This window comes from Paenibacillus psychroresistens (assembly GCF_009728935.1).
In the GTDB taxonomy this organism is placed as follows: Bacteria; Bacillota; Bacilli; order Paenibacillales; family NBRC-103111; genus Paenibacillus_AC; species Paenibacillus_AC psychroresistens.
Genome location: NZ_CP034235.1, coordinates 2,342,058 through 2,399,728, shown reverse-complemented (window position 1 = coordinate 2,399,728; position 57,671 = coordinate 2,342,058). Strand labels below are relative to the sequence as shown.

Genomic DNA, 57,671 nt, shown 5'->3' with positions numbered 1-57,671 from the left:
TTCATCTATTCCTGAAGATGGGTCATCAAAGGTAAGAATGGATAGATCATTAGGCACATTAAGCTCTAAACGTTGAGCAATAGCAGCAATATGCAGTCCAAGTTTTGCATTTAATGTTATATAAGCTGTAGCCAGTTTATTACGAATATATCTGTATAGAGGATGATTTTCGTCAACACCGATTTTATAATCGACTTTAAATTCAGTTAGAATGAGCGCTGGATTAATCAAAGCGTTTTTCTGCTTTAAAGCTTCCATATATCCGGCGATGCGGCTTTCAACCGTTACCGTAGAGAGTGGGGAATCCGTAACAATCGCAATATTGCGGTGACCTTGATCCCACAGGTATGAAACGGCTAATTGGCTTCCAAGGTAATTATTTGAGCTTACCACATTCGTTTCTACGCCAGGCAAATGACGATCAATCAAGACAAACGGATATTTTTTCATCTTAAGTGTTAGAATTTCCTCATTATAGGACTCCGCATCGATTGGAAAGATAATCAAGCCTGCTGCACCTTTTTGGATGAGCTCAATAATCGCTTCTTTTTCTCTATCCTTATTATCATTCGTCAGTACAATCGCAAAGTAATAGCGACTTTCATCCAAAGTAGATTTAATACCTTGAATCAATCGCAGAGCGAAGTAGTCCTCTAATGACGGAATCAGCAATGCTATCATTTGGCGGCGGTTTGTTGCGGGCGGCTTAATGCTCTCCTCGACTATTGGAGTAGGCTGAAGCTCATTCACTTCTAGCCGATCGTATGATTGGGTAATAGGCTGAGGTATTGACTTACCTTGGACGAAGCTCCCCCTTCCAGGGATGCGATAAATCCATCTATCCTTAGCCAACTGAGTGAGAGCATTAGCAACCGTAATTCGGCTGACATTAAAACGCTCCATCAATTCTTTCTCGGTTGGTATTTTGTCTTCCTCCACTAGAATCCCTGTTGTAATCAGGTGCTTAAAATGCTCCTGAATTTGCATATATAATGGTTGTCGTTCATTATTCATTAGTGTTTACCCCTATTTGTTAGTTATATTATATCAATTATAGCAAACTGATCCAAGTAGTCAAGAGCCAGGTTTAATGAATGGTAAACCCGCTATGATTATTAGAAGCTGAGGGTTATAATTTGTTTAGAGGTTATTATTAATCATTATGGATGGTGCTGAATGTCTCCGAGAATATTACTGATTGAAGACGATCAATCGATAGCCGAAATGGTCAAAGAGCATCTCAAAAAGGATGGCTTTAGTTTGTTGCATGCTGCGAATGGAGAAAAAGCTCTGCAGCTTTTTACTGCGGAAGCCTTTGATTTAATCCTGTTAGATCTAATGCTGTCAGGTCTTGATGGCCTAGAATTCCTAAAAAAAGTACGGGAAAAGAGCTTCATCCCTGTCTTAATCGTCTCTGCTAAAGATAGTGAAATCGACAAGGCCTTGGGCCTTGGTTTTGGAGCAGATGACTATCTGACAAAGCCATACTCCTTAATTGAGCTTTCAGCAAGAATTAAAGCTGCTTTGCGGCGAGCCAATCAATACTCCCAAACGGCGTCTTCAGCTGAGCTTGCTATATTTAAAATCCACCAGCTTATCTTAGATAGTGAGAACATTCGAGTTAGTAAGAATGGCATTGAAATTAAGTTAACTTCAAAAGAACTCCATATTCTAAAGCTGATGATGATGAACCCAAAAAAGGCATTTTCTAAAGAACAAATCTACAGAGCTGTGTGGAACGACAATTACTTTGGGGATGAAAATGCAATAAATGTACATATTAGTCGACTGCGAGAAAAGATTGAGGACGATCCAAGCTCTCCACAGTATATAAAAACGGTTTGGGGAATCGGGTACAAGCTGGGGGAATTCCAAGGATGATGATCGGGCTATTATTGGGAATAATCCTTATTCTTATTATCCTAAACCTCTTTCAATATCGTAAACGCCGATCAAAAAGCCGCGAGCTTAGCTATATTCATCATAAGTTAGCATTAATTTTAAAGGATAACACCACCGAAAACCTGTTGCTTTTTACAAATGATCCAGAGCTGCAGCTCCTGTTAAACGACTTGAATGTTATATTGGAGCATAACAGAGAAATGACAGGAAGCTTTACACGAAAAGAGTCTTCGATAAAAAAAATGCTGGCTAACATGTCTCATGATTTAAAAACACCTTTAACGGTTGTGCTTGGGCTTACAGAAACCATTTCTCATGACCACACCATAACCGATGAAGAAAGAAAACGATTACTGCATAAGGTTCATGATAAAGCTCAAGAAATTCTTAGCTTAATGAACAAATTCTTCGATCTCGCTCGTCTTGAATCTGGAGATAAAGAACTGCCGTTGTCCTTAATAAACCTTAACGAAATTTGCATCAACAATATTCTCTTTTTTCATGAAAGCATTGTCTCTCAGGGCATTGAAGCTGTAGTTGAAATTCCTCAAACCTTACATTTTGCACTTGCAAACGCAGAAGCTCTGGATCGGATCTTAAACAATTTAATTTCAAATTCACTGCGTTATGGCGCTGACGGAAAGGTTATTGGGATAACTCTGCGTTCTGATGCAGACCAGTTGTTTATTGATGTTTGGGATCGTGGAAAGGGAATCAGCGAGCCGCATCATAAATTGATTTTTGAACGCTTATTTACACTCGAAGATTCTCGTAACCACGCTTACCAAGGTAGCGGTCTAGGGCTTACCATCACCAAAAGGCTCGTTGAACTAATAGGAGGCAAAATCCAACTCCAAAGCATTCCTTATGAAAAAACGGTTTTTACAATTGTATTAAGGAAGTTTTAAGTTTTTGTTATTCTGCGAATTCCAAGTTGATCATTCCAGGTCTAAAAAAATTTTTATTGCCTTTCTAACTTTTGCTTTTATTTCTTCTGAATCAATTTGTCCACATCTTCCAATTAACCTATCCTTACTAATAGACCTAATTTGATGAGCCATTGCAATTGAGTCCTTAGACAGCCCTGTTGCAGTGGCATCCAATAAAACTTCAATCGAGTAAACCTTTCTTCCAGGTTTAACAGATGTGAGCGCAACAACTGTCACAACCGGCAAGGAGATGTTGACTTCTTCTGCTGATATAACTATTACCGGGCGTGTTCCTGACTGTTCTGATTCCTTTGTTGGAGTTAAATCCACCCAGTAAATTCCCCATTGGAGTTCTACCATTCGTTTTGCTCCTTATTTAAATCTTCTTCTATAGCATCAAAATCATTTGTACATTCCTTCAAATCACTCATAAATAAAGGATCATTTGCTGCCTTTTTCATCTCATCCTTCAATATTTCTTTTTCAAGTTTTATTGAATATTCTTCTAATGCTTCTTTTACCCCTGCATTTACGGAAGGAATAAGGTTTTGTTGAGCAAAAAACTTGTATCTATCCACTAACTCTGGCGGCAATGTAAAAGTTACATTTTTAGATTTTATTTTCACTTTCCTCACCCTCAATCATATTGTTAATTTATATTGTATAATATTATTGTATATTTTTATATAGGTTTTAATACAGCCTCCGAAAGACTTTCTTAAGATTTGCGAAAGAGTAATGAAAATGTCTTCGTCTATACTAATAAGAGTAAAGTAAATTAATTATTGTTAGTATGGAGGACGCCCTTATGACAACCCCAATCGTACAAATTCGCCATTTAACCAAAAGATTAGGTAATAAAACGATTATCGATAATTTAAGCTTTGAAGTGCCTAGAGGCGAGATCTTCGGATTTCTTGGACCCAATGGAGCGGGAAAAACAACAACTATTCGGATGATGGTTGGGCTGATGAGTATTAGCGAAGGTGAAGTTCTGATAAATGGACACAGCATCAAGCATGAATTTGAAGCAGCAATTGCCCAGATTGGTGCCATTGTTGAAAACCCCGAGATGTACAAGTATCTAACGGGGTATCAGAATCTGCTGCATTTTGCCAGAATGTCTCCAAATGTCTCGAAAGAACGGATTAACGAGGTTATCAAGCTAGTTGCTTTAGGCAATCGAATTCATGATAAAGTAAAAACATATTCCTTAGGGATGCGACAGCGATTAGGTGTTGCCCAAGCTCTCTTGCATAAACCCGCACTTTTAATTCTCGATGAACCAACTAATGGTTTGGACCCTGCAGGTATTCGCGAGCTGCGTGATTATCTCAAAAAACTAACTCAAGAAGACAACATCTCTGTCATTGTATCCAGCCACCTGCTTTCTGAAATGGAGCTGTTGTGTGATCGAGTAGCAATTATTCAACATGGCAAGCTCACAGATGTGCGTTTAGTGAAAGATTATTTAAATGAGAGTGAATTAGTTAAGGTAATCTTCAAGGTTGACCAGCAAGAAGCCGCTCTGCAAATTATTAAAACTAGAACAAACTTCTCAGCAAACGCCATACACAGCCAAATAGAGTTATCGCTAAATTATGATCAAATTGCTGAAGTTAATGCCATATGGGTCCAAAATGGTATAAAAGTTTACAGCATTCAATCCATTGTTCCCACACTCGAAGATACCTTTCTTCAAATGACTGGAAGTGATCCCATTGCTTAACTTACTCCTCAATGAGAATATGAAGATTTATCGCCGGATGCGCACTTGGATTATGATGGCTGTTATTGTAATTCTAACTCTTACGGTACTGCTCATTGGTCATTTCGAAGCCCCTTCACTCTCGGAAGCCGTTATTAGTCGAACTCTGTGGCATGGTATATCTGTCGCAGGAGCCAACTTGATTTTCTTGTGCACCATTTTTACGGTTGTAATTGGAGCAGATAGTGTGGCAGGTGAGTTCAGTAGTGGTACAATTAAATTATTACTGATTCGTCCAGCTTCACGCGCCAAAATCCTCTTGTCCAAATATGTCTCCATGCTGGTATTTGCGATCGTTTTGATTTTAATATTATTGATTAGCGCTTTTCTGATATCTGGCATTCTCGAAGGCTTTAGTTCTATAGCGGATGGCACAGCAGGTCATGTATTAGCCATTTACGGAACCTCTAGCATTGAAATGCTGCTCATTGTGACTCTTGCTTTCATGCTGTCCACTGTTTTCCGCAGCAGCTCGCTTGCTATAGGGATGTCCTTAGGGCTATTATTCATTGGTCCCTTGCTAGTTCTGCTTATCGCCAAATACAGCTGGGCAAAGTACTATCTATTCTCCAATACCTTGACTCAATATGTTAATCATGACCCTTTGATTGATGGCTTGACGCTGAACTTTTCCATTGGAGTTTTGCTAGCTTATTTTATAATATTCAATCTATTGTCTTGGGTTATATTCATAAAAAGAGATGTTGCCGCTTAAATATATCCTTAGTCCAAGGAGACTCCCAGATGAATTATGTTCTTAAAACCAACCAACTAAGCAAGTCCTATAAAGGGCAAGAAGTCATTTCAAATGTGAATATGGAGCTCAAAAAAGGCGAAATTTATGGATTTCTTGGCCCTAACGGAGCAGGTAAGACGACGATAATGCGGATGATAACCAATCTGGTAAAACCAACTAGCGGCAGCATAGAAATTTTTGGTGAGGTCCTAACGCCAGCTTCGTATGAGGTTTTCAAAAGAATGGGCAGCATTATCGAATATCCGATTTTCTATGAGCATTTAACCGCGCAAGCCAATATGGAGCTTCACTTTGCATACATGGGAGCTTATAATATAAAAGCTATTGATGAAGCTTTGGAACTTGTGCAATTAACGAATGTAGATAAAAAAACGGTTGCGAATTTTTCACTTGGAATGAAGCAGCGTCTTGGAATTGCCCGAGCGATTTCTACTCGTCCAGAGCTGCTAATTTTAGATGAGCCTACGAATGGAATGGATCCACTCGGGATTCAACAGCTCCGTGATTTGTTCCAAACTTTATGTAAGGAATATGGTATGACCTTGTTAATTTCCAGTCATATTCTGCAGGAGATTGAACAGCTGGCGGATACGATTGGTATTATTAATCATGGAAAATTAATTGAAGAAGTATCCATGGAATCTGTGCGTGGGCAACAAAGCGAATATATTGAGGTAGTTACAACTAATGGCAAACAAGCTGCATTCATCATCGAGGACAAGCTAGGCTTAATCAATTATAAAGTGATGGATGAGCATACAATTAGAATATACCAATCTGATGTATCCCCTGTAGATCTCTCGAAAATCCTAATCTTAAATGATGTTGGAATTGAAGCTTTGAACAAGAAGAAAACAACCTTAGAGGAGCATTTTCTTAAATTGATTCAGGCGGGTGATGGTGATGTATAAGCTAATAAGATTAGAATTCAAAAAAATCAAAATAGGTGGATGGCTTAGAAACATAGTAATTGCAAATGTGCTTATTGCCTTATGGGTCATCACTAGCATTCCCAATGAAGATATCCAAACAAATGTATTGGCATTCGCAAGTGTCGGCAGTTATGTACGCATCACATTTATTATCTTCTCTGCTGTTTTTATGGCGCGAATAGTAATTGATGAATATCGCAATAAAACGATCTCCGTTTTATTTACTTATCCTATTCGGCGACAAACACTTATAATTGCTAAGTTAATTACGGTCAGCCTGATAACTTTCTGGTTAATTCTCTTATCCAACTTTTTTGCAACTGCGATTTTCTTGCTTTTCGATCATTATCAGCATTACATACCTGAACCATTGACTACAAGAATGCTAATTGATGAAGTTATCCGAATTTTCATTTGGGCAATAGCGTTCACTGGACTGAGTTTAATTCCATTCTTTGTTGGAATGCTGCGCAAATCGATTCCTGCAACGATTGTTACCTCTTTTGTTACCTCAATTGGTTTTAGCGGAGTCAATCTGGACGATAACTGGTTAATGGGCGTGATCTTAGCCGCTGCAATCGTAGGATTTGGAATTCTGACAGCTTACTTTGCCATCCGGAATATTGAACGAATAGACTTATAATTATTCAGAAAAAAGACAAGAGCTGGAGACCAGCCCTTGCCTTTTGTTTTAATATCCAACTTATTGTTGTTTAGCCAAGAATGCATCCCATTGCGTCTGAACTTCTTTATCAATTTTTTCTTGTCCAGCTGCTTTCAATTTAGCGAGAAACTTAGGCAGAATGTCCTTAGGATCCACTGAACCTGTTTCAAGTGCAGTAGCAAACTCATCTTTAGCTGCTTGTGTATTAGCCGTTTCCGCCTTATAAGTATCGCCATTAGCTGAGAATCCATAAGACTTAGTAACCAAAGCACTATCGTTTAATTTAACTGTTCTATCCCATACATCTGGTGATTGAGTACCTTTCAAGAAAGCATTGAATTGATTACCGAATACCCAGTCAACATTTGGCGCATAACCAGAATCCTTGATTTGTTCGATATACTTCTCATCTTTTTGCGTGTAGTGCTTATCTTTAATTCCGTAGCAGATCAAATTGTAAAGATATTTGTCTGTGTTAAGCAAATTGATAAACATCAAAGCACGTTCAGGATTTTTTGATTTCTTGTTAACAATTTGCATCGCGCTTGCAATCCCTGTGAAGTAAGATTCGGAAATGGGCACGTAGATAACTTCGTTATTTCCGTTAATGTTCATTTCATCGGCTTCTCCGCCTGGCTTCGAAGTAAATTCAATCCCTACAGCAACATTGCCTTTCTTTTTCAAATCATTAATATTCTTCACGATTGCAGCATCTTCATTAATGTATCCAGCTTTATACCAATTGTGAAGAGTAGCATAATAGTCCGCTTTATTGGCATAATCTTCTGTATAGGTAATCGACTTAAATGTTGGATCATCTTTTTTGTAATAGATCGCAGAACCATCTGTTCCTAAGATATTAGGATCTGTGAAGAATCCATTGGAGTTTTGTGCAAGACCTAATGGGATAATTCCTTTTTCATTTTCTTTCAATGTTTTTAAGAAAGGTTCAAGATCTTTATAAGTTTTGATCGTAGTTACGTCTAGCTTATATTTATCGACGAAGCGCTTTTGAATAACAAGGCTTTTTGTTTTTGCAGCTACCTGATAAACTGGGAACCCATAAACCTTGCCATCATTAGCCTTCATATCCGGCCAGAATTTATCCGGAATGTTTTTGCGAGCTTCTGGTGCATATTTAGCAATCATATCATCTGTCAATTCCAAGAATGCACCTTTATCAACATTACCTTGATAACCAAGCAACCAATATTTAGACGCCCATGCCACATCGAATTCTTCGCCAGCAGCCATGTTCGTATTCATTCTTGGATCGTATTCATCAAAAGTAAGCGGCTTCAAATCAACGGTAGCATTGATTTTTTCTTTCAGGTATTTATTTATTTCATCATTAACCAGCTGTTGATCTGGTCCTGGTGGATTACTCGGATAGTAGAAAGTCAATTTAACTTCTTTTAGTGCATCAGCCGTTGGGGCCGGCTCTGCTGATGCTTCTTCAGGTGCTGATGTTGGAGCAACAGTTGGCGCTGCTGTTCCTGCAGCCGCTGATTCAGTCGGTTTCTCTGCTGCTTTCGAACACGCTGCCATTACCGCAAAACATAGAACAAAGATCATTAACTTAAGTACCATTGACTTTTTAGTATTAATCATTTAAAGACACCTCCGCTTTTATTATATAACTTTATATACTGCATTGTCGTACAAATCTGCCAAACCCAGTTCAACTCCTTTCCAGACAGTTTGTACAAGCAAAGTACATACCTTGTTTATTACCCTTTTAATGATCCAACTGTAATGCCCTTGACAAAATATTTCTGAAAGAAAGGAAAGATAAGCAGCATAGGTCCACCAGCCATAATGGCCATTGCCATCCGCACAGATAACGATGGAAATTCACTATATTCCAGTTTGCTCGCTGCTTCGGCCAAAGGTGAGTTAGCTAAAAATTCACTTTGGTTGATGATACGAACAAGCAGCAATTGCAGCGGTATAAATTTATCCTTACTGATAAACAACAAAGCGTTATACCAATCATTCCAATAACCAAATGAAATGAAGAGCCCTAATGTTGCAAGAGCAGGAACTGCAAGCGGCATAATGATTCGGAAGAAAATTCGTATTTCCTTGGCTCCATCCACTTTAGCCGATTCGATAATTTCCATGGATATTTTATCCATAAAGCCCTTCATAATTAGAATGTTAAACGGACTCATCAGCAATGGAATAATTAAAGCCAACAACGAGTCTTTTAAATGTAGGTACTTGGTCATCAAAATGTAGAACGGGATTAATCCTCCGTTGAACAATAGGGTGAAAAAGATAATAAAAGTAATAATACGGTTATACCTGAAATCTTTGCGTGAAATCGGGTAAGCCATCATCGAAACCAGCAGTAGAGATATCACAGTTCCAACGACAGTAATTAATATCGTTACTCCATAACCCCTGAGTAGAACCTCTGGTTTAGCAAGCACAATCCGATAAGCTTCCAAGCTAAATTCTTTCGGGATAAAACGATAACCAAAATCTGTTAAGCTAGCTTCCGTACTGATAGAAACAGCGATTAGCAGGACAAATGGCATAGCCATCAATATACAAATTACTATAAAAAAACCATTAATGAACCAATTGTTGTTTTTTACATTCCCCATATAGGTTCCTCCATTAAAACAAAGCGTTCTCTTTATTTACTTTACGCACTAGAAAATTAGCAGAAACAATCGTAACTAAACCAACAACGGATTGTAGAAAGCCAACTGCTGTTGCGGAATCAATATTCCCGTTTTTGGACAACGCTCTGTATACATAAGTATCAATGATATCCGTCGTCGGAAAATTCAAACCCACTTTATTAGGTACAAAATAATGCAAGCCAAAGTCTCCACGGAAGATATTACCGAGACCAAGAATGAAGAGAATAATGACTAATGGCTTTATTAATGGCAAGGTAATATGAACCATCATTTGAATCCGTGAAGCTCCATCCAACCTAGCAGCTTCATAATAATCACTGCTGATTCCAATAATCCCTGCATAATAAATTAATGTTGAGAACCCTACACTTTTCCAAATCGCAACAACCGGGAGAATGAATAACCAAGGAGTTGTTTCAAAGTACCATTTGTGTGGTTCCAATCCAATTGTCTTGAGTATGGCATTCAGAAATCCATTCGTATGATCCAGATAAGCGCTGGTAATATAGCCAACCAATACCATAGAAATAAAGAAGGGCAAGAACATCGTTGTCTGATATATCTTGACCATTCGTCCTGTAAGCTCATTAAGCAGAAGGGCGAAGAGCAAAGCCACGGCTGTTCCGATAATAATATAAACACAGTTATAGAGCAGTGTATTACGTATGATTCTGGTGGCGTCATGGGATTTAAATAGAAATTCGAAATTATCAAATCCTACCCATTTACTGCCGAGTATACCTAGATCATACCTATACCTCTTAAACGCTAGAATCAAGCCGATCATCGGTAGATACCCAATAACTAGAATGAATAGCAAGCCAGGAGATGCAATCGACAACAGTTCCCTGTTTTTAATCAGATGCATAACCTCTTGGCCGAACCACCGTTTTTTGGCGGGTGGGGTTTTACCCATTGTGACCTCCTCCTTTCTGATTCCGATCATGCCATGTTTCACCGATTGCTGAATAGAATACGATTTTCGAAATAGTGCACTCCTTGGATGTAACATGTTCGAATTTGTGCATTTTCTTCGTAATAATACAAAAAAACACCTCATTTATGCAGAATTGAGGTGTTTTTAGCGGAATCTTTATATTCAAAGTTACTTAGAACATTGATTTTTTCATGCGATACTCTTTAGGTGTACTGCCGTATTTTGCTTTGAACAACCGGAAAAAGTAGCTGGGATTCGCGTAACCGCATTTATCCATGATCTCAAGCACTGTATAATTATCTTTTTCTAAATACATTTTCACATGGTTTAAGCGAACATCGTTAATATACTCTGTGATTGAAATTCTATAACTGTCTTTGAATAAGGTGCCAATATAAGCGGATGAAAGCTTGACGTTTAAAGCGATTGATTGCTGGCTTAAATTGATATCTGCGTATTTTTGCTCAATTAGTTCTTTAATCGTTTCAAGGATCATCTCGTTGCGTTCCATTTTCGCTGGCTTCTGCCCTTCGCATATTTGGGAGCAAACAGACAGCAGTGAGAAGAACATTTCCTCAAGCGTCTCTTTCTCCTGCGGAATTAAATGGATATAGTCGATGTCATCTGCGAATTGGACAATGCGATTATTCTTAATATCCAGGGCTGTGTTCTTAATCAGCCAAGCTAGATTGGATATTTCGCGAACGATATCCTCATAACGGAAATTCGCGAGCAACGAGAATGCCTTCTCCAGCTCGGTTCCTGCTTCCGTCATTTGTCCTTTTTTAAGCGCTTCAGCCAATTTCTTTTCGATTGTCTCAGGTATGCTTGTTTGGGTATTGGCTACGTTTTCTTTAATTTCATCGGATGTAATAACTGACTTATTGCCTTTAATTATTTTGTATAGACTAAGTTGGAGTGCTTGTGTATAGCCAGATGAGATATAAGAGAATTGTGAGATCGTATCACTGATGCCACAGGAAAGATTCAGGCTGTAATAGCGCTCAATGGTATCTTGAATTTCACAAATTAATGGAACTATCGATTCAAATGTAATATCTTCATCACTTTCGCTCTTAGAAACGATTAACACCACATGATCACCACGTACTTCAACAGCCTCGCAAGGATACCTCTTCGCCATTATTTCCTGTGCAATATTTACTATAGCAAAGCTGTAAAGCTTCTTGGATGAGCTTGTTGTATTACGGTCATAAGCCGCATAATAATCAATCTTCAGTACACAGACTTTAATTTGCTCTCTAATAGATATATTCAAATCATGTTTTTCTATTAAACTTAGCATGTCATTATGGGAGAACATTTGACTGTCGGTTAAGAATTTACGAATGTAATATTTATTAACTATCTGTTCAGAACTGATTTCTTGGAGCTTACTCGATAGCTTCATGTAATTCTCGCTCATCATTTGCAGCTCATCCCCGGTTTTAAACCCGCTTTGTCTATCATCCGAGGTATGCAGTCGAATGCGTTTCAGCATATTCTCAATAGGATGATAGAGCTGATAGGAAAGCCATATGGATAAACCAATGGAGAAGATCAGGAACACACCGGCTATTATAATAGATGTGATTCGAGTTCGAGTGACTTGCTCCATTAGCTTGTCATAGGATTGAATATAGAAAATTGATAAATTGCGATTATCATTTTCCATATAGGACACCATGCTTTTTTTGCCCGCGATCTTCACTATCACAAAACCAGATTGTTGATTAGTTGCCAATTTATCGTCATTGACTACTTGTTTAATATAGCTTTGATCCTGTTTGCTGGTCTCCGCTTTATTATGATTAGCAGAATAGAGCTGACCGTCCTCAGCTACAATGAATATTTCGCCTTGCTCGCGGCTGCTTACTACATTCATTTTCTTTAAGCTATCGAAAACCCAATCCGATTTAATATAGAGGACAATTGCCGATTCTTTATGCGAAAAAGGCTTTAGTGTCTTCGTAACAATAAAAGCAAACGCATCTATTTGTCCCTCATCATGCTCTAAGCTAACTGGGATAAGTCGTGAAGTAGGACGATCATCCGTTGAATTAATCAACCAATTGCGTATCTTTTGTTTAGTTACGCCACCATCAAGCATAAACGCACTTGTTGTACCATATAGTTCATCCTGTTTAAAATTGTAAATGACCATGGAGTGCAAGAAGGATGAGCTATCCAATACTTTGGACATTTCCTGATAGCTGCGAATAAAATCCATCTTAGGCAAATCTGTATCGAACATTAATGGGACCAGTTGATTGTCATTATAAACGAAGTTCGACAAGTGAGTAATGATCTCATTCATATAAGAAAGGTTATACTGAATTTGGGTGAGCACCTTGAGATTGGACTCCTCTTGATTGCTCTTCACAGATTTCTCTAAAATATAAGTATTAGCCACAGATAATGCCAACAAAACAATAACCATAGAGAGCATGATTGAAAACATGACTCGCTGCAAATATTTTTTTGATTTATAAAACCCAAATACCTTCACTGTTACATGCCTCCTTAACAATCCATCCTTTATAAGTATACTTTTCTGCATTATAACATCTGAATTCTATCTCTGATATATGTGGCACATTAAAAGTTAGGCGCTTTCTTTTATAATATATAGATTCGAATTAAATAATAGCTGTTATTGCTGTAAATTACATGGAATCCAATATTGTACAGTTTTTTTGCAGTCCAGAGTTTGGCATAGTGGAGTTGCAAACATAATCTGATCCACAAAGGAGTTGATGCGGATTTATAATAAAACAGCCCGATTATTCGGGTAAATAAAGAATGGGAGTGTTGTTCACCACGATTGAATAATCATGCGGAGCAAGAAACCAATCTGCAAGCAATTTAAAAAACGAAATGGAGATGAATGATGAATGTTGAAGAAAAAAACTAAAAAGACTTTGCGCACGCGTTTATTTGTGATGATTTTTACGCTTTCTTTGTTGTTGCCTATTCTCCCGCTCCCAGGTGTTCAAGCCGCATCTACCCTTAATGTGACTTCCTATGGAGCAAACGGAGGGGATACCAATGACGATTTAACAGCAATTAATAGCGCAGTTACAGCTGCTGTATCAGGTGATACGGTTTTATTCCCATCAGGCACCTATTATATCTCTGGCAGTATTATCGGTAAATCAGGGATAAAGTTTAAAGGTGATGCCACGGCTACTGCAATTATTAAAGCTGGCCCTGCCTTTTCCGGCCATATGTTTAATGTCAGCAATACGACCGGCGAAGAAATATTCCAGCTCACTATTGATGGAAACAACAATCCTAACGTTGTAACCGCGATCTTGTCTGATGGTGGAGGCAGCCATAATTTCCACCATAATATCATCAAAAATTTAAATGCAACAACTGGATTCGCTCCATTCGGCATTATGATCTCCAACTCAAACGATAACATCGTTACAGATAACAACTTTTACGAGATGGGAGTAGGTTCAATTTGGGGAGCTGGGATTCGTGCAGGCTGGAACTCCAATAGAACCAAGATATTACGCAACAATGTAGACGGGTCTGGGCGCGGAGCCATCTTCGCTAATGATGGCTGCGAAGACATTACCGTCTCGAATAATACCGCTGTTCGCTCAGGATTAGCCGAGCATGGACTATCCATCGAGCTCCATACAAACTGTAACAGAGCTATTGTGGAAGACAATCATGTCGATCATTGGCTGAGTGTCGTGCGTTCTTCCTATGATGCTGTCCGTCGTAATTTTATTGGTACAAACGATGGTACAGTTCAAGGCATGGGACTTGAAGTAATGGCCGCACATACCATTACAACGGATAACACTGTTGATAATGGCCAACAGGTTGGTATGCAGCAATCCTCAGGCAGCAGCTACCAATATTGGGGCTATAATACGGTTCAAAATATGGTGATGTGGGGGATGCAGCTCCAAGGTGAAGGTGCTGAAGCGCCTCAGCAGTATCAGTATTTCTATAAAAACACCTTTAAGAATACTCAACGCAACAATCCTAAAGCCGCATATCCGGGTTACGACGGTAATGCGATTCGGATTCATGGCAATTCCGTCAACATGACTTTTGACAGCAATACCATTATTAACAATGGAAACAAAGCCATTGAGATTACGCCATCCGGTGGAACAGATCGTCTCAGCTTTATTAATAATACGATAACTGGCAACGCAGCTCAGTCTATTGATCAATATCCAGCCAGTGCAGCCAGTTTGGAATGGAGCGGCAATACAGTTAGCGGGAATGGAACCAATACACAGCTGACTTCCCGCGGATTCAGCGACACGAAGCCGACTGCTAACTTTACAGGGCCAACCACTGTTTCATTGGGATCATCGGTTACCTTCACTAACACATCTACAGCAGGAACGGGTACAATCGCAGAAAATTTATGGGATCTTGGTGAAGGCATCCCGGTTACCTCAAACAATGTAACCTACACTTATCAGAAAGCAGGAACATACCGTGTCACGCTTGTCGTTTGGAACACTAATGCCCGAGCGAGCATTAAGGAGCAAATCGTCATTGTTAGCTCAGGTCCACCAGACACAATAGTGCCATCGACACCTAGCAGTCTAACATCACCATCCAAAACAGAAACATCTGTGAATTTAACTTGGAATGCATCAACAGATAACATCGGCGTTACTGGATACAACATTTACAAGAATGGCACAATAGCAGGTTCGACCAATGGTGCAACTACATTTACGGTTGGTGGTTTAGTCGGTAATACGGCATATGCCTTCACTGTAAAAGCAACGGATGCCAGCGGCAATCTATCCGCTGCCAGCAGCACATTGAATGTCACAACAAATCCACCAGATACAACAGCTCCATCTGCACCAACAGGCCTCACATCACCAAGTAAAACGGATACAACCATTGATTTGTCATGGACGGCTTCGACCGATAATGTGACTGTTAACGGGTATGAAGTCTACAAAAATGGTGTTCTAGCAGGCACAACTCTTGGAGATAATGGAACCTCCTTCAAGGTTACAGGTTTAACAGCCAATACGGCTTATACCTTCACTGTTAAAGCAAAAGACGTTGCGGGCAACACTTCAGCAGCCAGCAGTTCATTAAACGTCACAACTTTAACAGTCCTCTCGATTACTTATCTCAGTGACTTAACCTGGGTTTCGGCAACTGCAGGCTGGGCGAGCGTCCGTAAGGATCTAAGCTCTGACCAGAATCCGATTCGCTTGGATGGTGTAACTTACTCCAAAGGATTAGGCACTCATGCAGCTTCAGAAATCATCTATAATTTGAATGGCGCCTATAGCCGATTTGTTTCCGCAGTCGGAATTGACGATGAGGTGACTCATGCAAGTGCATCCGTTGTCTTCCAGGTTTTCATGGATGGAGATAAGGTATATGACAGCGGATTAATGACTGCAGCTTCTGCTACCAAAACCTTTGACCTCAGTGTAGCCAATGTAAATCAATTGAAGCTTGTTGTGACTGATGGAGGCATTAATGGTGCGGACTATGACCATTCAGATTGGGCTGGTGCCAAATTAACACCGTCAACAGGCGCAGATGCCACGGCTCCTACTGCTCCTACAAGTTTAACGTCTCCTTCAAAAACCAGCAGTACTGTCAATTTGTCTTGGACGGCTTCCACAGATAATGTTGCAGTAACAGGCTATGATATTTATAAAGCTGGCGTTCTCGCAGGCTCGACAACAGATGCTACTGTATTTACAGTAACTGGGTTAGCAGCAAGCACAGCCTACAGCTTTACGGTTAAAGCTAGGGATGCAGCAGGCAATGTTTCATCTGCCAGTAGTGCATTAAGCGTAACTACAAATGCAAATTCCGGAGATACCACAGCTCCAACTGCTCCAACGAATTTGATTTCACCTGCGAATTCCGACACTACTGTAAACCTGTCGTGGACAGCATCCACTGACGCTGTTGGAGTTACGGGATACAACATCTACAAAGGTGGAGTCATGATCGGGTCGACAACTGGCGCTACTACCTTTGCAGTTAGTGGCCTGACAGCTAATACAGCATACAGCTTCACGGTAAAAGCTAAAGATGCTGCAGGCAATATTTCATCAGCCAGCAGTGCTTTGAGCATTACTACAAATGGGACTGCAAGCTGGGTTTACTGCGCTGGAGAGAATAATCAATGCAGCTTCACTGGCACGAAAAATGTCCGTTATGGAGCTAACGGCTCCTATGTATTCGGCACTTACACCAATGGAGTTATGTGCAGTAATAATGCACTTGGTGATCCAGCACCGGGATACTACAAAACATGTGATGTCAGTGATTCAGGCGGAACTGGAGATACACAGGCACCAACCGTGCCAACCAGCTTGAGCTCACCATCCAAAACGACCTCATCCGTTAATTTAAGCTGGACCGCTTCGACGGATAATGTTGGTGTAGCCGGTTATGACATTTACCAAGGCAGTTCGTTAGCAGGTTCAGCTACCGGAACAACTTTTGTAGCAACAGGCTTAACAGCCAATACAGCCTACAGCTTCACAGTAAAAGCCAAAGATGCGGCTGGCAATATATCAGCTGCAAGCAGCGCATTAAGTGTAACAACAAACTCAGGTGCGGATTCAACGGCTCCTTCAACACCAACAGGCTTGGCATCACCATCCAAAACATCGACTACGGTAAATCTAACATGGACGGCTTCTACCGATAACGTCGGTGTCACCAGCTATGAGATTTACAAAGGCGGAGTTTTACATGGCTCAGCAATAGGAGCAACATCTTACACTGTAACAGGATTAACAGCCAGTACGGCATACAGCTTTACAGTAAAAGCCAAGGATGCAGCTAATAATCTCTCAGCAGCTAGCACTGCATTAAGCGTAACCACCAATGCAGCCGGCGGAACAGGCAGTATTACTCGTGATTACTGGACTGGAATAACGGGAGATACCATTGCCAGTATCCCAGTCGGAACCACTCCAACCGGAACAACTAGCTTAACCAGCTTAAAAGCACCTTCTAATTTTGGTGATAATTACGGAACACGCATCCGTGGTTACATCGTTCCATCCACAACGGGCACTTACACCTTCTCTGTTGCTGGTGATAATGCTTGTGAATTATGGATCAGTACTACCAGTTCTCCGGCCAACAAAGTCTTAGTTGGGTATATTATAGACTACACACCCGAAGATAACTGGAGCACTTACTCTTATCAAACCTCTGGCAATATCAGCATGGTTGCTGGCCAAAGCTATTATATTGAAGTTTTACAGAAAGAATCATCTGGCGGAGATCATCTCTCCGTAGGTTGGACTGGACCAGGAATTGGCACAAGAGTTGTTGTGCCTGGCTCAAACATTGCTCCTTTCTAAAGTGACTTTCAAGTAACAGATTAAGCCCCAATAGTTCTCTTTGGTGGACACCTAGTGTCTTAACCAATGAGCATTATTGGGGCTTTTTTATTAGCTTCATTTCTTAGCGTTACAGCCCGATTGTAAATCCTTCAAATACAAATTGCATACTAAATTGTCATTGCACCAAATCCGCCATCTATGCGGAGAAATGTACCTGTGACAAAGCTGCTCGCTTGCTCAGAGGCAAGGAATACCGCTGCGCCTTGCAGCTCTTTAGCTTCACCGAATCGTCCCATTGGCGTATGCCCGATAATAGACTGTATGCGTTCTGGCGAGAGAATTTTGCGGTTTTGCTCAGCTGGGAAAAAGCCAGGGATAATGGCATTGACCCGAATCCGATGGGGCGCAAATTCGCGTGCTAGAAATTGGGTTACATTATTAACAGCTGCTTTGGAGGCCGAATAAGTGAATACACGTGATAGAGGTGGACCAGAGGAAACCGAAGAAATATTAATAATGCTGCCGCCTTGACCCTGATCAATCATTTGCTTCGCAAAAATCTGACAGGCAAGCACCACACCTTTTAAATTCACATCCATGATAGAATCCCATTCTTCCATTTCTATATCAAAGAAAGGCGTCGCACTATTCATCCCCGGGCAGTTCATTAGAATGTCTACTTGCCCAGTCCATGCAAGGACTTCTGTGAGTACCGCCTGCAAATCGGCTTTTTTCGTGGCATCGGCATAAAAAGATTTAGCTTGCCCACCCAACTCACTTATTCTCGCGCAGACTTCCTCACATTTATCCATATTGCGTCCTACAATAGCGACCTGAGCCCCTTGTGCTGCAATGGCTTCAGCCATTGTGCCTCCAAGCGTGCTATTTCCTCCGATAATCACAGCGGTTTTCCCCGTCAAATCAAACAAATTCATTATACTTCACTCCCCATTCTGAAATCGTGCAATATCATCAAAAGAATCCTTCAATCGGTCATAAACCTGCTCATACAACGGGAATAGCTGACCATACACTTTGTTGTTACCTATATCAACCGTATGGGCAGTGCCTGTTTGAATCCATGCTTGAACACCGCTAAAGTCACTTACCTCACCCATCGCAATTAAACCCAAGTAAGCTGCTCCTAAGCCAGAGCTTTCGATTACATCTGGAACAACCAAGGGCATTCCCCACACATCAGTCATAATCTGTCGCCAGAATATCGATCTTGCAAATCCACCTGAAGCACGAATTTCTTTACCTGGTCCAACAACCTCTGTAAGCGCAGCAGCGACGGAATAGAGTCCATAAACAACTCCCTCAAGCACAGAACGAATCATATGCGCTTTCCCGTGCGTTAGCGATAATCCAAAAAACACACCACGCGCATTAGCATTCCAATGAGGAGCTCGTTCACCAGTTAACATCGGCAGCATCAATAACCCCTCTGAACCAGCAGGGACTTTTTCCGCTAAAGCTGCTAAATAATCATAAGGATCCAAGCCTTGACGTCTGGCTTCTGCTGCTTCTTCAGTCGCTAGCACATCCCGCACCCAACGAAACAAGATTCCGCCATTATTAATCGCTCCGCCAACTACCCATGCATTTTCCGTTAATGCATAACAGAAAAGACGGCCTTTGGGATCAGCAATTGGTTTTGAAACAACCGTCCGCACAGCCCCGCTTGTCCCAACAGAAACTGAAAAAATTCCTGGCTCATATGCGCCAACACCTAGATTCGCCAACACTCCGTCAGCAGCTCCGACAACAAACGGAGTATCCAGCTCAATTCCCATTCGTTTCGCTTCAGAAGCATCTAAGCCCAGCAACCGATAGGTTGTAGGTACAGGCTCAGGCAGCCGATCAGCGGAAACACCAGCAATTCGCATTGCTTCCGCATCCCAAGCTAATGCAGCCAAATTGAATAATCCGGTGCCGCTAGCAATCGAATAATCCATCACAACTCGACCAAAAAGCTTAGCCAGAATGTAATCCTTAATCCCAACAAACCAAGCCGTCTTAGCAAAAATAACAAATTCATTTTCTTTTAACCACATCAGCTTAGTTAACGGAGACATGGGATGCAATGGAGTGCCTGTTCGCAAATATACCTCGTGACCTTCAGTGCTTTTTTTCAAACGATCCGCTTGCAAAACAGCCCGGCTATCCGCCCAAATAATACTTTGAGTCAATGGATTAAACTGCGCATCTATAGCAATCAAGCTATGCATCGCTGAACTGAAGGATACACATAGAATTTCGTTCGCTTGAACGCGAGAAGAAGCAATGACTTCGCGAATTCCCGCAATCACAGCTTCATATATTTCAGCAGGATTCTGTTCGGCTCTTCCTGGAAGCTCCGATATAATCCCATATCCAATTGAATGCTCCGCACGTATAGAGCCTGAACGCTCTACAAGCAAGGTTTTAGTGCTGGTTGTCCCGATATCAACGGCAACAACATACTTCTTCTCAACAGCCTGCATCTAGAATAAGTCCCCTTCTTCATTAAATGACCACATATAGGAGTCCGATAATATTTCAATATCCGCCTGTTGCCTTGCTTCCTCAAGCAAAGTAGTCGAAATTTCAATCTCGCCCAAATGCAAAGTATCTTGAATTCTCACCAACCGACAGGTCGTATAGTCCAGAACATTGCAGGTTTTGATCGCTGCTTTAATCGTATCCTCTTGATTGGCAAGCGTAGTAGCGATTTTGGTTGGTGCACAAACAGTTGAAGTTAGTCCATTGGCATAAGTCGCATCCAGATCCATTTTATCCACTAGCCTTCTTGTTGTAAAATCAGCTGTCCCTACCCCATTTGCATTGCCTTTAGTTTCATGCGTCAAATCCAATACGACCATCTTAGAAACATCGGGACCGCCCGCTGCATAAGGAGTTGGATACCTGCCTGTCACATTCGGATCCATGCCATCTCCACTAATGTTTTTACCAATATAATCAATGACAAGCACATCTAATTGAGAAAATAATATTTTGGGCAAGCGGGCTTTGGCTTCTTCTAACAGCTCTGGCTCTCTGGATTCGACAATTTCAATAGGCAGCACTTCAACACGACAGGTTTCATCATAGGCGTTTTCCACCAAAGCTACTCCAAAAACAATCGGCAAAAGCTCAATCATCACCTTCGCCATAGCTGGGACATTCTCCGCCATATATTTAAACCCAAGCTGATGACAAGCCTCCGCACCTTTTTGCTTGCCTAAGCCAATGGCGATCATCTTGAGAATGCCACTTTCTACTGCACCTCGAAAAGCTGTATGTGGCTTCACGCGATTAATTACCACAATAGCATCCGCTTCAGACGCAATCCGATCAACATAAATCGGCAAACCATTCGGCAGCTTCGCAAGCTCGATCACTTCCATAGAGGAGCGAATCGGGACTCCCATCAGATCTTCTGTGATGCCAAAATGGCTCAAAACCTCGGTTTGCCCTTCAGCAGTTGCTCCCCCATGGCTTCCCATGCAAGGAACAATAAAGGGATGTGCACCCGCATCGCGAATCGCATCAATTGTCGCTTTAGTAATTTCCGCGATATGCGCTATCCCTCGACTACCTACTGCGACCGCTACCGATTGTCCATGAAGAATACGATCCACAGCCCCCGGCTTTTGCAGCTCTTGCCGCAATACTTCGATTGGATTCTCTAGCTTAGTTGCGTCGAATTTCTGGCGGATTTTAATCATAGCTGGGATGGGAATATCTTTAACTAGTTGATGTAGAATATTCATAATATTTTCCTTCTTTTAACGGGTTATTTGCCAAGCAAGGCTAAATGTTTACCGATATGGGAGACAAGTGATTGTTCAAAAGCCTCTTCCTGTTCACTTAAAGTTAGATAGAATACGTCACGGAATAAGAACTTTCCTTGCTCGTCCTTAGCCTGCAAAAGAATCCCATAAGTAATATGAATCAGCTGACGCGCATTGTCTTCATTCATGTAAGTATCTGCCAAATCACTATCCGCTACACTTGCTAACGGCACGATTTTGCTAATATCTGTTGTCACGTGATAATAAGCTTTCGCCTCTTCAAAATGTGCCAAAGCGTAGCTATGCATACTTCGATATAAGCTTGGATTTACTTTGGCTACCGTACGAACGGCTTCCAGCCAGTTGGTGCCAGCAGTCTTAATATGGAACCTACCTTTAGTATACTTGCCAATTAACGAAAAGACACTAAACTTATCACTTCCGGAATGAATGCTTAATTTGTAGCCAAAATCATCTGCTAAGCCAGCATGAATCGCGAGTTCGCTTTCGAATTGGGCAATATCTCCGATATAATCAATCCCTTTTTGAAACTCCCCACAAAAGCGCGGTGCCATACTATAAATTTTGATTCCATCCTCATAAAGCTCATGCGCCACGAAAAAATGAGATTCTGGAGCGGTTGGAGTCGACGTTTCATCAATCGAGATTTCAAAGTCAATCTCACGCGAGGCATGCTCAATATAGCTGCGATAAATATGCTTCATATAATCAATTGCTTGGCTATAGATCAACACATTTTTAATTAATGTCGGACGGTCAAAAGAAATAGTAGTACCGGCTGCTTGAAAAGATTGGTCCAAATAACGGTTTTCGTAATGCGTACGAACCGCTTCAGGCAACAGCACATATTTCTCTGCTAAAACCGCATCTGTTGCGACTTCAATGGTCGTATCAATTTTCTCGGAGCAATCAAGCGTAAGCATCGTAAAGCCCAAATCCAGCGCCATGCGAATATCAGCCTCTACCTTGAGATGATCACCATCCGCGCCATACCCATCTTTATAGCCCTCTTGAAAAACAGCAAATGCCGATGCATCGATAACCTGTTTATAATCGCGCCCTGTTAAAGCTAATTCACGGATACTTTGCTGTGCCAGAATCGGCCGGATGTCATGCCCACGAACGGTTTGAATATGACCAGGTGAAGCAATCCCCAGCCGATCCCCAAGTCCAATCGTTGCAATCTCCGTTCCAAAAGCACGTGGTACTGTATAGTCAAAATATTGATTAAGCACAAGGCGATTCGCATGTGATGTTGGGCATTTTTTCACATTGCCCTCAATTGATCCTTCTAATGCATCATATAAAGCACCTTCGCCTGTTGCAATAAGATATTTTATATTCGCCTCTTTAATCATCACCAATTGTGTTTTTTCATTTACTGAAAAAGAGCTTTTATATATTTTTACGTCACCATTTGATAGTGTACTAATATTTCCTGCTTTCATTGCCTCAGCTAAACCTGTGTAATCTACCATTGTTTATTCCTCCTGCATAATTTGCTGTTACAGCTCAACCATCGCTTTGAGTACTTTGTTTTCCGGGTTAAGATAAGATTCAAATTGGCCAATTAACTGTTCAAAGCCCACGCGGTGGGTAATATAACTCTCGGCATCAATCGAGCCGCTTTTTACAGCTTGCATGACTGTATCAAAATCTTCACGAGTCGCGTTACGGCTGCCCATCAAGGTCAATTCTCGTTTGTGAAATTCAGGATCTGAGAACGTAATATCTGTCTTCACTAAACCAACAAAAATTAGCTTTCCGCCATGAGCAACATATTGAAAAGAATCTGCCATCGAGCGAGCATTACCTGTTGCATCAAAAACAATAGTTGGGTATTCTCCACCTGTGATTTCAGCCAAAGTATCCTTCGGATTGTTTAACGCATTTACGGTATAATCTACTCCCGCCCAGCTTTTGGCAAGCGTCAGACGCTCCTCGTTAATATCCATTGCTATCACCTTGGCTCCGCGATGTTTAGCAAGCGCCATTACACCTAAGCCAATAGGTCCTCCGCCAATAACCAGCGCGAATTCACCCTGTTTAAGCTCCGATCTTCTTACAGCATGGGCTCCAATACTCAAAGGCTCTATGATTGCTGATTGATCAAGCGTCAATCCATCTGTATGCAGCAGGTGGTCGGCTGGAATTGCCACGAATTCACGCATCCCACCGTCTATATGCACACCTAATACTCTCATGTTTGTGCAGCAGTTTGTTTTGCCATTTCGGCAAGCAATACAAGTACCACATTCCAAATACGGCATCACCGTTACTTGATCACCAGCTTTATAATCACTTACATCGCTGCCAATTGCTACGACAATTCCAGACAACTCATGCCCCAGAATGCGGGGATAAGAAAAGAAAGGCTGGTTGCCTTTATAGGCATGAAGATCAGTACCACAAATGCCAATCCGCTTGATGCTAACCAATACCTCACCAGCTTCGGCAACAGGAATCTCCGTTTCAGTCAGTAAAAATTCATCTGGTTTAACACATACGATCGTTTTCATCGTTAACTTCCTTTCCTATTGATATTCGGGATGGCCGCTAGGCCAGGTTAAGTTATGCACGGGCTTTAGAATTTCTAAGACCTCCTGAAGCAATCCCTCATCTATGGGCTCATCGGTCCACTCTATATTTTTCTTAATGTTAAGCGTACTTGCTGTGCTGACCAGAGTTGTCGGGATTTTCTCATTCTGCACCGAATATTGCACGGCTAATTTTGCTAGATCCGCACCTTTGCCAGCGCAATGAGCTGCTGCTTTTAGACAGACTTGCTTAATTTCTTCTGAAGCGGGATGCCAAGCGGCAATGTCCCTTCCATTTAGCAGTCCCATGGATAAGGGTGATGCATTCATTAACCCTACCTGTTTTGCTTCTAATAAAGGAAGCAGATCTAGCAAGGCCGTATCATTCAAAGAATAATGGCAATAGGATAAAATAACATCCACATCTGTTACAGACAACGTTTTCTCAAACACCTTAATCGGTAGGCCAGATACACCAAAATAACGAATCTTGCCCTGCTCCTTCAATTTATGTAAAGCTGGAATACCCTCTTCAATCACTTGCTTAAACGAACCAAACTCAATATCATGCAGCAGCAAAATATCCACATAATCCGTATTCAAGCGAGCCAAGCTTTCTTCCAAGCTGCTGGTGATTTTTTTCGCAGAGAAATCAAAATTATCATTTCCATACCGTCCAGCCTTTGTAGACAAAATAAACTTATCTCGCGGGATTTCTTTAAGCGCTTTGCCTAAGACAGTTTCAGCCTTGGTCAACCCATAATAAGGCGATACATCAATTAGATTAATTCCCATATCTACAGCCGTATGCACCGTACGAATGCCTTCATCCTCTTGAATGTCACGAAAAACAGAACCTAGTGAAGACGCACCGAAGCTTAATATTGAGACATCCAATCCTGTTCTGCCAAGCTTGCGATATTTCATTTATTTCCCCCCTTAAATTGATAGAAATTTACGGCATTTTCACCGAATAACTTAGCATTATCCGTCTCCGACCACGATTCGGGAAGCGATTTCAATAATATATTTATAACATCATCATAGCTTGCGGCGATCAAACAAACTGGCCAATCACTGCCAAACATAATCCGTTCTTTGCCAAAAACATCAATAACATGGTGAATATAAGCCGTGAAATCACTAAACTGCCAATTATTATGATCCGCTTCTGTTGCCATCGCAGATATTTTGCAATAGATCCCTGGGAATTGGGCAATAGCTGCCATTTGGCTTTTCCATGGCTCAATAATTCCAGCGGCAATTTGCGGTTTAGCAATATGATCAATAACCGCCCGTAATCCAGGTACTTCAGCTAATAGTTTAACAACTGCATCCAACTGATGAGAGCTCAATAATAAATCAACGGGAACCTGTTTTTCTGCAAAAAAACGCATTGCTTCAATAAAGCTTGGTTCGAGTATATAGTTGGCATCTGGTTGACCTTGAATCATCACACGAAAGCCAACAAACTTCGGATGCTTATTGAAAGCAGTGAAATGCTCACGATAATTAGGATCCTCGAGATCTAGCCAGCCAACAACACCTAGAATTTCATCTGTGGTGTCGCTCAGCCCTAATAGATACTCTGTTTCTGCCAAAGTGGCTGCAGCTTGGACAACAATGCTTCCTTGTAAGTTATGCTTCTGCAAATGTGGTGCTAAGTCCTCTGGTAGAAAATCTCGATACAATACTGGCAGCTCTGGTGTGATCCAACCATAATCATTTCTTGCCAGGCTCCAATAGTGCTGATGGGCATCAATCCGGATTGAACTCATCCTCAGTCACTCCTTGCATAAGTTTACTTCTCTCTATTCTAACAGCAATAGGTAAAGATAAAATAGCTAATCCTTGCATATTTGTACTCTTTTTTGCTATTATCAGATTATTATTGTTACTAAGGAGCTCCCTATGGATCCTATTCGCAAAAAGTTCGCATCTGGTCAAGCCTTTCCTTTTGCCTATAATTATCGAGACACCAAAAATCCGCAAAGCGAGCTTCCCGATCATCTGCACGATTGGTATGAGCTGGTTTATGTATATGAGGGAAAAGGGACATTTTTTATTAATCAAACCTTTTATGAGATGCGCAAAGGCGACGTTTTTATTATTCCCGGCGATACAATCCATCGTGCCTTTCCAGATAAAGATAATCCGGTTACCTCCACCGCTATTTTCTTCAGCCCCTTATTAGTCCAGCAAGTATCACTTGGTGATTCCTTTTCATATTTGAATTGTTATGAACAAAGTAAGATACATAGAAATTACCAGATCCCTCTACAGCTCTCGATGCAGCTTATAATAGAGTCTTGTTTGGATCATATCCAGCATGAGCTTGAACACAAAAAAACAGGCTATCGGCATTCGATTATCCTCGATCTCCAGCACATGCTGCTTCAGCTAAGTCGTGGTTCGGATACAGACAGCCCGCATATTCAAACAGATTCAACAACCGAACCCCTTTGGATGAAAAAAATATTATTCCATATAGATGAGCATTTAGAGCAGGATGTTGGTTTAGCCGCACTTTCCTTGAAAGCTTCCATCTCGCCTGCTCATTTTAGCCGTGTTTTTAAGAAGCTAACTGGCATGAACATAACGGAATATATCACCACTAAGAGAATTATTCGCGCCAAGGAGCTTTTACTTGAAACCGACAGCAACATCAGCCTTATCGCTGAAAGCTGCGGCTTCGAAAGCCTACCTCATTTCCATCGCATGTTTAAACGAATTACTAGTTTGACTCCAGCGGCTTATAAGAAGGCTTCTATAATGAGTCCTAATTCATGATATAAATTGCTCGCATTCTAATTATGACTTTCTCAATCCTTATGACCTGTATCCCTTTCACTCAGTTTGAGATTTAAGCCGAAAAAACCTTGAAAAGTAGTCTTTTCCCTAGTTATCTGTTCGCTGAGCCATGGGGATACAGGTCTAAAGGAAGCTTGGAAACCATAATCATTAGCTCTGATTTTGATATGCATTTCCATGAATAAATATTCAATAATATTTCGATTCCGTTTAATTATTCAACCAACCGCAGCATCTGATAAACCTGCCGATGATCACCCGATAGTTTAGCTTGCCTACTTTTGAGCTGCGAAGAACCATCACCGTCTAAGAATATCCCATCTACTAATCTCCGGTTTCCTAGCTTTTCAATAATAGCATTTCTAAACTCTTCAATCGTACATGGTGTTGGAGTCACAATCATATACAATTGTTGATATGCATCATAAACAAGCGCTGAGCGCATATGTAATTCGTCATAGGAAGGCATTTTCTCAAGGATTATTTCATTCTGCCAATTGAAATCTTCGACTAAGGACATGCTTACTCCACCTTGTGCCCAGTAATTATCAATGTCCGCAACGAATAGCTCACTAGCCTTACCAGCCAGTTGAACGGAGAAACGCTTCAAATAACCGTCCCAGACCAAAGTGCCTCTTTTAAACTTATTGTCAGTCCCCGTATTATACCAACCGGAACCATATTGACCCGTTACTCCTTGAACTGGCTTATTATTAATTACCGCAATACTTAGGAGTGTGCCCTCCCAGAAGAAACCGCCATTGATTCCATAATAAGTGGTCTTAGTTACGTTTGTGCTAATCGCTTGAAGACGTACATTCTCCGGATTTGTTTCTAAAACATGCAAAATCACTTCATTAGATGCTTGCAGCTTGTGATATTGATATTGCTGTGGATAGGTAGGGTTATCGTTTATGTAGGCAATCCAACTGACAATCAATAAACCAATTATGATTAGGATTAATTTCCTTCTAAAATCCATCTTTTGCAATTACACCCTTCTTTCATTTTCATATATAAATAGACGTACATATAATTCAGAAGTTGCTATATAATGAGATCAGTCATGAAACGAGGTGCAGCATGAAACCGCCAATTGTCCAAATACCGTTTAGTGAAATACGCACTCATGTACTTGGTGCCGATTACTGTTTGTTCCGTTCAGGCGATACTAATGGTCCGCGTATTTCCTATGTACATTCTTTTATCTATATAAAAAGTGGTCTTGGTACAATTACGATAGATGGAATTTCTTACGAGGCAGCAGCTAGGAGCTTATTCTACATTCAGCCCGGTATTAAACATACCTTTCATGCCAACGTAGCCAACCCGATGGTACATGCTTCGGTTTATGTCGATTTTTTATGGGATTCGACACCTAAGCTTAAAGGTGATCTTGCATTAAACTGCTATGAAACCGAGCTTTACCAGCCCCAGCTTTGTGCGTCTGCCATTCAATTCAAGGAAGACATTATCCTGCCTACCCAAATAATTATTCCAGTTAACACCAAATGGATTGAGACTTTTTTAGCGGTGATTGATCATTTTGATTATCGTGGCGTAGATACTGAGATTCGTTTGCGCTCCTTGTTTGAAGCCTTCCTTAGCGATTATATTCATTATTTGGCCCACCCGTTTGCTCCTTCGGATCCAAGGATTCGTAAACTAATTCTTTGGATGGAAGAGCAGATCCATGAAACTATCTCCATTGCAGAATGGGCTAGGCAGCTCTCGATTAGTCAAGCTTATCTGTATGAGTTATTTCATAAGGAAACCGGTGTCAGCCCGCAATATTACTACAATAGCTGCAAGCTTGCCCAAGCCAAAAAAGAGCTCCGCGAAACCGACCAATCGGTTACCTCCATTGCAGAAAAGCTAGGCTTTGCGACGATCCATTATTTCTCGAGACAATTCTCCAATCATTATCTTGAATCGCCAAGTCAATTTCGCAAACGGATTCGCGGTTATAGTCCGAATTAATAATAATCCTAGAATTGTGTAAAAAATTGAATCAGCGCCAAAGACTTCTCCCTGACAAACATGCTACTCTTTAAACAACTTGTTATCAGGATTAAGAGGAGATGAATGTTTAGTATGAACTCGAATAAGAATCAATGGATTTATGTTGCACCTGGCATTTGGAAGCTTATTTTAGGTAACCCCAATGAGGTAACACCGCTTTCCTTACTTCAAAATAAGCCCTCATTAGAAGGCTTAAACCGCATGGGAGATGAAGAATTTCCAGCCGCTGCCTATCAACTTGACTCGATCATTAATCAGAAACAAACCCTTTTAACCCTTCCCCTTACTGAATCTGAGAATATTTATGGCTTAGGTCTGCAGTTTATGCGGATGAACCACCGTGGTTATACAAGAGTACTGCGTGTTAATAGTGATCCACGCCAGGATACCGGTGAGACTCATGCTCCAGTTCCTTTCTACATCTCTAGTGAAGGATACGGTTTACTCATCAATACTTGTAGAATTGTGACGATGTATTGTGGTTCAACGGTTCGCAAAGACAGTACTCTGGAACCGAAGATCCGAGACCGCTCCACAGATTCGGATTGGCAGGCAACTCCAACATCCGACCAATTAGAGATTGTTATCCCTCATGAGCAAGGCATTGAAATTTATCTATTTGCCGGTCCGAATATGCTAAACGTGGTACGTCGCTATAATTTATTCTGTGGTGGAGGTGCGCTTCCGCCTAGATGGGGGCTTGGATTCTGGCATCGCGTTTCCATATTCTTTGACGAAGCCAAAGCTATTGAAGAAGCTATCGAGTTTCGCAAACGCGAGCTGCCCTGTGATGTCTTCGGGCTAGAACCAGGCTGGCACAGCAATAGTTATCCAACCTCCTATGAATGGTCAGATCAACGTTTTCCTGATCCGCAGAAATTCGTTTCTGCTATGAAAGACTTGGGTTTTAGACTGAATCTTTGGGAGAATCCTTATGTGGCACCAATAGCAAGAATTTACGAGAGCTTAAAGCCATTCGCAGGCTCGCATACCGTTTGGGGTGGACTTGCTCCAGATTATAGCCTTGAAGAAGCCCAACGTATATTAATCAAACAGCATGAAGCAGATCATCTCGATATTGGTATTTCTGGCTATAAAATCGATGAATGTGATGGCAGCGAGCTAACAGGTGCCTCTTGGATGTTTCCTGCTCATGCAACTTTTCCATCTGGACTTGATGGTGAGCAAATGCGCCAGGTTTACGGACTTCTTCTCCAAAAAATGACGACTGAAATGTTCCATGTGCGCAATCAAAGAACCTACGGATTAGTGCGAGCTTCCTCCACGGGTGCAGCCTCATTTCCCTATGTGCTTTATTCCGATTTATACGATCATCGCCAATTTGTCCGAGCCTTGTGCAACGCCAGCTTTAGCGGGTTACTCTGGACACCTGAACTGCGTGAAACCGATACGGATGAGGATTTCGTTCGCAGACTGCAGACCGTTTGTTTCTCTCCATTAGCTATGTTGAATGCTTGGGCTAGCGGTGTAAAGCCTTGGAACTATGGAGAGACTGAGCCAATAGTCCGCAAATATTTAGAGCTGCGTATGCAGTTAATGCCTTATTTATATTCTGCCTTTGCTCGCTATCATTTTGATGGAACCCCACCTTTTCGGGCGATGGAGCTTGAAATGGGGACAGAATTAAACTGTCGACAAGCTCATGAAATGAATCTCGATCAGCAAAATTCAACGCTTACAGAATTTGATTCTCATGAAGCTGCCTATGGTAAGAGAATAACATCAGATATGGATGATCAATATATGATGGGTGATTCCTTGCTTATCGCCCCACTTTTTGCAGGAGAATCTTCAAGGAAAGTCGTTTTGCCTATTGGTGATTGGTTTGATTTTGAATCAGGCGAATGTTTTGAAGGTGGTCGTTCCATTAAGGTACAAGCAGGATTAGATAAAATCCCCGTTTTCGTACGCAATGGAGGCATAGTCCCGCTTATGCCAGTCAGATTGAACGCACCTGCCGCAGGAGAAGAGGTCTCCATCGAAATTCGCCACTATGGCAAAGCTGCCGGAGAATTCCTTTTGTTCGATGATGACGGGGAAACTTATAATTATGAACAAGGAGAATACCAATGGAGAATTCTAAGTGTGTCGGAGGAAAGCCAAGGAAGAACAACCCATGTATCATTGGCAGAGGATAACAAACCTAGCTCATATAAGGACTTTACTTGGAATTTTTATTAACCAGCCTAACCCTCTAGAGAATTCTCTAGGGGGTTAGCAATTGATCCAGAATCTTTTAACGATATTTCCACTTTCTTCAATAAACTCAGAATCAAATATGCCTCCATTCTTCAATATTGTTCGCTCAGAGCCAATGTTCCCTTTATCACAAACTACAAGCACTCGATAAATCCCTAACTCTTGAGTCTTATCTAAAGCTAATGCTAAAAGCTTGCTTGCAAAACCCATTCGTCTAGTAGTTGGTCGTATCCCATATCCAATATGTCCGCCACTATTAGAGAGCCTTTCATTTAGCCTATGCCGGATATTGACTGCTCCTAGAATTCTATGTTGAGAGTCAGCTAACCAATAAGTAGAATGTGGGACGAAGTCATTAACGAGAAGTTTATCTTCGGAGTCTTGGGAAAATAAGAAATCAATATATTCTTCAAAATTCGACGGATCCTGCTCAATCACCCAAGGAACCATATCCTCTCCCGTGCTTTTCCACTCTTGATAAAATTTATTATACTCCTCCTGATATTCAATGGACGGTTTAACTAATACCAAGTCTTTTTCAAAGTATTGAATAGCATTATTAATAAGATGATCATTCATCATTGAAATCGTGCGATCCGTATAAAAAGCAAGGTGAGGGGTACTAATTACATTAGATAATTGAGTAATACTTAGATTGCGAATCGGTTCTTCGGCAAAAACATCCAGTCCTGCTCCCCCAAGCTTCCCACTCTGTAAAGCTGCTTCTAACGCTGCATAATCTAGCAGTTTTCCTCTAGCTGTATTAATAAATATAGCACTCTCTTTCATCAGAGCGATTCGTGCTTTGTTAATTAGCTGCTCATTTCCTATTTTTGTAGAAGCATGCAGGGTCACAATATCCGCTTGTTGCAAAAGTTCGTCAAGCGGTATTCTATCCGTCTCTTTACTATCGCCATTAGCAGAAATTAATATTTCCATACCTAAGGCTTTACCTATACTCGCAACCATTTGTCCAATTACACCATATCCAATAATCCCTAATTTCTTGCCGTAGAGTTCATAATTTGGTGTTAAACCCTCCCTCCATTTTCCGGCTTTAATATTGAGATCGGAAGGAATAATTTGTTTAGCCAAGGCAAAAATCAGCGAGAAAGTATGCTCCGCAACCGCATTTGCACCAACCTGAGGAATTCCCTTAACTGAAATTCCTAGTTCAGCTGCGAGTTTAGCATCGATGTAATCGATATTATGAGCTCTAACCAAAACATATTTGCAATTCACGAATTTTCTAAGCACTTCATTCGGGATTTTAGAGTGGATTAATAGCAGCTCGGCTTCAGCTACTTCGGTATCAATCGGTTTAGAAAAATCAACAAAAGCAATATCAAAATAACGATCTAGCTTATCACTTTCATCATCCGAAAATTTTATTGTCGTATCAACTGCACATAAGGCTTTCATTTTAGATTCCTCTTTTGCTTAAAATGATCTTACTAAGGCGCTAGTTTTATTTCTACAGGTGTTGATGTTATAACGATTTCAGTATCTTTACCGGCTTGATTAATGTTGAAGGTTGCTTTTGATACAATTTTATAGTTTCCTGCATGTAAAGTAAATTCATTTAATTTAGGTTAAACATGACCCTCACCATCATAAACATAAGCTTCATTTGCCTTTAAAAGCTTCATAATTCCTATGGCATTAACCATCCGCAATTCTGAATCTTGGAGGACAACTTCTCCATTTTTATCATAAATAATATAATTGAACATATCTGCACCATGGCTAATCTCCCAAGAACGACCAGAATCATTAACCATAACACCCTCAACATTAAAAGGCTTATCAGCTTGTATATCTTTAGGCACTGTTACCTTTAAGCTAAACATCTTGGCGTCTGGAATCGGTCGTGAATCGCTTAATCGATAGGGTTATAATGGAACAAGTACGAACTTAGGAGGTTAACTTAACGATGAAATTAATGCCGTTGGAAAAACGTGGGATTTCTAATAGCCGTGTAGCGTTTGGATGCATGGGACTTGGTGGAGGCTGGAATCATAATGCGCTGACGAAAGAAGATTATCTCCAAGCAGAGAAAGCTATAGATGCAGCTCTTTCAATTGGAATTACGATGTTTGACCATGCTGATATTTATACATTTGGCAAGGCTGAGGCAGTGTTCGGTCAGATATTTAAGAATAAGCCTGAGCTGCGCAAACAAATGATTTTACAATCCAAATGTGGAATTCGTATGAAAGATGATGTTCTCCCGCAGCGCTTTGATTTCTCTAAAGAGCATATCTTAAACTCGATTGATGCGAGCCTGCAGCGTTTGGGCATAGAATACTTAGACGTGTATCTGCTCCATCGTCCAGATCCTTTAATGGAACCCGAGGAAATAGCCGAGGCATTCCAAGCAATCAAAGCTTCCGGTAAAGTGCGTCATTTTGGCGTTTCTAATATGAGTGCTGCACAAATCCGCTTTATCCAGCAAGCTTTACCCGAGCCGTTAGTCGTGAATCAGCTTGAGATGAGTCTCGCTCGTCTGGATTGGGTAGAACAAGGCGTTCTTGTTAACCAAAAAGAAGGTGCAAATATTAATTTCGCCGATGGAATCATGGAGCACTGCCAAACAGAGAATATCCAAATTCAAGCATGGGGGCCCCTGGCCCAAGGGAGATTCTCCGGAAAACCATCCGAGCAAGCTACGCCGAGTGAGATTCGTACAGCTGAGCTTGTTCAGAGTATGGCGCAACAAAAAGATACGACTCCTGAATCCATTGTCTTGGGTTGGTTAATGCGCCACCCCGCACTTATTCAGCCTGTAATCGGTACGGCCAATGCAGATCGTGTACTTGCTTGCCGAGATGCCGTCCATCAATCCAAAATGATGACTCGCACGGAATGGTATACGCTTTTTGAAAGCTCGCGCAGCAAGAATACACCTTAAAATACTAACTCTCAAGCAGATATAGCATCAATGCTTTTTGAACATGCATTCTATTCTCGGCCTGCTGGTAGATGATCGATTTCTCAGATTCAATTAACTCTTCCTCCATTTCATATCCAGGATGAATAGGCATATCATGCATGATGTAGGGAGAATATCCCGCTAAGCTTTTCCGATTTATCTGAAAAGGCATCATAGTTTGAACTCTATTCATCCTTTCTTCTTCATACTCCTTGTTGGTAAAGTGCTCCATATCCACCCAAGTATCCGTATAAACAAAATCTGACTTCGCGATAGCAGCCTCTAAGCTTTTGACACTCTCTATATGCCCGCTTTTGTAAGCTGATTGCATAAGCTCTTCATCCCAAGAGGGCTGATTGATAATTGGGGTTACCAATAATAGGTTGATTCCTAATGTGATACAGCCTGCTATTAATGAATTGGCAACATTATTATGAATGCCTACATAAGTAACGGTTATTTCCTTGAAGGTACCTGATACCTCATAAATCGTCATTAAGTCAGCCAATGCTTGGCATGGATGATACTTCTCACAACAGCCGTTGATTACTGGAACACTCGAATATTTAGCTAACTCCAGTAAATCTGCATGTTTTTTCAATCTTGCCATAATCAGATCACAATTTCGTGAAGCATATCGAGCTTCATATTGAATTGGCGAGATGCTGAAATTGCTGGAATCCCAATCCAGCGGCACACTATACCCACCCATTTGATTAATCCCTGACTGAAAAGATAAATTAGTTCTGGTAGAGGTTTTCTGAAAAAGCATCAGTAAACCTTTTCGCTCACAGGCTTGATAATAAGACCTTGAATTAAGTTTAATTTCAATCGCCTTTTGAATAATAGCGAATAGATCAGGCTTATTTAATTCTTTTAAAGATAGAAGATGCTGCAACTTGTTCACCTCGTATGTATATTAATACATTTAAATGTATATTAATACACAATAAAGACATTTGAGTTAAATGTCAATGAGACACACCATCTCATGCTTATCTCATCCCGCATATAAAAACGTAGAAAGTGCATTTAAATCATCTCAGCTCAAAGGGGGTTAGATAGATCGTCTCTGTTGCTTTCTTTTTGCGGAAGCCTCCTGGCGTCAAACTTGTCCATTTAGAAAATTGGCGAATAAAGCTTTGAACATTGCTATAGCCCACTCTTCGCGATATCCACTCGATGGATTCATCACTATTAAGCAAGAGATGCATCGCTTCTTGTTGGCGAATGGCAGCCAAATAATCCCGTGGCGCCATATGATAGGTTTTCTGGAATACGCGATGACAATGTCTAAGGCTGAACCCCATTGTATCCGCAATACCCTCAAACCAATTTCCTGGTATCTCTTCATCACCCAACTGTACCGCAACTAAAGCTTCAATTTTTTTAGCTATCTGGATTGGCAAGGTTTCTACCACTGTAGTTCTTTCAATCCGTTGCTTTAAAAAGTAGCGCTCCAGCTTATCCATTAGCTCACATAATTTGCTAAGCAAGGAGATTTTAGTTGCATTAATCTGCAGCAGTTCCATAATGGCTTGTACATCTGGCAGTATTAATAAATTTAACTCGCCACCATTCGGATAGAACACATCACAAGCTTCATTCATTAAATGCAAAAAAGTCGGATCATCTACTTGAACATGCATGACAAAATACTGCAATGGCTTCAAGCTCCCTACCTTATACTCATGCTGACGCATAGGTGGAATTAAGATGAGATCGCAAGCTTTCTGCTCGTAAATAGTTTTGTCGAGTGTAGCTGTTTGACAGCCTTCGAGCACCAAATTTATTTCGAACATAACATGATGCAAATGCCTAAGAGTCACCCAAGGCTTTTCCACCTTCGCCCGATGTGCTCCGTACAAATAGATTTCAGATTTAATATTCGGATAATACTGATAGGCGAGTCGGTTGTTTTCATCTTTCATAGCGGAACTCCTAGAATGTCCGAATTGGTTAATTTTTAAATATAGATTGGCTTGTTTTGTCATTGTATTGCCTTATTCTGCGCTTTATACTTCTATTATTCGCGATGAAGCGCTGACTTGCAATAGTATATAGGAGGAGAATTTAAGATGTATGAGATAATTAGCAATACCCCTTATTCCGTACTTATAGAAACCAACGAAGGCTGGGTAACTGCAAGTAACAACCATAATGGCCTTTGGAGTACAACAGGGATAGAAGTGAGCATGCAGTCTGTAAATGAACAGCTTTCCATTTTCGTACAGGCAGATGAAATCCCGCTTAAAACACTTAAATTTCGTTGGTTGAATAAGATCGAAGGTCCGATATCGATATTAGGAGACCATTGGGAGCGCGCGTATGGTGATTTGGAATGGCGTGGAATTGTTGCTGAGCGGGTGATGCCTTGGTATTTTCTCACTCATGATGGTGAAATGACCCAGGGATATGGCGTTAAAACAGGAGCCAAAGCGTTCTGTTATTGGCAGTTGGATGCAGATGGGATTACCTTTACTGCTGATATCCAATGTGGCAACGAAGGCGTATTACTAAAAGGGCGTCAACTAGCTGTTGCCGACGTTATAACTTATACAAGTAATCAAGGTGTTTCACCTTTCCAAGCAGCCAAACAATTTTGTACACAAATGTGTGATAGTCCCGTTCTTCCGAAGCAGCCTGTATATGGGGGAAATAACTGGTATTACGCCTATGGGAACAGCTCACATCAAGAGATTCTCGAGGATTCTCGGTTTATTTCGTCGTTAGCCTCTTCAACTACAAACCGCCCATACATGGTTATCGATGATGGCTGGCAGCTGTCGAGCGGTGGCGGTGCTTGTAATGGTGGACCCTGGGAAGGCAATTCCCTTTTTCCGGAAATGGAAAAGCTCGCTGAAGAAATGAAAGCAATAGGTGTTAAACCAGGGATTTGGTGCCGTCCGTTAATGACTTCTGAAGAGGTTCCGGAAGAATGGGTTCGCTATAAGGTCGCAAATGGCGGCAATATTCTCGATCCTAGCGTCCCAGGCGCACTTGACTATATTGCTGAATCTGTAGAACGAATGGTAGCTTGGGGATTTGACCTAGTGAAGCATGATTTCACAACCTATGATTTACTCGGCCAGTGGGGCTTTGAAATGAAATCTCATCCTAATATCCTCCCCCATAAGTTCCATGATCAATCAAAAACAACTGCTGAAATTATGCTGGATCTCTATCGAGTTCTCGCAAAAGCTGCAGGCAGCAGCCTAACTATCGGCTGTAATACCGTGAGTCATCTAGCAGCGGGCTTGTTCGAAATTCAACGTACCGGAGATGATACGAGCGGTAAATCATGGGAGCGCACAAGATATATGGGCGTTAATACTTTAGCTTTTCGAATGGCGCAGCACGATACTTTTTATAGTCATGATGCCGACTGTATTGGCATTACCGCCCAGATCCCTTGGGAGCTGAATCGCCAATGGCTCGAGCTGCTTGCTGGAAGCGGCACCCCTTTGTTCGTATCTGCTTCTTCATCCGTTGTGACTACAGAGCAAACAGATGCGCTGCGTAAAGCATTCGATCTAGCGGCAAATCCACTGCCTGCTGGAGAACCGCTAGATTGGCTGACGAATACTTGCCCAAGCCGCTGGCTGCTGAACGGTAATGAGGTCCGCTTTCAATGGAACCTTGAATCGGCAGAGCTGCTGAACGGTATGGATAACGCTTGGTGGAGATAGATTAGTCTCTAAAATATTTGTCATGCGAATATCGGAATTGCGTCGGCGCTTTGATTTCTGCGAGCGCCAACGCTCCACTTGGTTTATATTCATAAGCCGTTTCAGCTGCGCCATAACTCGTTTCTGAACGTCGTTTGATACAATCAAAGAGCACCTGCTGCTTCAACGTTAAATACTCAATTGTATGTGGACCAAATTCCACTTCAATTTCACCTGGACGAAATTCATAATAAACGGTACGTCGCAATGGGTTGCCATCACCTGCTGGCGAGCCATGCAGCACTTCAATATCATGCAGAATAACATCCCCTGGATTCATCGGTACTGGAATTGCGTCCTCTGTTTCGAACCCCGGCCTCCTGCAGCGCTCTAATGCTTGCTCCTTGCTCCACTTGTTGCTCCCTGGAATGACCCATAAGCAAGTTTGGCTATCAGCTTTATCCAGATAGAAATCTACATTGAATATCGGACGAGTATCTGTACAACCATCTGGTACAGCTGCATCACGATGCCACGGAACCACAACCCCTTCATTAGGAGCTTTTAACACCATAGAATCCCACGTCGCAATCAGATTATTTCCCTGCAGCTTCTCAACTGAATTCAGAATAAATGGATGTGCCAAAAGCGCCTTCATCGTATCACTTTTATCCACAACATATTCGATTCTTCTCAAGACAGGGTTGCCGGTTTTACTGCCTTTGCCATACATAAAATCAGGATCGTTTTCCACTCCTGCTACACCTTTATCATACAGCTTGGTCATTTCCGCTTGGACTTCCTGCAGTTCAACTCCTACTATTACGTTTTGGATCACTAAAAAGCCATTATCGCGAAAAAACTGAGCTTGCTCCTCCGTAATACTACTTTGTTTAAGCGCATCTACATGCGGTAAAGCTACTTTTTGTGTGGTCATTTCGATCTACTCCTTGGTTGAGTTTTTTTGGCTACACCTTGAAGTATAAAGAAATTAATAAACGCTGTATTTAGTAAAAAGCAACAATTTGGTTGCCGAAATCACTTTTTATGTTAAAGTAAAATCAACGATTTTTTTAAAAAATAGGGGTGTTATTAATGAATGATATTGCGGTAGAGTTGCTTCCTTCAGAGACCCTGGAAATTATGGGTGAATACTATTTTCCACCTTATATTACTTTAGCCCATATTTTTAATGCGCCAAAGGGTTGGGAGATTAAACCACGCTCGCTCGTGCATTATCAATTCCAATATGTTGTTGAAGGTGCGGCAGAATACTGGATTGATGATCAGCTTTACTTAACAAAACGCGGTGATTTAATCTACCATTGTCCTGATGTAAGGCACTCCGTTAACATGGTAGAGAATGAACCCTATGTATGTCTATCCATGCTATTTCACTTTGGGAGCTCGCCTTTTCCCATTCAACAGCTGCTTGGAGACTCTCCTTATCTCGGAAATTTCTCTGGTCATGCCATCGAGAATAAGCTGTCGCAATTAATTGCCCATTTTCATCAACCAAGCTTAAGCAATTCTATCTTTTGTCAAAACCTACTTATGCAAATTATCCACGAATTGTCCAAATCCCAGGAACTGAATTTCCCAAAGACCAAAGCACAAGAGAAAACCAACGCAAAGCTTATTCTCATTCGAAACTATATCGTTGAAAATTATCACAAAGAAATCCGACACAAGGACTTAGAAAACGTTTCTGGTTTGAGTCGCAACTACATTATTATTAAGTTTAAAAAACAATACGCCATGACGCCTTTTGAGTATTTGACCCTTGTACGTGTTGAACGAGCTAAAGAGCTAGCGATCCAAACCAACCTATCTATTGGCGAAATTGCTCAATTGATTGGCTTCTCTGATGTACATACCTTCGGCAGAATGTTTAAGCATAATACGGGTATGAGCCTCAGTGAATTCTCTTTATCCTTAGTTATGAATTAATCGCCATTAAAAAATGATTGAAAAAATCATAATTATGATTTAAAATATCATTATACGATAATTTTCGATTATTATTTGCGATTACCCCATTCCAAGGAGGACCTATCTTATGAGCATTACCTATAGTGAAATTAAACAGCAATATGCTGCACTTCAACAAACCTATGACTACATGAATTCGAAACGCGAGGAAATAATCCGCTTTTTCCAAGCGCAATCAGTTGCTTCAATCACTTTCTTAGGCTGTGGCTCTGGTTATTGCCTTAGCAAGTCCGCTGCTTTTTCTGCTCAATTACGGGCAAGCCTGCCATCACTTGCACTTGCTGGTGGCGACTTGATGTTGAATGCTAAGCGTTATCAAGGCATGCTTGAGAATACGTTATTGATCGTGCCATCACGTTCTGGCAGCACAAGCGAGATCATTCAAGCTATTCAAGTTGCCCAAGCAGATAAACATATTCCCGTGCTGTCTATTGCAAGCGTCGCTAATTCTGCCTTATCCCAGCTAGCTGATCTTGCGCTTGAATTGCCATGGGCTTATGACCATAGCGTCTGCCAAACACGCAATATTACAAACCTATATGTAGCTAACTTAATGATAAGTGCTTTTATTGGAAATGATGAGCGCTTAATTACGGATATTGAAACGGCTATCAAGCAAGGCGATGCTTATATGCTGCGTGTAGAAAACGCAATCCGTGAGACAGCCAACTTTGATTGGACTAATGCAGTTCTTCTTGCAGATGGCGAGCTGCAGGGCCTTGCATCCGAAGGTGCGATCGCACTAACTGAAATCGCTAAAGTTCAAGCACAGTCCCATCATCTCTTGGATGTACGACATGGCCCCATGGTTACCGTTGGACCTAATACACTTGTTATTGCCCTATTGACTAAGGATGGCTCTGATTACCAGCATAAGCTGATGGACGAGATCAAAAGTCGCGGTGCCAAAATCATTGCTTTTGGTGATCACACGGATGTCGTTCCAACTGCTGCAGTCGATCTTGCAATCATCTCGGAAACACAGCTGGATATTGCTGCACAAGGCATTCCATATATCTTTATCCCGCAAATTGTCGCTTTAAGCTACGCAGAACGTCATGGAATTAACCCTGACGAACCAGATGGCCTTACCGCTTGGGTTAAGTTGTAAGCCAACATGCAAAAATCCAGTTAGTTTAAACAAATTAAGCCTTAATCAGCTATCTACCTACAATAATCCAGTTTACTTTCTCCAAAAAGCTCAAATCGAGCAAATATGGGGCATTTCCACTAAACATACATGGATATTTGCAGGTAGATCACACAAAATCAGCCGTTTTAGCAATTGAAAATGTATTATTACAGTTTCACAGATTTGAAAAGCAACAGTCCAGCATTAAAAAGCCCTTTCCCACACATTCAGGAAAGGGTTTTACTTATTTCGATACTGGCACAGCATTCAGATAATTTTCCAATGTACTGCCGTTATCGGTTATTTCCACGGCAATATCGATTCCCACATACCGCAAATGCCATGGTTCGTACTTATAGCCGGTAATGGCATCCTTGCCCTTAGGATAACGTATTATAAATCCGTATTCGGCCGCATGCTCGCTTAGCCATTTCGCTTCCTTCGTGCCAGCAAAACAATCCTCTGCCGCACACTTACCAGTAATCCCAGATACATCGATGGCAAGGCCTGTTTCATGCTCGCTAGTTCCAGGCAAAGCACTATAAGTACGTGCCTCTTCAAACCCATCTTGCTTAACATAGCGATTAAACAATAGCTTCTGAGTCGCATAAGACCGATAGGCCGAAGCTCCTGCCAGCTGAATATCATCTTTTTCAGCACCAGCAAACATCTTTTCCAATGCTTCAGCGGCAACAGAGCGCATTTTACGCTTATCGATTTTTTCCTTGAAAATAAAAGGCACATCTGGATAAACCAAATCCCCAGGCTCGTAGCTTTTTGGCAATGCAAAATTTTTGTTAACAAGCACCGTAATACTAGCAGGCTCAGCAATTACAGGAAGTGCGTTAACCGCCTCTGCGACAATGGCATCAATGTCTGTATTTGATCCCGCCGCCGAGCCCTTACCTGGTTTAGGTGTAACTAGAGGTGTCCCAGTTGGCGCTGGCGTTTCTGTCGAGATAGCCTCATCTGTGGGTGCAATGGTTTCTGTTGGTGCAATAGAGGCAGTTACAGCTGGTGAAGGACTTAAACTCGGATCAGTGGCAGCTGGTGTCTCAGCTTTATTACATCCAACTAAGCTGGCTGAGGTTAAAGCTATAAGCAATGTTGCTAAGACTATTTTCTTCATTTTCTAATAAATCTCCTTTTTTGCGAAATATCTTTTACAGTAATGATTAGATACACTTCTACCCTTTAGACTATAAAATCAAACAAAAGGTTGCGATATTTGTCATCAAGTAAAATGTCGAGTACTTGAAGACGAAGACGAAACTTGTTATCATAAACCATATCCTATATAAATAGAAGGCGTGGTTATCAAATGACAAAAAGATCTTATAATTTCAATGCAGGACCTGCTGCATTGCCATTAGAAGTATTGAAGCAAGCTCAAGAGCAATTCGTGGATTATAACGGCATCGGGATGTCCATAATGGAAGTATCTCACCGCAGTAAAGAATATGAGCAAATCAATGATGAAACGCAACAACTTATGAGTGAATTGCTTGGTCTTCCTGCAGGCTATAAGGTTTTATTCATAACCGGCGGTGCCAGCACTCAATTTACAATGATCCCGATGAACCTCTTGACTGCTGGCAAGACAGGCAGCTATATCATGACTGGTGCATGGGCGGAGAAAGCTTATCAAGAAGCTCAGTTAGTTGGCGAAGTATCCATTTCAGCTAGCTCCCGTGAAGGCGGCTTACTGAATATGCCTGCAATCGCAGATATTAAAGCTCCATCCAATTCCGCTTATGTACATATTACTTCAAATGAAACTATCTCGGGTACCCAATTTAACGATTTCCCTAATACAGGTGAAATACCGTTAATTGCCGATATGTCGAGTGATATTCTCTCACGTCAAATTGATGCTAGTAAATTTGCGATGATTTATGCAGGCGCTCAGAAAAATCTAGGACCATCCGGAGTAACGGTTGTAATTGTCCGTGAAGATTTGCTGAAGAATGAGCCGAAGAACCTTCCAACCATGCTGCGTTACAGCACACATTTAAAGAATAATTCCCTCTACAATACACCACCTGTCTACTCTGTGTACATGGTTAATCTTGTATTGAAGTGGATCAAAGCAAATGGCGGCTTAGCCGGAATTGAAGCGAAGAATCGCGAAAAAACCGCTCTAATCTATAACACAATAGATAACAGCAATGGTTTCTATGAAGGTATGGTTGAAAAAGCAGATCGTTCATTAATGAACATCACCTTTAAGCTGCAATCGGAAGAGCTTGAGAAACAATTCCTTAAAGAAGCCGCAGCTAGTAGCTTCGTTGGCTTAGCTGGACATCGCAGCATTGGGCATTTACGCGCTTCGACCTATAACGCAGTTCCTTACGAAAGCTGCAAAGCGTTAGCTGAATTCATGCAGCAATTCCAAAGCAAGCTCAGCTAAAATAAAATTTCATGCTTTCTGATGTGATAAAAGCACTTGCAGGAGGTTATCCTGACAAGTGCTTTTTAATGAGATAGCTTATGCTAAGTTTTCTTTGAGAACGGGCTCGGTCAGCTTATAGCCAATATTGCGAATCGTCATGATATAATCTGGCGTGCGTGCATTAACTTCAATTTTATCGCGCAAATGACTGATATGAACGTCAACAATTCGTGTGTCTCCCAGAAAATGATAATCCCAAACACCATGTAGAAGCTGCTGACGGCTTAAAACCTTGCCGCGATGCTTGCAAAGAAACAGCAGCAATTCAAATTCCTTCGGAGTCAGCTCAATTGGTGTTTCACCGATAAAAACCTCACGTTGTGTCGGATGTACTCGGATTTTCCCAATCTCTACAGCTACTTCATCACTATCTGTTGGTAGAGCTTGGCTTCTACGTAAAATAGCTTGAATCCGCGAGATTAATTCTTGAGGACTAAAAGGCTTAGTCATATAATCGTCTGCACCATTGTCTAATCCCGCAATTTTATCCGTTAAATCCTGCATCGCTGTAAGCATAACAATAGGTACAAAATTATGATTGGCTCTTAGCTTTCGACAAACTTGAATTCCATCCATTTTGGGCAACATAAGATCCAAGACAATCAAATCTGGTCGAAAGGATTGGATCGAATCGAACACCGCTTCACCATCATATACACATTGCACATCAAACCCAGCTAGCTTTAAATTGAATTCTAGTAATGTGGAAATTGAGGGCTCGTCATCTACAACTAATATTTTCTTATTCAGCATTTGGATTCTCCTTTGATGATAGTTTTAATTAATCTAATTATCGCAGGTCAATATCATCCACATATAAAGAATAAGTAAAGTCTATGTTAATTATTAAGAGGGAGTGAAAATCGTATGGCCTTTCATATCGTATTAGTTGAACCGGAAATACCCGCGAACACGGGAAACATTTCTCGAACCTGCGCAGCTACTGGCGCTTTTCTACATTTAGTTCGTCCACTTGGATTCTCAACAGATGATAAAGTCTTAAAAAGAGCTGGTTTGGATTATTGGGATTCGGTTAAACTGAGCTACCATGACTCTTTTGAGGAGGTAAAAGCACTGTTTCCCCAGGCTCGCTTCTTCTATGCGACTACAAAAGCCAAGCATAATTACAGTGAGTTTACATTTCAGGACAATGATTTTTTTGTATTCGGCAAAGAAACAGCTGGTTTACCAAAAGAATTAATCCAAGCTAATCCAGAAACCTGCTTAAAGCTTCCTATGTCGGATGCGGTCAGATCGTTGAACTTGTCAAATTCTGCAGCCATTCTTTTATATGAAGCACTGAGGCAAACGGGGTTTGAAGGTTTAAGCTAATATACGGTGATTGTAAAACTTGTTGCCCGTTAAACGGATATTTGCAGGGATTTCACAAGAAATAGCGAAATCTTAATATAATCCATTTACAAATGAGGTGAAATTAATGAAATCGGCAGGAATTGTACGAAAGCTCGACCAACTTGGCCGAATCGTGCTTCCAAAATCGCTTCGTAAAAGATATCAAATGAACGAAGGAGTACCCGTTGAAATCCTTGTTCAAGGCGATCATATCATTCTCGAGAGGTATCGGCCGAAATGCGTTTTTTGCTCGTCAGTGGAACAAGTTACCCAATTCAAAGAAAAATATATATGTGGAATGTGTGCTCATGAATTAGTTGGATTTCATTAATAGAGGAAGAATCTGCAGAAATGCAGGTTCTTTTTTTCACACAAAAAAAGACCTAACCCAGCCCTATTCGGCTGAGATCAGGTCTTAAGAGGAATCCAAGCTTAGTTAGCTTATAGACCGCTTGTTTTGTCCTCATTATATGAAGAAGTCAGAATTGCGACGATAAATGTTACGAGTACAATGATAGAAATCCAAAAGGTCACTGACATAACTGCACCTCCTACGTATAACTCTATTATAACCAACTAAAGCCAAATAGAAAACGCTAAATTGTGAACATTATTTAAAAAATAAAAAGTGTGTCGGTAATGAGCGCATTCGTCCATCCGATGGGTTATTGATTACTTGCCCGTTAAAAACAAGTGTAGTCGAGCCACCGCCATCTAAGTTATATGCATCATGGATCCCAAGCTGCTGTAAGCGGTTCTGCATCTCTGGTAATGTTGCCCCTGAGCTGCCGCTTTCATTCGCACCATTAGTCACAAGTATAATCAGCTGGTCGTTGCCAAAATTACCAATTACCGTACGTGAAGCTCGTTTTGGAGAGTTAAGCCACTTGCTTGGGATATCCAGCTTCTTCCCATTCTGCATTAAGACTGGCTCAAAGGATGCACCAAATGTTGGTTTCAATTTCGTTAACTGGGCCTCATCCTGGAATCTACCGCCGATCAGCTTACCAGCTTTATTCAAACCAACAAACGATCCAGCGATTTTAGGATTCGGCTCAAAAAAACCAAAGATAAATTTACTATTAGAAATAGTATTCCCCGTCGGATAACGTTTACCATGTCCATCGGCAAAGCCCCCAGCGTTAATTCCAGCAATAGCACCATAACGTTTTACAGCAGCTAATGTCGTTTCACTGCCTCCAAGCTTATCTTTGCCAAGCACCATGTTCATAGCTTTGCTATTCTTCAAATCAACCTTGAGGGCATAGCCTTTGAATTCCGCATCCCAGTATGTATATAGCTTAACATCAATATTATCGCTGCTTGCCTGTCGGATAGGTTTACCCAGTACTCTGGATACGCGCTTTTCAAAAATCAGCGGCGGTCGACCTGCTTGATCTTTCACAAGCTTCAAGAGTGAAGACACCGTTGTATTGGTTTGGCTATATTGCTTGTACATCTTCTCAATTGTTGATTTGATCAGAACACCGTCACGACTGGCTTGAATTAGTTTTTTTCCAACCTCATCTGTTTGCAGCTCCATCGTAAAATCAACTTTCTGCGACGTTGTGAAATCAGCTGCTTTCATTTCAGGCTGAAAAGCAAAAAGAAAGAGAATAATGCCTAAGAAAGGAGCGCAAGCTAACAGCATAAATCGAGTCAACCGTTGAATGCCGGTCATTTAAGCACATCCAAATTCTTCTGCAGCTCGATTAGCTTTTTCTTTACTTCGGCCAATTGCGTGTAAAGTTGGTTGCTATTATCGACCTTGGTGCTAGCATTATCTTTAGTAAAAGCCAACAGCTGGTTCAATTGCTCCACCTTATCTTGTAATCCAACAATATCTTCGTTCACATTCGTTTTTAAATCCTCCAGCTGCATTTGATAATCACTTTGAATCGCATGAAGCTGAGTCTGATTCTGCCGCGCTAGATCATCTACCAGCTGAGCCTTTAAGTAATTCGTGTAATAATAAGCTCCTGTTAAACCCATTCCAACCAACATGATCCATGCAAAAATGAGGAGCTTATATGTTTTTTTACGATGTTTCGAAGCCGGTGCGTTTCGTGAATTATTTTCCCTTGAAACGGATTCTAGTGGATAGCTCATAGTTGTGTTCACCTCTTGGGGTACTCTATTTAAATTTTCAATTCGTCTACTATACCATAAACTAGCAGATTTGTCTTTCCACTAGAAGGAGTCAGGAGTATAATAGACGAGGTACTAATGGGAGATTGCACATCTAGCAAGCGGAAGAAGGAAGTAAGATGAGACTGATTTTGAGTTGGTTTGGACAGTGGTTCTCGGCGATTCCAGCAGAAAAAAAGCTTTCTCGCGATGCCCAAGTATCTTTAATTATCCATAGTTTCTTTCAATTTGGCGCATCCATGTCCGGCGTATTCCTGAATCTATATTTATGGCGTTTAACCCACAGCTTATGGATTAATGGAACCTACAATATCCTGACTTGGTTGATTGCCCCGCTAGGTTTTGCCTTAGGTGGTTGGTTGGCGAAGAAAAAAGATCGTATGTTCACCTATCGCATCGGATTATTGCTTTTTGTCCTTTTCTATTTAGCCGTTATCTTTGTTCAAGAGCGGATTGTTGACTATTATATCCTGTTTGCTTTATTTAGCGGGATGGCTGGCTCTTTCTATTGGACCGGTTATTTAACTTTAATGTATGATGTTTCGACGAGTCTCAATCGTATTCGTTTCCTTGCCATCAATATGATTATGTTTACAGGGGCTGGCTTGATAGGACCGGCATTGGCTGGCTTTATTATCAGTCGGGGCGATGGACTTAGCGGTTATATCATTATTTTCACTATGTCATTTTTCATGTTTTTTGCCGCTGGTTTAATTAGTTTGAAGATTAAAGCTCTACCCTCTCAACGTAAAGCTTATTATCTTAAATATACCTGGCTGCTCATGCGTAAAAACCCAGGCTGGTTAAGATCATTATTTAGTTTCATGGGTTTCGGAGTCCTCCAAGGGAGTATGCTGTTCCTCCCAAACATTATGTTATTTCAGGTGCTGGCCAAGGAAGAATGGGTTGGTTATTTCGGTGTATTGTTCTCTGGCGTAATGATGGCTAGCGGCTATTATATTTCACGTAATGCTCAAGAATCACGGCGCGTGCGCTATTTCTTATACTCTGCTATGGGTTTTACATTTGGTGCCATTCTCTTGCTCTGGAGTATTAACATCTGGACGGTAATCGGTTTTTTGGTCGTGTATTCTTTATTCAGCCCTTTACAAGGCAACTCTCTTACCTCAACTTATTTTGGAATGATTGGAAAATTGCAGCCAAAAGGGCAATTCCGAGTAGAATCCGTTGTTGTAAGAGAAATCTTTGTTAATATGGGCCGTGTGATTTCAGTTGGTATCCTTCTGCTATTTGCCAGCAACCTGCAAGGAAGTGCGCTGCCTTGGATGCTGGTTATTTTTTCAGTTGCCCAATTTAGCTTGCCGTTGTTAATCCGTAAAATAGAATAGCTCCCCCTAGGTTGGTAACACTAAGCTGGAGAGCATAGTGGAAGCTGGGGGACTGTTATGATATATGATTGCATTATTGTCGGGGGCGGCATTGCCGGGCTGCAGGGAGCTATTCAGCTGGGTCGTTATGGCCACAACGTGATCGTCATCGATTCTGGGAATGGCCGCTCAACACTGTGTCGAAGCTATCATAACTTATTGGGTTGGCCGAATGGAGTTTCCGGCGAGGATTTACGCAAGCTAGGTAAATCACATGCCGAAAGCTATGGTATTCAATTTATAACAGATACGGTTACTCTAGTTCAAAAAAGTGAGCATGGATTCGAAATAACCTTGAAGCTATCCCCTATTCAATATGAAAGCCGAACCCTGTTGCTGGCAACTGGGGTAATGGACCGTTTTCCACCTTTTCCAGAGCTTCTGCCTTGTTTAGGATTAACTATTTATGTCTGCCCGGATTGCGATGGTTATGAGATTCGGAATCGGCGAACGATTGTAATGGGTTCAGGCGCAGTTGGTGCGGAAATGGCTTTAACCCTTAGCAACTATACCCAGCAATTAATTTATATCAATCATGAGAACCAATCGATTAATGATCAGCTATTAACTAAACTAATCGCCAAAGGAATCACTTATCACGCTGAGATCATTGCAGGTCTAGAGGTTATTGCTGAAGGTCGTTTTCAGGGGGTTCACCTGCAAAACGGGGATTTTATTGAAGCAGAACGCGGGTTTATCGCTTTTGGCGGGAATGACGTCCGTACTCAGCTTGCAGAACAATTGGGCATAGAACGAATGGAGAACAAACATATTCTAACCCACCCCCGCAGCAAAATGACTTCAGTACCCAACGTTTGGGCAGCTGGTGATGCTGGTGTTCATGCAGAGCAAGTCAGTGTTGCCATGGGGGAAGGGGCGTTGTCCGCTATTTGGATTCATAAGGCATTAGAGGGTTTGAATGCAACATGAGCAAAAGCAAGTAAATCTGCCTCGCCTTGAGCTGTAAGTCCGTATGAACCACGCTTTACCCGTTGGAACCAAAGATAATAGTTTTTTTGCAGCAAACCTGTCACTTTAGAATTCCCGGTTAACTCTCTTAATTGTTTAGTCGTTAATGGACCGTGCAGCTTCATATACGTGGCACATTGCAAAGACTTCTCGCGATATACGGTCACTAGCTTACGTTTACTGCTCCCTCCGACGTTGTAGTCCCCGCTGCGCTCTCTAAACTCATTCATAATAGCTGAAGCACGCTTAGCACTTTTTCTAGGTACATACGCTACAGGCTCACATAATACTTCCACAAAAGGTTTTTTAGTTTTATAGAATTTTACCGTAATTAGCCCAAGACCCAGCATCTTGCATAAGCGTTGAATATCATTCCAATGTAAATTATAGGGGGCAGGCCCTTTTAATTTCTGCTCTGTAGCCAAATAAACGTAATCTGTATTTTGCAAGCGATCCATGCCCTGAATGATCAAGGGCAGGTTAAATGTTTTTTTCAATTCAATGATGACCATAGGCTCATCCCCGCGAATCGCGACAACGTCGCAATGCTTCACTTCGCTCCGTACGGTATATCCCATCTTCTCCATAAATTGTTTGATCGGTTCGTATAACTCTGTTTCACTTTGAATCGGCACAGCCAGCCTCCCTCTGCAGGATTTAAAAATCGCTTTCTCAAATTGGAATCCTATGCTAAGGTAAATTATATCACGATTTAAAGAGGAGAAACTAGAACATGGCTAACTTAGCGAATATAGACGATTGGTTGGATCGCGAATTTACTTGTGCTTGTGGAAAAAAACATCTTATTACATTAAAAAAAGTACTTATTGAACGTGGAGCAATTAAAGCAATCCCTGAATACTTGCAGCAAGCGGCTTTGCAATCTGTTTTGCTGGTGGCAGATGAGATTACTTTTGCTGCAGCAGGACAAGCTGTCTTAAATCAGCTTAAATCAGCTGGTATTCAAGCCGAAGTTTGTCTGATTACCAAGAATGAACATGGAGAATTAGCAGCGGATGAACGTGCCATTGTGCAAGTCATGTTAAAGCTATCACCGGCAACACAAGCCATATTAGCTATTGGCTCTGGCACCATTCATGATATTGCACGGTTTACTTGCTACTCGGCGAATCGAGTTTTCATTTCCGTACCTACAGCACCTTCAGTGGATGGATTCGCGTCGGTTGGTGCCCCTTTACTGCTGCAAGGCTTTAAACAAACGATCCCAGCTTGTGCTCCTGATGCTGTTTTTGCAGATCTAGATGTTTTATGCCTGGCTCCACAAGACATGGTTGCAGCTGGATTCGGCGATATGCTTGGCAAATACACCTCATTGGCGGATTGGAAATTAGGACATGCTTTGCTTGATGAGTCTATCTGTGAGCTTGCTTCTGATATGACCAGCGTTGGATTACAGCTATGCATCGATCACATCGACGGGATTCGTAACCGCACAGAAGCTGGCATTAAAAGCTTAATGCAAGGCCTTATCCTGTCGGGAATCTCCATGTTGATGGTTGGAAACTCACGTCCTGCTTCAGGAGGTGAGCATCATCTCTCACATTATTGGGAAATGCGCTTTATACAAGAAGAGCGCAAAGCTTTACTGCATGGAGCCAAAGTAGGCGTTGCTAGCATATTGATGGCTAACTTATTCACAGCCCTCAGTTCCATCGAGGAAGATCAGGTTAGAGATTTACTAGCCAAGGCTCTATCCCCCGATGAAACTAGTGATCGTGAAGCTATTACAGCCGCATACGGAGCTATTGCTGAGCAAGTCATAACCGAAAATTACCCGCAGGGTGCGAATGCTGCAATTGAGCCTCTTAGCTTTAAACAAACTATCTTGAATCAATGGCCAGCCATTCTTCACATCATCGGCCAGGTTCCTTCACCATCACAATTCTCACAATGGCTAGCGCAAGCTGGAGGTCCGATTACTCCTGATCAGCTTGGTGTTGAGCCCGATTTAGTTGAGGAATCCTTGAACAACGCTATGTTTGTCCGCAATCGATTTACAATTATGCGTTTGAATCGCTGGTTAGGCTTGTCCTCCGCGAATTGAACTCGTGTGACTTTTTCAGCAATTTGGTAAACTTATCCCCCTCTCCTGCATAAGTATTAATTAGGCAGGAGTAGTCGAGGAGGAGGGTATCATGAATATTTTTAAGAAAATTACGGAGCATCGGGCGGAAAAGGATCGACTAGCCTGGACGGGAACTTTTGCGCAATATATTGAGAAGATCCGTCAAACCCCCGAGCTAGCCATGACAGCACATTCTCGCGTGTATGAAATGATTGCTTCGCAAGGCAACGTAGAAGAATCGGGGCAGATCAAATATAATTTTTTTTCACAGGATATTTTTGGACTGGATAAAACGGTGGAAAAGCTAGTCGAGGAATACTTTCATTCTGCAGCTCGTCGTTTAGAGGTCAGAAAGCGTATTTTGCTTTTAATGGGCCCAGTAAGCGGCGGTAAATCAACTATTGTCACTTTACTTAAGCGCGGACTCGAGCAATTTTCCCGTACAGACAAAGGAGCCGTTTTTGCCATTAAAGGCTGTCCGATGCATGAGGAACCCCTGCACCTTATCCCATTAGAACTGCGCCCTGAAATTGAAAAAGAGCTAGGTGTCAAAATTGAAGGAACACTCTGTCCCTCCTGCCAAATGCGCTTAAAGACAGAGTTTAATTTCACAATTGAGGATGTGCTTATTGAGCGTGTGCTGCTGTCTGAGGAGAGTCGAGTTGGGATCGGCACATTCAGCCCCTCCGATCCCAAATCGCAGGACATTGCAGATTTAACCGGCAGCATCGATTTTTCGACGATCACTGAATTCGGCTCCGAATCTGATCCGCGGGCTTACCGCTTTGACGGTGAACTGAATAAAGCCAATCGCGGGATTATGGAATTTCAGGAAATGCTCAAATGTGATGAGAAATTTTTGTGGAATCTGCTCTCTTTGACTCAGGAAGGTAACTTTAAAGCGGGTAGGTTCGCCCTTATAAGTGCGGATGAACTCATCGTTGCCCATACCAACGAATCGGAATACAAATCTTTTATTTCCAATAAGAAAAATGAGGCCTTACAATCACGAATGATTGTGCTCCCCGTCCCTTATAATTTAAAAGTCTCCGAAGAGGAGAAAATATATCGTAAATTAATTCAGCAAAGCGATATGAATCATATTCATATTGCCCCTCACGCTTTACGTGCCGCAGCCATTTTCACCATCCTGACCCGTTTAAAAGAAACCAAAAAGCAAGGTGTCGATTTAGTTAAAAAAATGCGCATGTATGATGGGGAATCCATTGAAGGCTATAAGGACGCAGATTTGAAGGAGATGCAAAACGAATTTGTCGAGGAAGGCATGTCCGGAATCGATCCACGTTATGTGATCAATCGAATTTCTAGCGCCTTGATCAAACATGATGTCCAGTGTATCAATGCTTTGGATGTGCTGCGAGCGATTAAAGACGGCTTAGAGAATCATGCTTCCATTTCCAAGGAAGACCGTGAGCGCTATCTCAACTTCATTTCCGTTGCCCGTAAAGAATATGATGAACTAGCCAAAAAAGAAATCCAAAAAGCGTTTGTTTACTCCTATGAGGAGTCGGCACGAACGTTGTTTGAAAATTACTTAGATAATATTGAGTCCTACTGCAACTGGACTAAAATGAAGGATCCGCTCACAGGCGAGACAGTTGATCCTGACGAACGACTCATGCGTTCAATTGAAGAGCAAATCGGAATTTCCGAGAATGCCAAGAAAGCTTTCCGTGAGGAAATATTGATCCGCATGTCATCCTACGCCCGCAAAGGCAAGAAATTTGATTTCAGCACTCACGAGCGCTTGCGTGAAGCTATTGAAAAGAAGCTCTTCAGCGATTTGAAGGACGTCGTAAAAATCACCGCATCTACGAAGACTCCAGATGAAATGCAGCTCAAACGAATTAACGAAGTCGGCAAAAGATTAATTGACGACAACGGCTACTGCCCCGTTTGCGCCAACGAGCTCCTTAAGTATGTGGGAAGCTTGTTGAATCGGTAGATTTCGTTGCATTATTGTCAAACCTTCGTGAATACTTTGGCGCTCTAGAGATGAATTTCAGCACTACAGACTAACTTCCCAGTTACTTTGGCGCTTTAGAGATGATCAAGGTGCAGAAGTGCTCCTCATTTCATCAAACAAACCAAGATTCGAGGAAAAAGGTGCAGAAATGCACCTTTTCTCATTAAAAAAGCCAAATTCTGAGAAATAAGGTGCAGATATACACCTCAACTCGCATTCGAAGATTTCACATTCACTGAAGAGCATAATTCCCCGTCCATTTAAACATAAAACAGCCTCTTAGGCAGATAAATCTGCTTAAGAGGCTGATTTTGTATGATTTAATTAAGATTACAGGTTAAAGTACAATTCATACTCGTATGGATGAATGCGGATTGCTACTGCTTTCGCATCAGCACGCTTCAAGTTGATATAGTTATCAATGAAATCTTGTGAGAATACTTCGCCTTGCAGCAAGAATTCATGATCTGCTTCCAATGCATCTAAAGCTTCGTCTAGTGTTCCAGGAACACTGCGAATACCTGCTTTTTCTTCATCGGACAATTCATAAATGTTCTTGTCAAAAGGACCGTAGCCCAATGCGCGTGGATCGATTTTGTTCTTGATACCATCAAGACCCGCCATAAGCATAGCTGCGAATGCAAGATATGGATTAGCTGTTGAATCCGGAGTACGGAATTCGATACGACAGCCTTTAGGTGTTACAGCAGCAATTGGAATACGAACAGCTGCAGAACGGTTTCCTTTAGCAAATACAAGGTTAACCGGTGCTTCATAACCAGGAACCAAACGTTTGAATGAGTTGGTGCTTGGATTAGTGATAGCGATTAGAGCTGGAGCATGGTGAAGGATACCACCCACATAATGGATTGCCATTTCACTTAGGTTAGCATATGCACCTTTTTCGTAGAAAAGCGGTGAATCGCCGTTGAAAATACTTTGATGAACGTGCATTCCGCTACCGTTGTCGCCAAAAAGCGGCTTAGGCATGAATGTAGCTACTTTACCGTATTGTCTAGCAACGTTTTGGATGATGTATTTGTATTTCATTAAGTTATCTGCTGTTTTAGTCAAAGTATCAAAACGGAAGTTGATTTCGCCTTGTCCAGCTGTAGCAACCTCATGATGATGACGCTCGATACGAAGACCGGCTTCCATCATCAAACGACACATTTCACTACGAATATCTTGTTGAGTATCAACTGGCGCTACTGGGAAGTAACCACCTTTAACCCCAATTTTAAAGCCAAGATTTCCGCCTTCTTCTTTACGGCCCGTGTTCCAAACTGCTTCTTCAGAATCAACTTCAAAAGAAGATTTGTTCATGCTATTCTCAAATTGAACATTGTCAAAAATGAAAAATTCGGATTCAGGTGCAAAGTATGCTGCTGTACCAATACCTGTAGTTTGTAGATATTCTTCTGCTCTCTCAGCAATACTGCGAGGATCGCGATCATAACGATCTCCACCTGGAGTATAAATATTACAATATACAATCAAAGTTGGATGAGCTGTAAAAGCATCTTCATAAATCGTTTCTGTGTCTGGAATCATAACCATGTCTGATTCTTCAATCCCTTTAAAGCCATGGATGGAAGATCCGTCAAATGCTACACCATTTACAAAAGTATCTGCATCTACTTCAACTGCAGGTACTGAAATATGATGGGAAATTCCTCCAATATCTGTAAAACGGAAATCTACCCATTCAATGTTTTTTTCTTTAATAAGACTCAATACATTTTCAACTGACATGTAAAATTCCTCCTATTTCCGAACAATAATCGTATTTCGGCGACGATTGTTCAAGTTTTATTTAATCTTTGTCATATTATAAATCGCGAGTCTAGAAAGCGTCAATACTTATGTAAGCTATTTTTTAGCAGCGTGTGAAGTATGCTCACACACTTGACAATTTCCGTTCACATTTCAGACAAAAAGACTTCCTCGCTAAACCCAATTAATTCTTATCGGGTTTATGGAGGAAGCTTTCTACTTAATAGCTTAAATTATTTGATCCAAGAGCCTGCAGGAATCGGCTCTTTTTTAGTATCGAATTTCTTCCCAAAGTGTGGAGCAAGCTTTTCAAGATCGACCAATAGATTAGCAAATTGATCGGGGAATAAGGACTGGACTCCATCGCCAGTCATTGAATTATCAGGATCGGTATGCATTTCTACAATTAAGCCATTTGCCCCAGCAGCGACAGATGCCTTACACATCGTTTCTACAAGCTCACGACGTCCGGTGCCATGACTTGGATCAGATATAACGGGCAGATGACTCAGTTGTTGAAGAACGGGAATGGCAGTCAAATCAAGTGTGTTTCTTGTATAGGTTTCGAAGGTACGAATACCACGTTCACACAACATTACATTCGGATTGCCACCTGCTAGAATATATTCGGCAGCATTCAGCAATTCATCATAAGTGGAGCTAAAGCCTCGTTTCAGTAAGATTGGAGTTTGAATGGTGCCTAGCTTGCGCAACAAATCGAAATTCTGCATATTACGTGTTCCTATCTGGAGAATATCCGCATGCTCAGCGCATATGTCTACATATTCAGGAGTCATAACTTCGGTAATCGTCAACAGTCCATGTTTTTTACCTGCTTCGGCCATCATTTCAAGTCCCTCAACACCTACTCCTTGAAAGCTATAAGGTCCAGTTCTTGGTTTAAAAGCACCTCCGCGTAATATTTGACCACCTGCAAGCTTAACTAATCTAGCAATTTCATTGATCTGTGCAGGTGTTTCTACTGCGCAAGGTCCACCCATTATGACTAATTGGTCTCCACCAATCTCAACATCACCAATTTTAATAATTGTGTTTGCTGGGTGAAAATCTCGGCTTGCCAGCTTGTAGGATTTTGAAATTTTGATGACCTGCTCCACTCCGGACATTTGTCTTAAATGCTCCGCCAACTGCGGTTCTGCTTTTCCGATAATTCCAATTACTGTACGATCCTCACCTTTGGAAACATGCGCCTGCACACCTTGCTTTTCGATTGTATGAATTATTTCTTGAATCCGTTCTTCCGTTATCTTGTTTGATGTTATAACAATCATCTTCAACACTCCTTTAGTTTACTGTCGCACTTCAACGCTTATACGCTTTTAAGCTTTTAATCGCTAAAGCGTTTTTCCAATAAAAACAATATACAAGATCTCTTGCATATCGTCAAGAACTTATTAGGTAATTATCTAAGCTATCTATTTATTTATTTCAATGTATCTGCATCTGTCTTAGGTAAAGAAGCCAATACAGCTTTACGGCGCTTGCGCTTTTCCTTACGTCTCGCTGCATAAACCTCTAGAATCCAGCGTACGGGAAAATAAGCAATAAGGCCAAGTATAGCACCCATAATGATTCCGCCGAGTATTAAATAAACACCATCCTTAACGATATTGGAAAGCCAAGCCGGGTGAAAATGAATGTGATGTGCAAAATGACTAGGAAGCAGCCAATGCCCCATTTTTTTAATCAAAAAGAAGAAGGGCAAATAAATAATTTTTCCGAATAAGAAACCAACTAAAGCACCCGAAAGGCTAGCCCTTGTGAAATAGACCAAAGGTAAAATAAGTACTGCCGCAAGACCAAAGGTAGGAAAAGTAAACATTTCAATGAAAAGACCTATTGAAAAGCCTTTGGCAACAATGGATGGCCCCCCTTTGGCACGAAGGAGATGATTATATTTAAGTCTAAACCAACGTGTTATGCCTTGCACACGAGATTTTTTTACGAATTTCAAATGCTTTTCTCCTCCTAGACCCGTTCCTTTGCAAGTGGAATTAGCTTATTCATATTTACCGTTCGTTTAATTTCCCAAGTAGCCGGTATATGCTCATCATATTGCTCTAAAAAAGTAATTACTTCCCTAGTAATTGGTGTTGGTGTTGAAGCTCCAGATGTGACTCCTACTTTATGCAAGCCTTTCAACCAAGCTAATTCAAGCTCGCTAATATCTGCGATTCGATATGCTTTAACTCCAGCGATTTCTTCCGATACTTGGGCTAAACGATTGGAATTGTTACTCCGTGGATCACCGACCACAATAACAAGTTCTGTTTCTTTAGCTTGTTCTGCAACTGCTTCTTGACGGACTTGCGTTGCCAGACAAATTTCATTATGAATCTCTGCTGTGGGAAAACGTTCAATCAACCGATTAATGATATCATTGATATCCCATTGACTCATTGTCGTTTGGTTAGTAATAATAATACGCTCAGTCTCAATCTTCAATTGCTCGACTTCTTCTAGCTTCTCTATTAAATGGACATGATCTGGTGCGATTCCTACAGCACCT

At 41.3% G+C, this 57,671-nt stretch carries 50 protein-coding genes and 1 pseudogene (2 of these 51 cut by a window edge); 21 read left to right on the top strand and 30 right to left on the bottom strand.

Features of this window, described 5'->3' with window-relative positions:
- Window positions 1–1,014, bottom strand: partial view of a GntR family transcriptional regulator gene (locus tag EHS13_RS10675; RefSeq protein ID WP_155700322.1) — the 5' portion only. Its footprint begins 171 nt before the window's first position; 1,014 of the gene's 1,185 nt are visible here — the first part of the coding sequence; its start codon is at window positions 1,012–1,014; its stop codon lies off the left edge, out of view.
- A 162-nt stretch (window positions 1,015–1,176) separates the two neighbouring features.
- Between EHS13_RS10675 and EHS13_RS10670 the strand changes: the two genes are divergently transcribed.
- Window positions 1,177–1,881: a response regulator transcription factor gene (locus tag EHS13_RS10670; RefSeq protein ID WP_155700321.1), complete on the top strand. Its 705-nt coding sequence runs from the start codon at window positions 1,177–1,179 to the stop codon at window positions 1,879–1,881.
- Window positions 1,881–2,810 (top strand): sensor histidine kinase, encoded by a 930-nt coding sequence (locus EHS13_RS10665; RefSeq protein ID WP_155705298.1) that lies wholly within the window; start codon window positions 1,881–1,883, stop codon window positions 2,808–2,810. Before EHS13_RS10670 ends, EHS13_RS10665 begins: the two co-directional genes overlap by 1 nt.
- A 30-nt stretch (window positions 2,811–2,840) precedes the next feature.
- On the opposite strand, the gene EHS13_RS10660 is transcribed toward EHS13_RS10665, so the two are convergent.
- Window positions 2,841–3,191 carry a type II toxin-antitoxin system PemK/MazF family toxin gene (locus EHS13_RS10660; RefSeq protein WP_155700320.1) on the bottom strand — a complete coding sequence of 117 codons (351 nt, stop codon included), beginning with the start codon at window positions 3,189–3,191 and terminating at the stop codon, window positions 2,841–2,843.
- Entirely contained in the window at window positions 3,185–3,457 is a 273-nt protein-coding gene (locus tag EHS13_RS10655) for a hypothetical protein (protein ID WP_155700319.1), read from the bottom strand. The genes EHS13_RS10660 and EHS13_RS10655 overlap by 7 nt, the downstream gene beginning before the upstream one ends.
- 167 nt (window positions 3,458–3,624) lie before the next feature.
- Between EHS13_RS10655 and EHS13_RS10650 the strand changes: the two genes are divergently transcribed.
- Genes EHS13_RS10650 through EHS13_RS10635 form a run of 4 tightly spaced genes read left to right on the top strand, consistent with a single transcriptional unit; the run spans window position 3,625 to window position 6,931 of the window.
- Window positions 3,625–4,560 carry an ABC transporter ATP-binding protein gene (locus EHS13_RS10650; RefSeq protein ID WP_405083556.1) on the top strand — a complete coding sequence of 312 codons (936 nt, stop codon included), beginning with the start codon at window positions 3,625–3,627 and terminating at the stop codon, window positions 4,558–4,560.
- Entirely contained in the window at window positions 4,544–5,314 is a 771-nt protein-coding gene (locus tag EHS13_RS10645; RefSeq protein WP_227013882.1) for an ABC transporter permease, read from the top strand. The genes EHS13_RS10650 and EHS13_RS10645 overlap by 17 nt, the downstream gene beginning before the upstream one ends.
- Window positions 5,315–5,343: 29 nt before the next feature.
- On the top strand, window positions 5,344–6,267 hold the full coding sequence (locus EHS13_RS10640) for an ABC transporter ATP-binding protein (RefSeq protein WP_155700316.1): 924 nt from the start codon (window positions 5,344–5,346) through the stop codon (window positions 6,265–6,267).
- Window positions 6,260–6,931 (top strand): ABC transporter permease, encoded by a 672-nt coding sequence (locus EHS13_RS10635; protein ID WP_162463058.1) that lies wholly within the window; start codon window positions 6,260–6,262, stop codon window positions 6,929–6,931. Before EHS13_RS10640 ends, EHS13_RS10635 begins: the two co-directional genes overlap by 8 nt.
- Window positions 6,932–6,991: 60 nt before the next feature.
- Here the strand turns inward: EHS13_RS10635 and EHS13_RS10630 are convergent, their stop codons facing one another.
- The 4 genes from EHS13_RS10630 to EHS13_RS10615 form a co-directional block, all read right to left on the bottom strand.
- A complete protein-coding gene (locus EHS13_RS10630; RefSeq protein ID WP_155700314.1) occupies window positions 6,992–8,563 on the bottom strand; it encodes an ABC transporter substrate-binding protein in 1,572 nt (523 codons plus the stop codon).
- Between the two features lie 119 nt (window positions 8,564–8,682).
- Window positions 8,683–9,564 carry a carbohydrate ABC transporter permease gene (locus EHS13_RS10625; protein ID WP_155700313.1) on the bottom strand — a complete coding sequence of 294 codons (882 nt, stop codon included), beginning with the start codon at window positions 9,562–9,564 and terminating at the stop codon, window positions 8,683–8,685.
- 13 nt (window positions 9,565–9,577) lie between these two features.
- Entirely contained in the window at window positions 9,578–10,522 is a 945-nt protein-coding gene (locus EHS13_RS10620; RefSeq protein ID WP_193571491.1) for an ABC transporter permease subunit, read from the bottom strand.
- A 193-nt stretch (window positions 10,523–10,715) separates the two neighbouring features.
- A complete protein-coding gene (locus EHS13_RS10615) occupies window positions 10,716–13,052 on the bottom strand; it encodes a helix-turn-helix transcriptional regulator (RefSeq protein ID WP_162463057.1) in 2,337 nt (778 codons plus the stop codon).
- 385 nt (window positions 13,053–13,437) lie between these two features.
- Here EHS13_RS10615 and EHS13_RS36735 point away from each other — a divergent pair, with 385 nt between their 5' ends.
- Complete coding sequence (locus EHS13_RS36735; protein WP_227013881.1) at window positions 13,438–17,889, top strand: fibronectin type III domain-containing protein; 4,452 nt, start codon at window positions 13,438–13,440, stop codon at window positions 17,887–17,889.
- A gap of 149 nt (window positions 17,890–18,038) precedes the next feature.
- On the opposite strand, the gene EHS13_RS10580 is transcribed toward EHS13_RS36735, so the two are convergent.
- Genes EHS13_RS10580 through EHS13_RS10550 form a run of 7 tightly spaced genes read right to left on the bottom strand, consistent with a single transcriptional unit; the run spans window position 18,039 to window position 25,983 of the window.
- A complete protein-coding gene (locus EHS13_RS10580) occupies window positions 18,039–18,806 on the bottom strand; it encodes an SDR family oxidoreductase (RefSeq protein WP_155700310.1) in 768 nt (255 codons plus the stop codon).
- A 6-nt stretch (window positions 18,807–18,812) separates the two neighbouring features.
- Window positions 18,813–20,357, bottom strand: a complete 1,545-nt coding sequence (locus tag EHS13_RS10575; protein WP_155700309.1) for a gluconokinase — start codon at window positions 20,355–20,357, stop codon at window positions 18,813–18,815.
- Window positions 20,358–21,626 (bottom strand): nickel pincer cofactor-dependent isomerase, group 22, encoded by a 1,269-nt coding sequence (locus EHS13_RS10570; protein WP_155700308.1) that lies wholly within the window; start codon window positions 21,624–21,626, stop codon window positions 20,358–20,360. It lies immediately after the preceding gene.
- Window positions 21,627–21,649: 23 nt separating this feature from the next.
- Window positions 21,650–23,146, bottom strand: coding sequence for a tagaturonate epimerase family protein (locus EHS13_RS10565; RefSeq protein ID WP_155700307.1), 1,497 nt, complete (start codon window positions 23,144–23,146; stop codon window positions 21,650–21,652).
- A 27-nt stretch (window positions 23,147–23,173) separates the two neighbouring features.
- Entirely contained in the window at window positions 23,174–24,187 is a 1,014-nt protein-coding gene (locus EHS13_RS10560) for a zinc-binding alcohol dehydrogenase family protein (protein ID WP_155700306.1), read from the bottom strand.
- Window positions 24,188–24,202: 15 nt separating this feature from the next.
- Window positions 24,203–25,132, bottom strand: coding sequence for an aldo/keto reductase (locus EHS13_RS10555; RefSeq protein ID WP_155700305.1), 930 nt, complete (start codon window positions 25,130–25,132; stop codon window positions 24,203–24,205).
- On the bottom strand, window positions 25,129–25,983 hold the full coding sequence (locus tag EHS13_RS10550) for an amidohydrolase family protein (protein ID WP_155700304.1): 855 nt from the start codon (window positions 25,981–25,983) through the stop codon (window positions 25,129–25,131). Before EHS13_RS10550 ends, EHS13_RS10555 begins: the two co-directional genes overlap by 4 nt.
- Window positions 25,984–26,116: 133 nt before the next feature.
- Here EHS13_RS10550 and EHS13_RS10545 point away from each other — a divergent pair, with 133 nt between their 5' ends.
- Window positions 26,117–26,995 carry an AraC family transcriptional regulator gene (locus EHS13_RS10545; protein ID WP_155700303.1) on the top strand — a complete coding sequence of 293 codons (879 nt, stop codon included), beginning with the start codon at window positions 26,117–26,119 and terminating at the stop codon, window positions 26,993–26,995.
- A 235-nt stretch (window positions 26,996–27,230) separates the two neighbouring features.
- Here the strand turns inward: EHS13_RS10545 and EHS13_RS10540 are convergent, their stop codons facing one another.
- The gene (locus EHS13_RS10540; RefSeq protein ID WP_155705296.1) at window positions 27,231–27,998 is read right to left on the bottom strand and encodes a hypothetical protein; all 768 of its coding nucleotides are present in this window, start codon (window positions 27,996–27,998) and stop codon (window positions 27,231–27,233) included.
- Window positions 27,999–28,099: 101 nt separating this feature from the next.
- Here EHS13_RS10540 and EHS13_RS10535 point away from each other — a divergent pair, with 101 nt between their 5' ends.
- Together EHS13_RS10535 and EHS13_RS10530 are read left to right on the top strand one after the other, a co-directional pair.
- On the top strand, window positions 28,100–28,996 hold the full coding sequence (locus tag EHS13_RS10535) for an AraC family transcriptional regulator (protein ID WP_155700302.1): 897 nt from the start codon (window positions 28,100–28,102) through the stop codon (window positions 28,994–28,996).
- A 114-nt stretch (window positions 28,997–29,110) separates the two neighbouring features.
- A complete protein-coding gene (locus tag EHS13_RS10530) occupies window positions 29,111–31,240 on the top strand; it encodes a glycoside hydrolase family 31 protein (RefSeq protein WP_155700301.1) in 2,130 nt (709 codons plus the stop codon).
- Window positions 31,241–31,273: 33 nt separating this feature from the next.
- Here EHS13_RS10530 and EHS13_RS37170 read toward each other — a convergent pair whose 3' ends face one another.
- The 3 genes and pseudogenes from EHS13_RS37170 to EHS13_RS10520 all read right to left on the bottom strand — a co-directional run bounded on the left by EHS13_RS37170 (window position 31,274) and on the right by EHS13_RS10520 (window position 33,108).
- Window positions 31,274–31,789 (bottom strand): GNAT family N-acetyltransferase, encoded by a 516-nt coding sequence (locus EHS13_RS37170; protein WP_264373596.1) that lies wholly within the window; start codon window positions 31,787–31,789, stop codon window positions 31,274–31,276.
- Window positions 31,790–31,804: 15 nt separating this feature from the next.
- A pseudogene (locus EHS13_RS37165) lies at window positions 31,805–32,680 on the bottom strand (2-hydroxyacid dehydrogenase); the annotation flags it as partial.
- 170 nt (window positions 32,681–32,850) lie between these two features.
- The gene (locus EHS13_RS10520) at window positions 32,851–33,108 is read right to left on the bottom strand and encodes a hypothetical protein (RefSeq protein ID WP_155700299.1); all 258 of its coding nucleotides are present in this window, start codon (window positions 33,106–33,108) and stop codon (window positions 32,851–32,853) included.
- A gap of 83 nt (window positions 33,109–33,191) precedes the next feature.
- Between EHS13_RS10520 and EHS13_RS10515 the strand changes: the two genes are divergently transcribed.
- Window positions 33,192–34,169: an aldo/keto reductase gene (locus tag EHS13_RS10515; protein WP_155700298.1), complete on the top strand. Its 978-nt coding sequence runs from the start codon at window positions 33,192–33,194 to the stop codon at window positions 34,167–34,169.
- Window positions 34,170–34,173: 4 nt separating this feature from the next.
- Here the strand turns inward: EHS13_RS10515 and EHS13_RS10510 are convergent, their stop codons facing one another.
- Both EHS13_RS10510 and EHS13_RS10505 read right to left on the bottom strand, forming a co-directional pair.
- Window positions 34,174–35,088: a Rossmann-fold NAD(P)-binding domain-containing protein gene (locus tag EHS13_RS10510; protein ID WP_155700297.1), complete on the bottom strand. Its 915-nt coding sequence runs from the start codon at window positions 35,086–35,088 to the stop codon at window positions 34,174–34,176.
- Between the two features lie 139 nt (window positions 35,089–35,227).
- Entirely contained in the window at window positions 35,228–36,121 is an 894-nt protein-coding gene (locus EHS13_RS10505) for an AraC family transcriptional regulator (protein ID WP_162463056.1), read from the bottom strand.
- A gap of 147 nt (window positions 36,122–36,268) precedes the next feature.
- Between EHS13_RS10505 and EHS13_RS10500 the strand changes: the two genes are divergently transcribed.
- The gene (locus tag EHS13_RS10500) at window positions 36,269–37,879 is read left to right on the top strand and encodes an alpha-amylase family protein (protein WP_155700295.1); all 1,611 of its coding nucleotides are present in this window, start codon (window positions 36,269–36,271) and stop codon (window positions 37,877–37,879) included.
- 1 nt (window position 37,880) lies between these two features.
- Here EHS13_RS10500 and EHS13_RS10495 read toward each other — a convergent pair whose 3' ends face one another.
- Window positions 37,881–38,795, bottom strand: coding sequence for a phytanoyl-CoA dioxygenase family protein (locus EHS13_RS10495; protein ID WP_155700294.1), 915 nt, complete (start codon window positions 38,793–38,795; stop codon window positions 37,881–37,883).
- A gap of 158 nt (window positions 38,796–38,953) precedes the next feature.
- Here EHS13_RS10495 and EHS13_RS10490 point away from each other — a divergent pair, with 158 nt between their 5' ends.
- Both EHS13_RS10490 and EHS13_RS10485 read left to right on the top strand, forming a co-directional pair.
- On the top strand, window positions 38,954–39,808 hold the full coding sequence (locus tag EHS13_RS10490; protein ID WP_155700293.1) for a helix-turn-helix transcriptional regulator: 855 nt from the start codon (window positions 38,954–38,956) through the stop codon (window positions 39,806–39,808).
- Between the two features lie 109 nt (window positions 39,809–39,917).
- Window positions 39,918–40,961 (top strand): SIS domain-containing protein, encoded by a 1,044-nt coding sequence (locus EHS13_RS10485; protein ID WP_155700292.1) that lies wholly within the window; start codon window positions 39,918–39,920, stop codon window positions 40,959–40,961.
- Window positions 40,962–41,226: 265 nt separating this feature from the next.
- On the opposite strand, the gene EHS13_RS10480 is transcribed toward EHS13_RS10485, so the two are convergent.
- On the bottom strand, window positions 41,227–42,111 hold the full coding sequence (locus EHS13_RS10480; RefSeq protein ID WP_155700291.1) for a M15 family metallopeptidase: 885 nt from the start codon (window positions 42,109–42,111) through the stop codon (window positions 41,227–41,229).
- Between the two features lie 192 nt (window positions 42,112–42,303).
- Between EHS13_RS10480 and serC the strand changes: the two genes are divergently transcribed.
- Window positions 42,304–43,392, top strand: a complete 1,089-nt coding sequence (serC, locus tag EHS13_RS10475; RefSeq protein ID WP_155700290.1) for a 3-phosphoserine/phosphohydroxythreonine transaminase — start codon at window positions 42,304–42,306, stop codon at window positions 43,390–43,392.
- A 78-nt stretch (window positions 43,393–43,470) separates the two neighbouring features.
- Here serC and EHS13_RS10470 read toward each other — a convergent pair whose 3' ends face one another.
- Window positions 43,471–44,187, bottom strand: a complete 717-nt coding sequence (locus EHS13_RS10470; protein WP_155700289.1) for a response regulator transcription factor — start codon at window positions 44,185–44,187, stop codon at window positions 43,471–43,473.
- A 114-nt stretch (window positions 44,188–44,301) separates the two neighbouring features.
- Here EHS13_RS10470 and trmL point away from each other — a divergent pair, with 114 nt between their 5' ends.
- Together trmL and EHS13_RS10460 are read left to right on the top strand one after the other, a co-directional pair.
- Entirely contained in the window at window positions 44,302–44,766 is a 465-nt protein-coding gene (trmL, locus tag EHS13_RS10465; RefSeq protein WP_155700288.1) for a tRNA (uridine(34)/cytosine(34)/5-carboxymethylaminomethyluridine(34)-2'-O)-methyltransferase TrmL, read from the top strand.
- Window positions 44,767–44,872: 106 nt separating this feature from the next.
- Window positions 44,873–45,118, top strand: a complete 246-nt coding sequence (locus EHS13_RS10460) for an AbrB/MazE/SpoVT family DNA-binding domain-containing protein (protein WP_155700287.1) — start codon at window positions 44,873–44,875, stop codon at window positions 45,116–45,118.
- A 279-nt stretch (window positions 45,119–45,397) separates the two neighbouring features.
- Here the strand turns inward: EHS13_RS10460 and EHS13_RS10455 are convergent, their stop codons facing one another.
- Both EHS13_RS10455 and EHS13_RS10450 read right to left on the bottom strand, forming a co-directional pair.
- On the bottom strand, window positions 45,398–46,468 hold the full coding sequence (locus EHS13_RS10455) for a phosphodiester glycosidase family protein (RefSeq protein WP_155700286.1): 1,071 nt from the start codon (window positions 46,466–46,468) through the stop codon (window positions 45,398–45,400).
- Window positions 46,465–46,896, bottom strand: coding sequence for a hypothetical protein (locus EHS13_RS10450; RefSeq protein WP_155700285.1), 432 nt, complete (start codon window positions 46,894–46,896; stop codon window positions 46,465–46,467). Before EHS13_RS10450 ends, EHS13_RS10455 begins: the two co-directional genes overlap by 4 nt.
- A gap of 158 nt (window positions 46,897–47,054) precedes the next feature.
- On the opposite strand from EHS13_RS10450, the gene EHS13_RS10445 reads away from it, so the two are divergent.
- Entirely contained in the window at window positions 47,055–48,284 is a 1,230-nt protein-coding gene (locus EHS13_RS10445) for an MFS transporter (protein ID WP_155700284.1), read from the top strand.
- A 57-nt stretch (window positions 48,285–48,341) separates the two neighbouring features.
- Window positions 48,342–49,253, top strand: a complete 912-nt coding sequence (locus EHS13_RS10440) for an NAD(P)/FAD-dependent oxidoreductase (protein ID WP_155700283.1) — start codon at window positions 48,342–48,344, stop codon at window positions 49,251–49,253.
- On the opposite strand, the gene EHS13_RS10435 is transcribed toward EHS13_RS10440, so the two are convergent.
- On the bottom strand, window positions 49,220–49,927 hold the full coding sequence (locus tag EHS13_RS10435) for a DUF2161 domain-containing phosphodiesterase (RefSeq protein ID WP_155700282.1): 708 nt from the start codon (window positions 49,925–49,927) through the stop codon (window positions 49,220–49,222). The genes EHS13_RS10440 and EHS13_RS10435 overlap by 34 nt on opposite strands.
- Before the next feature lie 98 nt (window positions 49,928–50,025).
- Between EHS13_RS10435 and EHS13_RS10430 the strand changes: the two genes are divergently transcribed.
- Entirely contained in the window at window positions 50,026–51,357 is a 1,332-nt protein-coding gene (locus EHS13_RS10430; protein WP_155700281.1) for a sn-glycerol-1-phosphate dehydrogenase, read from the top strand.
- A gap of 91 nt (window positions 51,358–51,448) precedes the next feature.
- On the top strand, window positions 51,449–53,344 hold the full coding sequence (locus EHS13_RS10425; protein ID WP_155700280.1) for a PrkA family serine protein kinase: 1,896 nt from the start codon (window positions 51,449–51,451) through the stop codon (window positions 53,342–53,344).
- 351 nt (window positions 53,345–53,695) lie between these two features.
- Here the strand turns inward: EHS13_RS10425 and glnA are convergent, their stop codons facing one another.
- The 4 genes from glnA to EHS13_RS10405 all read right to left on the bottom strand — a co-directional run.
- On the bottom strand, window positions 53,696–55,120 hold the full coding sequence (glnA, locus tag EHS13_RS10420; RefSeq protein WP_155700279.1) for a type I glutamate--ammonia ligase: 1,425 nt from the start codon (window positions 55,118–55,120) through the stop codon (window positions 53,696–53,698).
- A 254-nt stretch (window positions 55,121–55,374) separates the two neighbouring features.
- Window positions 55,375–56,433, bottom strand: coding sequence for a 3-deoxy-7-phosphoheptulonate synthase (gene aroF / locus EHS13_RS10415; protein ID WP_155700278.1), 1,059 nt, complete (start codon window positions 56,431–56,433; stop codon window positions 55,375–55,377).
- 152 nt (window positions 56,434–56,585) lie between these two features.
- A complete protein-coding gene (locus EHS13_RS10410) occupies window positions 56,586–57,116 on the bottom strand; it encodes a DUF2062 domain-containing protein (RefSeq protein WP_155700277.1) in 531 nt (176 codons plus the stop codon).
- Between the two features lie 14 nt (window positions 57,117–57,130).
- Window positions 57,131–57,671: the 3' portion of a 4-hydroxy-3-methylbut-2-enyl diphosphate reductase gene (locus tag EHS13_RS10405; protein ID WP_155700276.1), read on the bottom strand. 404 nt of this gene lie beyond the right edge of the window; only the last 541 of its 945 coding nucleotides appear in the window; its start codon lies off the right edge, out of view; it ends in the stop codon at window positions 57,131–57,133.

What these genes read in the sequence shown, in the direction of transcription:
- EHS13_RS10670 (WP_155700321.1), top strand. Translation starts at nt 1,177, where the DNA reads ATGTCTCCGAGAATATTACTGATTGAAGACGATCAATCGATAGCCGAA.
- EHS13_RS10665 (WP_155705298.1), top strand. Translation starts at nt 1,881, where the DNA reads ATGATCGGGCTATTATTGGGAATAATCCTTATTCTTATTATCCTAAAC.
- EHS13_RS10660 (WP_155700320.1), bottom strand. Translation starts at nt 3,191, where the DNA reads ATGGTAGAACTCCAATGGGGAATTTACTGGGTGGATTTAACTCCAACA.
- EHS13_RS10650 (WP_405083556.1), top strand. Translation starts at nt 3,625, where the DNA reads ATGGAGGACGCCCTTATGACAACCCCAATCGTACAAATTCGCCATTTA.
- EHS13_RS10640 (WP_155700316.1), top strand. Translation starts at nt 5,344, where the DNA reads ATGAATTATGTTCTTAAAACCAACCAACTAAGCAAGTCCTATAAAGGG.
- EHS13_RS10635 (WP_162463058.1), top strand. Translation starts at nt 6,260, where the DNA reads ATGTATAAGCTAATAAGATTAGAATTCAAAAAAATCAAAATAGGTGGA.
- EHS13_RS10630 (WP_155700314.1), bottom strand. Translation starts at nt 8,563, where the DNA reads ATGATTAATACTAAAAAGTCAATGGTACTTAAGTTAATGATCTTTGTT.
- EHS13_RS10625 (WP_155700313.1), bottom strand. Translation starts at nt 9,564, where the DNA reads ATGGGGAATGTAAAAAACAACAATTGGTTCATTAATGGTTTTTTTATA.
- EHS13_RS10620 (WP_193571491.1), bottom strand. Translation starts at nt 10,522, where the DNA reads ATGGGTAAAACCCCACCCGCCAAAAAACGGTGGTTCGGCCAAGAGGTT.
- EHS13_RS36735 (WP_227013881.1), top strand. Translation starts at nt 13,438, where the DNA reads ATGTTGAAGAAAAAAACTAAAAAGACTTTGCGCACGCGTTTATTTGTG.
- EHS13_RS10580 (WP_155700310.1), bottom strand. Translation starts at nt 18,806, where the DNA reads ATGAATTTGTTTGATTTGACGGGGAAAACCGCTGTGATTATCGGAGGA.
- EHS13_RS10575 (WP_155700309.1), bottom strand. Translation starts at nt 20,357, where the DNA reads ATGCAGGCTGTTGAGAAGAAGTATGTTGTTGCCGTTGATATCGGGACA.
- EHS13_RS10570 (WP_155700308.1), bottom strand. Translation starts at nt 21,626, where the DNA reads ATGAATATTCTACATCAACTAGTTAAAGATATTCCCATCCCAGCTATG.
- EHS13_RS10565 (WP_155700307.1), bottom strand. Translation starts at nt 23,146, where the DNA reads ATGGTAGATTACACAGGTTTAGCTGAGGCAATGAAAGCAGGAAATATT.
- EHS13_RS10560 (WP_155700306.1), bottom strand. Translation starts at nt 24,187, where the DNA reads ATGAAAACGATCGTATGTGTTAAACCAGATGAATTTTTACTGACTGAA.
- EHS13_RS10555 (WP_155700305.1), bottom strand. Translation starts at nt 25,132, where the DNA reads ATGAAATATCGCAAGCTTGGCAGAACAGGATTGGATGTCTCAATATTA.
- EHS13_RS10550 (WP_155700304.1), bottom strand. Translation starts at nt 25,983, where the DNA reads ATGAGTTCAATCCGGATTGATGCCCATCAGCACTATTGGAGCCTGGCA.
- EHS13_RS10545 (WP_155700303.1), top strand. Translation starts at nt 26,117, where the DNA reads ATGGATCCTATTCGCAAAAAGTTCGCATCTGGTCAAGCCTTTCCTTTT.
- EHS13_RS10540 (WP_155705296.1), bottom strand. Translation starts at nt 27,998, where the DNA reads ATGGATTTTAGAAGGAAATTAATCCTAATCATAATTGGTTTATTGATT.
- EHS13_RS10535 (WP_155700302.1), top strand. Translation starts at nt 28,100, where the DNA reads ATGAAACCGCCAATTGTCCAAATACCGTTTAGTGAAATACGCACTCAT.
- EHS13_RS10530 (WP_155700301.1), top strand. Translation starts at nt 29,111, where the DNA reads ATGAACTCGAATAAGAATCAATGGATTTATGTTGCACCTGGCATTTGG.
- EHS13_RS10520 (WP_155700299.1), bottom strand. Translation starts at nt 33,108, where the DNA reads ATGTTTAGCTTAAAGGTAACAGTGCCTAAAGATATACAAGCTGATAAG.
- EHS13_RS10515 (WP_155700298.1), top strand. Translation starts at nt 33,192, where the DNA reads ATGAAATTAATGCCGTTGGAAAAACGTGGGATTTCTAATAGCCGTGTA.
- EHS13_RS10505 (WP_162463056.1), bottom strand. Translation starts at nt 36,121, where the DNA reads ATGAAAGATGAAAACAACCGACTCGCCTATCAGTATTATCCGAATATT.
- EHS13_RS10500 (WP_155700295.1), top strand. Translation starts at nt 36,269, where the DNA reads ATGTATGAGATAATTAGCAATACCCCTTATTCCGTACTTATAGAAACC.
- EHS13_RS10495 (WP_155700294.1), bottom strand. Translation starts at nt 38,795, where the DNA reads ATGACCACACAAAAAGTAGCTTTACCGCATGTAGATGCGCTTAAACAA.
- EHS13_RS10490 (WP_155700293.1), top strand. Translation starts at nt 38,954, where the DNA reads ATGAATGATATTGCGGTAGAGTTGCTTCCTTCAGAGACCCTGGAAATT.
- EHS13_RS10485 (WP_155700292.1), top strand. Translation starts at nt 39,918, where the DNA reads ATGAGCATTACCTATAGTGAAATTAAACAGCAATATGCTGCACTTCAA.
- EHS13_RS10480 (WP_155700291.1), bottom strand. Translation starts at nt 42,111, where the DNA reads ATGAAGAAAATAGTCTTAGCAACATTGCTTATAGCTTTAACCTCAGCC.
- serC (WP_155700290.1), top strand. Translation starts at nt 42,304, where the DNA reads ATGACAAAAAGATCTTATAATTTCAATGCAGGACCTGCTGCATTGCCA.
- EHS13_RS10470 (WP_155700289.1), bottom strand. Translation starts at nt 44,187, where the DNA reads ATGCTGAATAAGAAAATATTAGTTGTAGATGACGAGCCCTCAATTTCC.
- trmL (WP_155700288.1), top strand. Translation starts at nt 44,302, where the DNA reads ATGGCCTTTCATATCGTATTAGTTGAACCGGAAATACCCGCGAACACG.
- EHS13_RS10460 (WP_155700287.1), top strand. Translation starts at nt 44,873, where the DNA reads ATGAAATCGGCAGGAATTGTACGAAAGCTCGACCAACTTGGCCGAATC.
- EHS13_RS10455 (WP_155700286.1), bottom strand. Translation starts at nt 46,468, where the DNA reads ATGACCGGCATTCAACGGTTGACTCGATTTATGCTGTTAGCTTGCGCT.
- EHS13_RS10450 (WP_155700285.1), bottom strand. Translation starts at nt 46,896, where the DNA reads ATGAGCTATCCACTAGAATCCGTTTCAAGGGAAAATAATTCACGAAAC.
- EHS13_RS10445 (WP_155700284.1), top strand. Translation starts at nt 47,055, where the DNA reads ATGAGACTGATTTTGAGTTGGTTTGGACAGTGGTTCTCGGCGATTCCA.
- EHS13_RS10440 (WP_155700283.1), top strand. Translation starts at nt 48,342, where the DNA reads ATGATATATGATTGCATTATTGTCGGGGGCGGCATTGCCGGGCTGCAG.
- EHS13_RS10430 (WP_155700281.1), top strand. Translation starts at nt 50,026, where the DNA reads ATGGCTAACTTAGCGAATATAGACGATTGGTTGGATCGCGAATTTACT.
- EHS13_RS10425 (WP_155700280.1), top strand. Translation starts at nt 51,449, where the DNA reads ATGAATATTTTTAAGAAAATTACGGAGCATCGGGCGGAAAAGGATCGA.
- glnA (WP_155700279.1), bottom strand. Translation starts at nt 55,120, where the DNA reads ATGTCAGTTGAAAATGTATTGAGTCTTATTAAAGAAAAAAACATTGAA.
- aroF (WP_155700278.1), bottom strand. Translation starts at nt 56,433, where the DNA reads ATGATTGTTATAACATCAAACAAGATAACGGAAGAACGGATTCAAGAA.